39 protein-coding genes, 3 tRNA genes and 1 other annotated feature (1 of these 43 running past the window's edge) are annotated in these 57,671 nt (G+C 47.2%); of the genes, 21 read left to right on the top strand and 21 right to left on the bottom strand.

The window, feature by feature from the left end:
- Positions 1–1,979, top strand: partial view of a glycoside hydrolase family 31 protein gene (locus WCK19_RS12485; protein WP_342397716.1) — the 3' portion only. The gene continues 376 nt to the left of window position 1, outside the view; only the last 1,979 of its 2,355 coding nucleotides appear in the window; its start codon lies beyond the left edge, outside the window; it ends in the stop codon at positions 1,977–1,979.
- 2 nt (positions 1,980–1,981) lie between these two features.
- Positions 1,982–2,758, top strand: coding sequence for a nucleoside phosphorylase (locus WCK19_RS12480; protein WP_342397715.1), 777 nt, complete (start codon positions 1,982–1,984; stop codon positions 2,756–2,758).
- A gap of 8 nt (positions 2,759–2,766) precedes the next feature.
- Here WCK19_RS12480 and WCK19_RS12475 read toward each other — a convergent pair whose 3' ends face one another.
- Complete coding sequence (locus tag WCK19_RS12475; RefSeq protein ID WP_342397714.1) at positions 2,767–3,438, bottom strand: thiamine diphosphokinase; 672 nt, start codon at positions 3,436–3,438, stop codon at positions 2,767–2,769.
- Positions 3,439–3,541: 103 nt separating this feature from the next.
- Between WCK19_RS12475 and WCK19_RS12470 the strand changes: the two genes are divergently transcribed.
- Positions 3,542–3,949 carry a hypothetical protein gene (locus WCK19_RS12470; protein ID WP_342397713.1) on the top strand — a complete coding sequence of 136 codons (408 nt, stop codon included), beginning with the start codon at positions 3,542–3,544 and terminating at the stop codon, positions 3,947–3,949.
- Positions 3,950–3,952: 3 nt separating this feature from the next.
- The gene (locus tag WCK19_RS12465; protein WP_342397712.1) at positions 3,953–5,854 is read left to right on the top strand and encodes a hypothetical protein; all 1,902 of its coding nucleotides are present in this window, start codon (positions 3,953–3,955) and stop codon (positions 5,852–5,854) included.
- A gap of 40 nt (positions 5,855–5,894) precedes the next feature.
- Here the strand turns inward: WCK19_RS12465 and panB are convergent, their stop codons facing one another.
- The 3 genes from panB to WCK19_RS12450 form a co-directional block, all read right to left on the bottom strand.
- Complete coding sequence (gene panB, locus WCK19_RS12460) at positions 5,895–6,755, bottom strand: 3-methyl-2-oxobutanoate hydroxymethyltransferase (protein WP_342397711.1); 861 nt, start codon at positions 6,753–6,755, stop codon at positions 5,895–5,897.
- 58 nt (positions 6,756–6,813) lie between these two features.
- Positions 6,814–9,045 (bottom strand): glycogen debranching N-terminal domain-containing protein, encoded by a 2,232-nt coding sequence (locus WCK19_RS12455; protein WP_342397710.1) that lies wholly within the window; start codon positions 9,043–9,045, stop codon positions 6,814–6,816.
- A 144-nt stretch (positions 9,046–9,189) separates the two neighbouring features.
- Positions 9,190–9,262, bottom strand: a tRNA-Arg gene (locus WCK19_RS12450).
- A 478-nt stretch (positions 9,263–9,740) separates the two neighbouring features.
- Here WCK19_RS12450 and WCK19_RS12445 point away from each other — a divergent pair.
- From WCK19_RS12445 to WCK19_RS12400, 10 genes are all read left to right on the top strand, one after another.
- The gene (locus WCK19_RS12445) at positions 9,741–12,302 is read left to right on the top strand and encodes an AAA family ATPase (protein WP_342397709.1); all 2,562 of its coding nucleotides are present in this window, start codon (positions 9,741–9,743) and stop codon (positions 12,300–12,302) included.
- A gap of 107 nt (positions 12,303–12,409) precedes the next feature.
- The gene (locus WCK19_RS12440; RefSeq protein WP_342397708.1) at positions 12,410–13,327 is read left to right on the top strand and encodes an SH3 domain-containing protein; all 918 of its coding nucleotides are present in this window, start codon (positions 12,410–12,412) and stop codon (positions 13,325–13,327) included.
- A 1-nt stretch (position 13,328) separates the two neighbouring features.
- Entirely contained in the window at positions 13,329–15,008 is a 1,680-nt protein-coding gene (locus WCK19_RS12435) for a class I SAM-dependent methyltransferase (RefSeq protein WP_342397707.1), read from the top strand.
- Positions 15,009–15,053: 45 nt separating this feature from the next.
- Complete coding sequence (locus WCK19_RS12430; RefSeq protein WP_342397706.1) at positions 15,054–15,869, top strand: alpha/beta fold hydrolase; 816 nt, start codon at positions 15,054–15,056, stop codon at positions 15,867–15,869.
- Between the two features lie 89 nt (positions 15,870–15,958).
- On the top strand, positions 15,959–16,687 hold the full coding sequence (locus WCK19_RS12425) for a 16S rRNA (uracil(1498)-N(3))-methyltransferase (protein ID WP_342397705.1): 729 nt from the start codon (positions 15,959–15,961) through the stop codon (positions 16,685–16,687).
- Between the two features lie 154 nt (positions 16,688–16,841).
- Positions 16,842–18,467, top strand: a complete 1,626-nt coding sequence (locus WCK19_RS12420) for an LCP family protein (RefSeq protein WP_342397704.1) — start codon at positions 16,842–16,844, stop codon at positions 18,465–18,467.
- Positions 18,468–19,718 (top strand): mannosyltransferase family protein, encoded by a 1,251-nt coding sequence (locus WCK19_RS12415; protein ID WP_342397703.1) that lies wholly within the window; start codon positions 18,468–18,470, stop codon positions 19,716–19,718.
- An 81-nt stretch (positions 19,719–19,799) separates the two neighbouring features.
- Complete coding sequence (locus tag WCK19_RS12410; RefSeq protein WP_342397702.1) at positions 19,800–21,032, top strand: mannosyltransferase family protein; 1,233 nt, start codon at positions 19,800–19,802, stop codon at positions 21,030–21,032.
- A 166-nt stretch (positions 21,033–21,198) separates the two neighbouring features.
- The gene (gene rpiA / locus WCK19_RS12405; protein ID WP_342397701.1) at positions 21,199–21,894 is read left to right on the top strand and encodes a ribose-5-phosphate isomerase RpiA; all 696 of its coding nucleotides are present in this window, start codon (positions 21,199–21,201) and stop codon (positions 21,892–21,894) included.
- A 40-nt stretch (positions 21,895–21,934) separates the two neighbouring features.
- Positions 21,935–22,927 (top strand): D-glycerate dehydrogenase, encoded by a 993-nt coding sequence (locus tag WCK19_RS12400; protein ID WP_342397700.1) that lies wholly within the window; start codon positions 21,935–21,937, stop codon positions 22,925–22,927.
- A gap of 62 nt (positions 22,928–22,989) precedes the next feature.
- On the opposite strand, the gene WCK19_RS12395 is transcribed toward WCK19_RS12400, so the two are convergent.
- From WCK19_RS12395 to WCK19_RS12385, 3 genes are all read right to left on the bottom strand, one after another.
- Positions 22,990–23,637, bottom strand: coding sequence for an ATP-dependent Clp protease proteolytic subunit (locus tag WCK19_RS12395; RefSeq protein ID WP_342397699.1), 648 nt, complete (start codon positions 23,635–23,637; stop codon positions 22,990–22,992).
- Between the two features lie 114 nt (positions 23,638–23,751).
- Entirely contained in the window at positions 23,752–25,167 is a 1,416-nt protein-coding gene (gene tig, locus WCK19_RS12390; protein ID WP_342397698.1) for a trigger factor, read from the bottom strand.
- A gap of 181 nt (positions 25,168–25,348) precedes the next feature.
- Positions 25,349–25,420, bottom strand: a tRNA-Gly gene (locus tag WCK19_RS12385).
- A gap of 586 nt (positions 25,421–26,006) precedes the next feature.
- On the opposite strand from WCK19_RS12385, the gene WCK19_RS12380 reads away from it, so the two are divergent.
- The 3 genes from WCK19_RS12380 to WCK19_RS12370 all read left to right on the top strand — a co-directional run bounded on the left by WCK19_RS12380 (position 26,007) and on the right by WCK19_RS12370 (position 30,673).
- Positions 26,007–27,902, top strand: coding sequence for a hypothetical protein (locus tag WCK19_RS12380; protein ID WP_342397697.1), 1,896 nt, complete (start codon positions 26,007–26,009; stop codon positions 27,900–27,902).
- A 66-nt stretch (positions 27,903–27,968) separates the two neighbouring features.
- Complete coding sequence (gene yhbH, locus WCK19_RS12375) at positions 27,969–29,141, top strand: sporulation protein YhbH (RefSeq protein WP_342397696.1); 1,173 nt, start codon at positions 27,969–27,971, stop codon at positions 29,139–29,141.
- A 68-nt stretch (positions 29,142–29,209) separates the two neighbouring features.
- Positions 29,210–30,673 (top strand): SpoVR family protein, encoded by a 1,464-nt coding sequence (locus WCK19_RS12370; protein WP_342397695.1) that lies wholly within the window; start codon positions 29,210–29,212, stop codon positions 30,671–30,673.
- 34 nt (positions 30,674–30,707) lie between these two features.
- On the opposite strand, the gene WCK19_RS12365 is transcribed toward WCK19_RS12370, so the two are convergent.
- From WCK19_RS12365 to asd, 6 genes are all read right to left on the bottom strand, one after another.
- On the bottom strand, positions 30,708–32,096 hold the full coding sequence (locus tag WCK19_RS12365; protein WP_342397694.1) for a hypothetical protein: 1,389 nt from the start codon (positions 32,094–32,096) through the stop codon (positions 30,708–30,710).
- An 18-nt stretch (positions 32,097–32,114) separates the two neighbouring features.
- The gene (gene dprA, locus WCK19_RS12360; RefSeq protein ID WP_342397693.1) at positions 32,115–33,269 is read right to left on the bottom strand and encodes a DNA-processing protein DprA; all 1,155 of its coding nucleotides are present in this window, start codon (positions 33,267–33,269) and stop codon (positions 32,115–32,117) included.
- A 41-nt stretch (positions 33,270–33,310) separates the two neighbouring features.
- Complete coding sequence (locus WCK19_RS12355; RefSeq protein ID WP_342397692.1) at positions 33,311–35,839, bottom strand: endonuclease MutS2; 2,529 nt, start codon at positions 35,837–35,839, stop codon at positions 33,311–33,313.
- A gap of 2 nt (positions 35,840–35,841) precedes the next feature.
- Complete coding sequence (locus WCK19_RS12350; RefSeq protein WP_342397691.1) at positions 35,842–36,411, bottom strand: CvpA family protein; 570 nt, start codon at positions 36,409–36,411, stop codon at positions 35,842–35,844.
- Between the two features lie 165 nt (positions 36,412–36,576).
- Positions 36,577–37,851 carry a threonine synthase gene (thrC, locus tag WCK19_RS12345; RefSeq protein WP_342397690.1) on the bottom strand — a complete coding sequence of 425 codons (1,275 nt, stop codon included), beginning with the start codon at positions 37,849–37,851 and terminating at the stop codon, positions 36,577–36,579.
- Positions 37,838–38,917: an aspartate-semialdehyde dehydrogenase gene (gene asd, locus WCK19_RS12340; protein ID WP_342397689.1), complete on the bottom strand. Its 1,080-nt coding sequence runs from the start codon at positions 38,915–38,917 to the stop codon at positions 37,838–37,840. The genes thrC and asd overlap by 14 nt, the downstream gene beginning before the upstream one ends.
- 84 nt (positions 38,918–39,001) lie before the next feature.
- Positions 39,002–39,227 (bottom strand) — a binding site (T-box leader).
- 236 nt (positions 39,228–39,463) lie between these two features.
- Here asd and WCK19_RS12335 point away from each other — a divergent pair.
- Positions 39,464–40,402: an alpha/beta hydrolase gene (locus WCK19_RS12335; protein ID WP_342397688.1), complete on the top strand. Its 939-nt coding sequence runs from the start codon at positions 39,464–39,466 to the stop codon at positions 40,400–40,402.
- A gap of 2 nt (positions 40,403–40,404) precedes the next feature.
- Here WCK19_RS12335 and WCK19_RS12330 read toward each other — a convergent pair whose 3' ends face one another.
- The 5 genes from WCK19_RS12330 to phoU all read right to left on the bottom strand — a co-directional run bounded on the left by WCK19_RS12330 (position 40,405) and on the right by phoU (position 49,704).
- Positions 40,405–42,558 carry a hypothetical protein gene (locus tag WCK19_RS12330; protein ID WP_342397687.1) on the bottom strand — a complete coding sequence of 718 codons (2,154 nt, stop codon included), beginning with the start codon at positions 42,556–42,558 and terminating at the stop codon, positions 40,405–40,407.
- Positions 42,559–42,699: 141 nt separating this feature from the next.
- Complete coding sequence (locus WCK19_RS12325) at positions 42,700–43,836, bottom strand: RNA-guided endonuclease TnpB family protein (protein WP_342397686.1); 1,137 nt, start codon at positions 43,834–43,836, stop codon at positions 42,700–42,702.
- Positions 43,837–44,014: 178 nt separating this feature from the next.
- Entirely contained in the window at positions 44,015–47,893 is a 3,879-nt protein-coding gene (gene bchH / locus WCK19_RS12320) for a magnesium chelatase subunit H (RefSeq protein ID WP_342397685.1), read from the bottom strand.
- Positions 47,894–48,168: 275 nt separating this feature from the next.
- On the bottom strand, positions 48,169–48,981 hold the full coding sequence (locus tag WCK19_RS12315; RefSeq protein WP_342397684.1) for an SDR family oxidoreductase: 813 nt from the start codon (positions 48,979–48,981) through the stop codon (positions 48,169–48,171).
- Positions 48,982–48,999: 18 nt separating this feature from the next.
- Positions 49,000–49,704 (bottom strand): phosphate signaling complex protein PhoU, encoded by a 705-nt coding sequence (gene phoU, locus WCK19_RS12310; protein WP_342397683.1) that lies wholly within the window; start codon positions 49,702–49,704, stop codon positions 49,000–49,002.
- Positions 49,705–49,994: 290 nt separating this feature from the next.
- Here phoU and WCK19_RS12305 point away from each other — a divergent pair, with 290 nt between their 5' ends.
- Complete coding sequence (locus tag WCK19_RS12305) at positions 49,995–50,375, top strand: hypothetical protein (RefSeq protein WP_342397682.1); 381 nt, start codon at positions 49,995–49,997, stop codon at positions 50,373–50,375.
- Here the strand turns inward: WCK19_RS12305 and WCK19_RS12300 are convergent.
- The 3 genes from WCK19_RS12300 to WCK19_RS12290 all read right to left on the bottom strand — a co-directional run bounded on the left by WCK19_RS12300 (position 50,338) and on the right by WCK19_RS12290 (position 54,092).
- Positions 50,338–51,960, bottom strand: a complete 1,623-nt coding sequence (locus WCK19_RS12300; RefSeq protein WP_342397681.1) for a ComEC/Rec2 family competence protein — start codon at positions 51,958–51,960, stop codon at positions 50,338–50,340. The genes WCK19_RS12305 and WCK19_RS12300 overlap by 38 nt on opposite strands.
- A 6-nt stretch (positions 51,961–51,966) precedes the next feature.
- Positions 51,967–53,949: an amidohydrolase family protein gene (locus WCK19_RS12295; protein WP_342397680.1), complete on the bottom strand. Its 1,983-nt coding sequence runs from the start codon at positions 53,947–53,949 to the stop codon at positions 51,967–51,969.
- 69 nt (positions 53,950–54,018) lie between these two features.
- A tRNA-Arg gene (locus WCK19_RS12290) sits at positions 54,019–54,092 on the bottom strand.
- 152 nt (positions 54,093–54,244) lie between these two features.
- Between WCK19_RS12290 and WCK19_RS12285 the strand changes: the two genes are divergently transcribed.
- Positions 54,245–56,863 (top strand): FtsX-like permease family protein, encoded by a 2,619-nt coding sequence (locus tag WCK19_RS12285; RefSeq protein WP_342397679.1) that lies wholly within the window; start codon positions 54,245–54,247, stop codon positions 56,861–56,863.
- 18 nt (positions 56,864–56,881) lie between these two features.
- Positions 56,882–57,574, top strand: a complete 693-nt coding sequence (locus WCK19_RS12280; protein ID WP_342397678.1) for an ABC transporter ATP-binding protein — start codon at positions 56,882–56,884, stop codon at positions 57,572–57,574.
- Positions 57,575–57,671 lie beyond the last annotated feature (97 nt).

Genomic DNA, 57,671 nt, shown 5'->3' with positions numbered 1-57,671 from the left:
AAACCATTTGGCACAAAACGATGCCGGAAGATGAGCATTATTACGGTTTCGGTGAACGCAGCGGGTTGCTGGACAAGCGCGGTAGGCGCTATACCTGCTGGACTACCGACCCATGGCAATATACTTCCGACCATGGACCCGGCGCGGATTCACTATATCAAGCGATTCCGTTCTTTATGGCGCTACGACAGGAAACCGGCTGTTATGGAATTTATCTGAACAACACCCACCGTACCGCTTTCGATATGGGAAACCCGCGCTCGAATCAGTACAGTATCGAGGTTGAAGGCGGGGAAATGGACTACTACTTTATATACGGACCTAAACCGGCACAAGTGCTGGAACGTTACACCTTACTGACAGGTAGAATGCCCATGCCGCCACGCTGGGCGTTAGGCTATCACCAGAGCCGCTGGAGTTACAAGAACGAGCAGATTGTGCATGGTATCGCCAACCAATTCCGGGAGAAAAGCATCCCCGCTGATGTAATTCATTTAGACATTGACTATATGGATGAATTCAGGGTTTTTACTTGGAACAAAAGTGCCTTCCCTAATCCGGCAAAGTTGGTTTCTGACTTGAACGCGCAAGGTTTTAAGGTTGTAACAATAATTGACCCCGGTGTCAAGTGCCAGCCTGAAGGCGGCTATCATGTATATTCGGAAGGTTCGGCGCAGGGTTACTTTATTACCAACCCGAGCGGAACTGAATATACCGGATGTGTATGGCCCGGTACGAGCGTTTTCCCTGATTTTACCCGTACCGATGTGCGAAAATGGTGGGGCGACCAGCATAAAGAACTGTTAGACGCAGGAGTAAAAGGTATCTGGAACGATATGAATGAACCTGCCATTAGTCAATATCCTTTTGGCACACCCCAAAACCCTGTTGCCAGTCCGCCGCTGGATGCGCCTATGGGCGACCAGCAAGAGCGTATCACTTTCGCTGAAGGTAAAAATGTGTATGGTCTCTTGATGGATCGAGCCACACACGAAGCTATGTTGCGCTTTAACCCGAACGAACGCCCCTTTATGCTAACTCGTTCTGGGGCTGCTGGTATCCAACGATACAGCGCCGTTTGGTCGGGCGATAACCTCACATTGTGGGAGCATTTAGAAATGAGTATCGCGGAGATTTGCAACTGGGGCTTATCGGGGGTTGGTTTTTCGGGCGTGGACATTGGCGGATTTGGCGGACATGGTACACCTGAACTATTCGCCCGCTGGATACAATTGGGCGCATTCTATCCTTTCTCGCGCGGTCACAGCGTTGAGAAAGTATCTCAGAAAGAACCTTGGACATGGGGCAGCGAAGTGGAAGAAATAAGCCGCCGCGCTCTAACTCTACGCTACCGCTTGATGCACTATCTCTACGCGCTATTTTACACTGCCTCGCAAACGGGCGCACCTATCTGGCAACCGCTTTTTTACCAGTTCTCAGACGACGCTACAACTTACCAGATTTCAGATCAGGTAATGGTGGGGCATGCCATTATGCTTGCGCCTATTTGCCGCCCCGGACAAACCACCCGCGCCGTGTATATGCCTGAAGGGGTCTGGTACGATTTTTGGAGTGACGAACGCTTGACCAAACCCGGTTACAGGCTGGTGGAAGCCGAGTTAGATACAATCCCTATGTTTATGCGCGGCGGAACCATTGTACCTTTTGGTACTGAAATGCAGTATAGTGACGAGAAACCGCTAGATTTAATAACACTAGAAGTTTATCCCGATGCTAATGGAAACGCCACCGGAGCGCTATACGAGGATGACGGTCATAGCTTTGGCTACCAACGCGGCGATTTTTGCCTGACGCGCTTCCAGTGCTTTATCGAAAACGGAAAGGCGAAAATTTCGGCACAGCGTCAAGGGCAATACGCGCCTACTCCACGTGCTATCGAGATATGGGTACATAGCGAAGGTGAAGCACGTAGCTACCAATTGCCACATGACACCGGAAACTGGCAGATAGAGGTTTAGCTATGCCCTATCCCAACTATGACGGTAAGCATGATTTGGAAGCATTCATCACGCCGCAAGATTACGTAAAATATGCACGCAGCCGCAAGGCTATTCCCGAAAAAGACCTAAACGTGGGAGTAATTCTTTGTTACCAGCAACCCTTGCTCAAACAAGCGCTAGAAACCGAAGAAACCGAGCCACTCAAGGTTACTGGCTCTAGATTTCACCTGCTCAAAAGTACCGAAAATCGAGTAGCTATCTGCGGCGGGTTTGGCATAGGTGCGCCAATAGCCGCTATCATTATGGAGGAGCTAATAGCGCAGGGCGTAAAGAAATTTATCAGCATCGGCACTGCCGGTAGCCTCCGCCAAGAAGCAAAAATCGGCGACATCGTGGTGTGCAATCGCGCTATCCGGGATGAAGGAGTCTCACACCATTATCTCGAATCTGGAAAATATGCGCTGCCTTCTGCCGCTTTAACGCTTGCCTTCAAGCAAAGCCTAGAAAAAACAGGCGTTCCTTTCAAGGAAGGCGCGACATGGACAATTGACACGCCCTATCGTGAAACCGTAGCTGAAGCGCGTCATTATCAGAATGAGTGGGTTTATACGGTGGAAATGGAAGCAGCTGCCCTTTGTGCAGTGGCGCAATGTCGAGGGGTAGAATTAGCAACCGCTTTCGCCATTAGCGATTCGCTGGCAGATTTGAAATGGTATCCGCATTTCGATTCGCCCTTGGTACAGGAAAGCTTATACCGTTTGTTTGAAGCAGCAAAGGCAACGTTGCTTCAAGTATAAATCTAACTTTAAGCAAAGGTGTGGATTACTAACAAGCAGCCTTCTTCAAGGCTGATTTCGGCTTTCTCAAACAACATCACATTGCTGATTCCACGCGAAGGACCAAAATAGAGCGTTTCGTGGCGCAAAGGGTAATAAAGATTCTCGGTATAAACGCCTGTGGCAGCCCCATTAAACGGGAAAAGCGAAACCAGTTCACCCTTTTTGCCTTCTAAAATCAGCGGGGAATTGTCAGGACGTAAAAGGAAAATCTCCTCGTTCTCGGACAGGATACGGGCGCAAGCTTTGGAACGGGCAAGGCTTGGCATTGACAGCAAGTACAGGTTGCCAAGTGTATGGTCTAGCCGTCCACCTACGCCACCCACGATGGTTATAGCAGAGGCGCCTTCTGACAAAGCCCGCTCAATTGCCAATTCAAGATCGGTTTCGTCTTTTTCGGCAGGGTGTATATCAACTTTAACAGAAGGTTGCGCCTTCAATTCACGCAAAACGGTTGGAGCAATACTATCCATATCGCCAACCAACCAGTGAGGCAGCAAATCCCATTCCAAAGCGGCTTCTCCGGCGCTATCAGCGCATATCAAAAGCGCACCTGCGGCTACCGCATCTTGCGTAAACTTTTTCAGCCGAGAACTATTAAGGGGTTGCGCTACATAAGCTAAAATAATCGCCTTGCGCATAACTTTCCAATCTTCTGGATTTGAGCAGGATTTAATTTTGTACCGCTCGAAAAGGGATTGTATAAAAAGGGGAGCGCATAGTCAATCATGGTAGAATTAGAGTATGGCTAAAAGTGGGCAATCAGATCAAAAAAAGCAAAAGTTCCCGAACCTGCAAAGTGGAGATACTGATAGCAGGCTCGAACGCGCCTTCCGAACATTGGTCGGCGCAGCACGTCCCCAAGATTTCCGGCGGGCGCAATTTAAAGCTGCGCTTCGAGAACTGGGGTTTGTATGGGTGGAAGGAAAAGCCACCAACCCTGCTACTCCGGACAGGTCAATTCCTCTACCGGATAGTGTAAAGGGCGACCCTTTGGAAGAAGCTTTTAGTTTTATTAATCAGAATTTCCCTGAAGTCGAATTTTACCTGCCACATATAACCGCCAAAGCCAAATTGCTGAAACGCCTGAAAGCGGGTGGTAGCCTCGAACCTGAACCTGAGTATGACGAGGACGGATTTTTAAGCAGTTAAAGCATGCAAGTTGTTCCTACCAAAGCAGTAGAGCCAGATTCAAAGCCAGACGCGAAGAAGCGAATTTGGTGGTGGTTATCTGTACCGCTTCTCGCCTTGTTGGGCTATGGCGCTTGCCTGAGCTTCAATTTTTCCGGTGAGGATTTTGTATTTATTCATTTCACTGCGGAGGGGCATCCCTTCTACGAGCATACCCAAAACCAATTTTTCCGCCCAATTCCAAACCTAGCATGGTGGCTTGATTATAACCTATGGGGCTTAAACCCCATGGGCTATCACCTTACCAACCTGTTATTGCATGCCTCCAATAGCTTGCTGGTCGGTTTATTGGCGCAAACGCTGGCAAAAAATCGGCGGGTTGCGCTGGCAACAGGCATACTCTTTGCCCTAAGCCCTATTCATGCCGAAGCAGTGGTCTGGATTTCTGGTCGCCCCGATTTAATCGCCTCATTCTTCATTTTGCTGGCATTATTGGCAGGTTTGTACTTTTTTGAGAGCGGGAAATTGTGGCTATATCTATTGTCGTTGCTGATGTTTGGCGGGGCAATATTCTCAAAAGAGTCGACGATAACCTTTCCATTGGTTTTGCTGGTAGTTGGCTGGCTGACAAACAAACCGGGCGCACGTTCCAAAACCGTTTTGCTATACCTGATACCTTATGGATTGGTAATAGGCTTGTATCTAGCATTGCGAATCGCGGTATTAGGCAGTGTTGGAGGTTACAATAACAACGGACACGACCTGTTCTTCATTATCTGGAACGGAACGCTCGGCGCGGTAATTCCGTTGTTTTTCCCTCTAAATCTGAAAAGTGTGGGGCTAATTCCCGCACTGGCAATAGCCGCTTTACTGATTGCCGGGTATATCCGTTTGGGGTATCTGTTATGGCGGCATCGCTCATTCCAAATCAGGCAACTGCTTCCGGCGTTGGGCTTGTTTTACCTGAGCTACCTACCCGCGCTTGACACATCACCCGTAACCACTGCCTTGCTGCAATCACGCAATCTATACCTGCCCTCTGCCGGGTTCTGCCTAGCGTTAGGCTTGTGTTTCAATTTGCTTCAAATCAGAAAGGCAACGCTTCCTGCCAGCACAGTTTTAGTTTCAATCGTAGCGGGTCTGACGTTAGCGTTATTGCCTTGGTGGCAATCCGGCGCAGTGATTAACGACACAATAGAGCAAGTAAAAGAAGCTAATTTGCCGCTATCTCCCGGCGATACCATCTATTACGAGGGGCTGCCTGACAGCTATAACGGCGCGTATCTATGGCGAAATGGCTTGAACGATGCCACCCAACTATTAGTAAAGCCCGGAATAAACGGTTATAACCGCACTGCCAACTTAAAGGTTGATTACCGTCGCGCATATTCCAGTCATATATGGTTCGTGCGGTACATACTGGATAAAAACGTTCCATCATTGCGGAGCAACTTTGTGTATGCGGTTTCCCGTCAAAATAAGCAAAACCCCTCCACTGAAAGCAAAAGCTGGGATTTTTCCGGTTGTAACACGCAAGGGTGGAAATGGGAAGATTCGTCTCACTTGAGTTGCGAGAATAAGCGCGGGTTTTATTACTATGTGTACGGAGCTAAAACCACTTTCAGTTTACAGAGTCCCGGATTCGAGTCTAAGGCTGCACCCTTGTATCTGCAAATGGATGTACTGACCAACTATGATTTTCAGCAACCTGAGACATTAAGCGAAATTGGCTTGTCTGAAGACGACAAAACACCGGATAGTTACTATAACTTTGACCTGAGCGCGGATGGGCGATACCTGCGCTATCTCTTTATCCTGCCCGCACCAACCGCTCATAAAAATCCGCTACATTTCAACATTAGAATTAATGAATGCCGCAACGATATTTTGTGGCAAAATTTTAACTTGGTGAACTTACCGAAATAAAAAAAGGGATACGCGGTGGCGCATCCCAATAAAGTCGTTATTAGGCGTAAAGACGCGCCAGCACGTCATCTTTGATGGTAAAGGTGTGTTCGGGTGCGGGGAACTGCCCGTTCAGCACCTCATCGCGGTATTGGGTCAGCGCATCCTCAATCATGCCGTAAACATTGGCATATTTTTTGACGAAACGCGGCGTGAAGCGGTCAAAAAGCCCAATTAGGTCGTGCATTACCAGCACCTGTCCGTCACAGTCTACGCCAGCCCCTATTCCAATGGTTGGAATCTTGATTGAATTGGTAATCATGTTAGCGAGCCTATCAGGAATTGCCTCCAGCACGATGGCAAAGCAACCCGCTTCTTCCATCGCTTTGGCATCTTCTAGCAAACGTCGCGCCCCTTCTTCATCGCGCCCCTGCACCTTAAAACCGCCACTAGCCGAAACAAGTTGCGGCAACAAACCAACATGCCCCATCACTGGAATACCGCTTAGCGCTATCGCCCGCGCAATTTCAGCCTGATGTATGCCACCCTCTAGTTTAACCGCATCCATACCCGCTTCCTTGAGAAAGCGAACGGCGTTGCGAATAGCCTCCTCCGGTCCGGTTTGATAAGAGCCAAATGGCATATCACCCACCAGTATTGAATCTTTTGCCCCACGCCGTACCGCTTTACAGTGGTGCAGCATTTCTTCCATAGTGACAGATACGGTACTATCGTAACCTAACACTACCATTGCCAGTGAATCGCCTACTAATATCATATCCATACCGACTCTGTCGGCAATAAGAGCGGAAGGATAATCATAGGCAGTAACCATCGCGATTTTGGGTGCGCCAGCCGCAGCTTTACGCCCCATTATTTCGGGAATGGTTTTTTTCTTCGTTTGAGTTAGCGTCTTTGCCATTTTTATTGCCTTTCTATTTGCCTGTCGCCCGTCCTGCGGTGCAACGGCGCTAAAAAATTCAACGACTCATGAGTACAACTTCAATATCGCGCTCATTATCCAGTATTTCAAGTTGGTAACGGTGATGGTCGCGCCTACTAACCCGCAAACTCACAGGTTGGTTGCCTACGTTCAAGCTTTTTAACTCCACCCAATCTATATAAGATGGAAAATAAGGTCGTAAGATTACCCGATGCAAGGTAGCATTCACTTCAAGACCGAGCATAGTTTGAAGAAAGAGCAGCGCCGCGCCAGCAGTCCACGCTTGCGGGCTGCAACTGACCGGATATTCGGCAGGAGCGCTGTAGTAACGGGTATCTTGCTGAAAGCCGCAATATAGCTCAGGCAACCGAAAATAAGTGAAACGCTGCGCCGCGTTGAAAATCTGGGAAATTATCGAAATAGCCTCTTCATTGTGGCGAACTCGCTTTAAACCAGCCGCTGCCAGCGAATTATCATGGGGCCAAACGCTGCCGTTATGGTAGCTCATAGGGTTAAACGAAGGCGTATTGGAACTGAGCGTGCGTAAACCCCAACCGCTACTCATATCCTCCTCGCTAAGTTTTTTAACCACAGCCTCCACTTTATCATCAGCAATAAGACCACACCAGAGACAGTGGGCAGGGTTTGAGGTAATGCTGGGGATTTGCTTTTTATCACGATCCAGCGCTTGTGCAAAAAACTGCGCTTCCGGCATCCAGAAAACCTCGTTAAAGCGTTGTTTGAGAGTTTCCGCTTCACGACGCAAACGAGCAGCCCATTCGCGCTCACCTTTGCGTTCAAGTATTTCTGCCACGCCAATTTTTGCGGCGTAAACATAACCCTGCGCTTCCACCAAAGCGATGGGTTGTTTTGGTAATGACCCGTCCGGCATCAACAGTGAAATAGCGCTGTCTTTCCACCCCTGATTTTTAACGCCACGCTCATTATGGCAATCATATTCAATGAATCCGTCACCATCACGGTCGCCATAATTATCAATCCAATCAAGCGCGGCTTTGACATTTGGCAGCAATTCGCGATATAAGCTGTCACTATCCAACCAGCACATGGTTTCGGCAAAGAGCATCAGGAAAAGAGGGGTGCTATCAACCGCACCGAAATAGGGAATATGCGGCATCTCATGGAGCAACGTCATTTCACCCGCCCGCATTTCATGTAGGATTTTGCCTGGTTCTTCTTCGTTCCAATCGTTTACCTCTTTGCCCTGATGTTGCGCTAGGAATCGCAATGTCCCGACTGCAATTTGAGGATCGAAAATCAGGGTTTGAAGCGATGTGATAATCGAATCGCGCCCAAACGGAACAGCGAACCAAGGTATGCCAGCAACCGGAAATAACCCGGTAGGCAATTCTTCCATCAGAATCCGCAAATCGTAGATGCTGCGCTGCAAGAAAGCGTTAAAGACTTCATTATCGGTGGAAATTACGGTGGCTTCTTCAAACCAGCTTTCGTAAGCCACTTTCATACGGCGAGCGCCCATATCAAAGCTGTGTGCCAACGCATTCTGACCGTTGCCCAAACCTTGCGGTATTACGTGGTAAGTTACCGCCAACGGGGTGAAAGGTTTCAAAGTTAGGACGAAAACAGCATCAGCCGCTGCCGGGTGAACCGTAGGCATAGCCGAAGCAGAAGTAGAATCTGGCAGGCTGGCACGTTGCGCCAACACATCATGGGTAGAACTGTTCAAACCCGTAACGGGGATAACTTCATCAGGTTTGTGATCGAAAGCAATGTAGGTATAACGCTCCTGACCATCCAATCCGGCATAGCTAAAAAGCAAACGCTCGCCATCCCATAACGGTTCCTGAATTTTTCCTCTTTTGGCACGGTTATAGCCGCGTACATCGAACATATCGCGGAAATCGCTACCAAAGCGTAAGGTCAAAACTAATCGAACGGGAAAAGAATTATAGTTGTAAAAGCCGACTCTTTCGTGGAGTCCATCTTCTATGAAGCGGTTACGGCGAATACTGATAGTACGGGGCAAAAGGGTAATAGTTTCGCCGGGGGTTTCGCCGGGAATACGCATCAAAGGGTTGGCGCTCTGGATATTGCCCATGAAGTTAAATTCGCAGGAAGAGGTAAGCAAAACGGGAGTTTCACCGCTTACCTTCATCTCCAATATACTCAGGTAGCGCGTATCTTTATAGTATATTCCTAGCCCTTCTTGGTCTTGGTACGGCACATCGCCATCGGTGTGGCTGACCATAAAGACAAGGTTTTCCTTCAAAACTAGCTTAGCAGTCACTAAAATTTCCCCTCCTCAGAACCCCAATAGTTATACTGGAATCATATCACACCCTGCTAATTATTTTAGCGCAAAAGTAATTATAATCTTGGATAGGAATAGTGAAAATGCCGGGAGTTTGCTGAAAAGAAAGAATTGAAGTAGTAGCCCCGAGAGGACTCGAACCTCCGACGCAAGGTTTAGGAAACCTTCGCTCTATCCACTGAGCTACGGGGCCATGCACAAGCCATATTAGCAACAGGAAGCAGGTGAGTCAAGTTTAGATTAAAAAGGAGAATTTCCTTATAAAAAAGTACAAGACCCGACACTTAATGAGGGAGAGCGCGGGTCCCGCTGCTGGAGGAGGATAGTGGTTGAACCAACAGACCACGCTATAAATATAACGCGCTTGTTTGTGCAAAACAACGGCAAAGCGCACAAATTTTAACTACACTAATGTGTAATTAGTAACATATTGTGCATAAATCTAGTTAAGAGTACCAAGCCTGCTATCTAATTATGCAATATTCTAATACTAAAAGAACCAACTCAAGCTAAGGCGATGTGTTTTTTGTAGATTGTCACAAAATTCAATTCCGTAGCCTTTTCAAGCTTCTTTTACTACATTTGCAAGTGTTAAAAACCCACTTGACATATCCGACAGGTCGGTTAATATGTCAACAGAAGAAACATTTATGCTAAGCCTGACCTGAATAATGAGTGAGCGATTGGAACGGAAAGAACGGCTAGAATCTGCGCTGAGCGAATACCGCAGGGAGCGCACCGATAATCCCCGCTTTTATTATAACGAACTGGTAGAACGCAGTCGCGCTACTGCTAGGTTTCGCCCTGTAATTGAAAACTTTATAGAGGGCAAGTTGAGCTTGTCTGATTTCAAAACAGCCGCTTCCGGTTTTAGTCGCTCCGAACAAACCGCCGCACGTGGTCGCATTCAGGGTCGTTACTGGCGTTTCAGCGGAGCAGGCAGGCTCTTCCTTGACAGCTTTTTCAAACGTGCTGAAAATTGTGGGCGGCTAAACGCCCTTTCTCTAATTCTCCAGAATATTCTGAAAACACCCGGTTCTCTGGAAGAAGCGGGTCAGAAGTTTGACAGATTGGAAAGTTTCTGGCAAGAAATAACCGAGCAAAGCCCCGTAAAAGGTACGCCAATTGGATTAATGACCTATACAATTAGTTATTTCTGGGCAGTGCAAGGTGAAGATTTCCCAATATACAGTCGGGAAATTCGGGAAGCGTTGCAACGCTTCGGACATTTGCGGTCAGCAAGCGATAAATCACCAGCGATTGTGTACAATCATTATTTCATGGCTTCTATGCGGTTGGCGCGAGATTTCAAGCTCAGTTTATGGGAATTGGAAAGCTTTTTGCACTGGGATACGCAGTACGAAGCTCTGGAATTTGAAACGATACGCAAGAGCGCGGAGCATAAATCCCCCGCAGGGAGGCGCAGCCATTTTGCCCGACTGGAAAAACTTAGAACAGGGCTTGAAGGACTTTTGCGCCGCGAAGTTGCAAGCAATCTGCGAGGAATCAATGGAACAGATAGCAAAATTGATATTCTCCAATTTCAAGAATTGAAACTACCCTTGCGACTCGAATTGAGATTGGAAAAGCCGATGCGAGCCGGAGCAGTATTCGAGGGCTTCAATACTGCCGCACTGTTTAGCGATAACGGAGAAGCAGTGCTGGAACAACTTAATGGTTTTTTGAACGAGCGACGTGAATATGCCTTCTTCCACAAGCCAGAACAACCATCGCTACAACCCAATCTGGTAGCCTTAAACCAGGAATTCCATCTGTTGCGGGTCTTTGAGCCAACGGAACCCGAAGTAACTCCCGTTGAAGCATTAGTAACTGAATGGCGGGCATTATACCCCTTCGCTCGCAGCCTGACACAAGCAATGGAGGAAGAAAAGCCGGGTTATACGGACGAGCAAAGTACGCTTGACGAAGGCTTCGCTTATCCAGCCGAACGAGAGAGCCTAGAATGGGAGGTTGCCGAAAATACGGCTGCCTATTCCGCCGAACCTAGCGAAGAACTTGCAGCACATCAAGTAACTGAAGAATTTTATATTAAATTTTTACAAGACGAAGAGAATATCAAGCGTGCCACTGATTTGCAAAGTTTGATGCACACGCCTTTTCCACCCCTTACCCCAGAACAAATGGAGGGGTTGGAAGCCTATATAGCGCAGCGGTTGGTAGTGGAACCCGGCAAAGTTCGCGAAGTTATCACCCATCTCCAAGCAGGTAGAAATGTTCTTTTACATGGACCGCCCGGTTGCGGGAAAACTCGTCTGGCGCGTTTGCTTGCCGGTCAACTATGTGGGCTTGAACCCGGTTGGACACCTGAAGAAACAGCCATAAACTATACACTAGCAACCGCTACCGCCGAATGGAGTATTTACGAGGTCATCGGCGGAATACGCCCCGGTCTTTCCGCCGAGTTAGAACAAATCATTGCCCAACCACCCGAACTGGTGGGAATGCCTTCCGAACGCATCCAGTATTTTTTTGAACCCGGCGTAGTATCACGCGCTGTTCTTGAATGTGAAACAAGCTTGCGAACCAACTTGAGACCGCATTATCTGATAATTGACGAATTTAATCGCGCCAATCAGGAACGGGCTTTTGGAGAGCTTTTTACCTTGCTGGAATACCGAGATCGTCCGCTCTTGCCAGCACGCCGTCTGGGAAGACGCTTGCCGCTTTATATTCCTGATTCTTTCCGAATAATCGGTACAATGAATTCAGACGATCGAAATACGCTTTTCGATTTTGGCATAGCGCTGCGACGACGGTTTGCGTTAGTAGAAATAGGGCTACCAAATCAGCAAGCCGAAAGAGGTTTCCTACCACGTGCAGTAAAAACCCGTCTGCCTGAAACTGAGCTTGATTCGCAAGGCAATTTCGCTAACCCCGATATGCGACAAGCCCTGAATACGCTTTTGGAACTGGTACAAGCTGTTCGCCCTGACCTAACCGACCCGCAACAAACTGGAAAGAAAATCGGTACAGCCACGCTTATAGAGTGTCTGGTTTTCTGTGCTGTAGCTTCGGGGTACTACCAAAATTGGCTGGAAGCGCTTGAAGATGCGCTACTTGATAATTTGCTACCACAACTTGACCGCTCTACTTCAGGTGTTGCACGTGCCATTCAAGCCCTCTCGAACACCCCTATGCTCAATGGCTTGACACGAGTTAGAGCGAACCTTGTACGTATGTCAAAAAATAATGCTCAATATTTCCAAGCCTGAAAACTCATTTGAAAAGCTCTTGCATACTTGAAAAGCTATTTGACGTGACTAACTAAATATTCTAAACTGATTGAAATTATTGGGAAAGTTGGTAAGCTGCGGAGAAAATGGGAACAGAACCACGCGAGTTTAAAAGCCTGCCCCGCAATCGCAAGTGTGGCAATTGTCGGCATTTTGAGCCAGCGCCCCTCTGGCGTAAAGGCTGGTGCCGCAATGCTTTGTTATATCCCATTCATGCCAACCACCTTGTAGATAGCCACGAACTTGATTGCGAGAAAGGTTTTCGTTCCCGGATATACTGGGAACCACTACCATTTGATGAAACGCCAACCCCTTCACGCCCGATGCTAAATTTTCATGGTAAAACGACGCGAAATACAACTCCGTTGCAGCCTTTAGGAGCAAACTTTAAACCGCAAGAACACGGCACAAACCAAAATGATGAATCCGACCCGCCCGAACCCTATACCCGCCTACCTATTTATCGGGATGAAAGTGGGTGGCGCTCAGACCTTAGAAACCGGCTACCCTTTACCGAAAATTGGCCTCTTGAAAAGTTTGAGCTTTCACATCTGGCTTTATGGGGTGCTGCTAGTTTCCTTGTACTGGTTGTACTAATAATTTTCCTTGGTAGCATCTTTAACAAGCCTGCGGAAACAAGCACCAATGGCTCAATAACTTCGGCGGTAGCTACTCAAAATGCACAGAGTTCTATTCTGGCAGGAGGCGGCAGTTCAGTATCTCAAATACAAGCTACTCAGACTGGTTCACAAGCCAAAACTTTAACGCCTCAACCACAAACACAAGCGCCGCGTACCGGCAAAACAACAGGGTTGGGCGGTGAAACCTTGAATGTACGCACCGACCCAAACACTACCTCGAAGGTGCTAACTCAATTACGTGAAGGCGACCGAGTAATCATCCTAGAAGGACCGCTCGACTCAGGCGGTCAAAGTTGGCTAAAGGTAAACGCTAACGGTCAAGTTGGTTGGGTCAGTAAAAAATATATACTGGCGGATGCTTGATTTGAATATCCCTATACTCTTCCAAGACGATAACCTCATCGCCATTAATAAGCCTGCCGGATTACTTACCCACCCTGACGATCCGCAAGACGCTTCATCTACCGATGTGGTTTCGTTACTTAAAGCCCAAAACCAACTTGAGTACCTCGGTATTCACCAGCGACTGGACCGAGAAGTATCGGGAGTTTTGGTTTTTACGCTGCGTAAGGAAGCAAATGCAGGTCTGGCAAATCTTTTTGAAGGGCGTGAAGCACGCAAAGAATATCTAGCGATAGTCAGAGGCGTTTTACCAAAGCATGCAGGTACAATTGATTACCCGCTAAAAGGCTCGAAAGGGCAAGCAATAAGGGCTGTCACCCGTTATCGTGTGGAAGCTACTTCTTCCGACAAACGTTTCTCACTGGTGCGGCTTGAACTGGAAACAGGACGTACCCACCAATTGAGGATTCACCTGTCGCAAGCGGGTTGCCCGATTATGGGGGATTCGCTATATGGGCAAGAAACAACCGCCGTTTTCCCACGCCTGTTGTTGCACTCTGTAAAATTAGCCTTTCCCCACCCGCTAACCAAACAGAACCTTACAATCGAAGCCGTACCTCCAATAGTGTTTGAGCAAGTGTTAAGCGGGGAGATTATCGCCGTACACGAAACGCTGGCTAAAAGGGGCATAACAGCGCTGCGCCAAGAGCATTTGCCCGGCTTGCGTAATTTATTGGCTTTAGCGCTGGAAAGACGCGCCCCTTTCTCAGACGACCCGAAGAACACCGCTTATCGTCTGGTAAATGCCCTAGGTGATGGATTGCCGGGATTCTCGCTTGACCGATTCGGGGAGACGCTGGTATTGAACATATACGAGCCAGAATTGGATGCGTTGCACCCTGCCCTGAAAATATTGAAACAAGCGATAAATTTCATCTTTCCGGGCAAATCGCTCTATGCAAAATTTCGCCCTGTCACTACTGCGAAATTGGGCGACTCCGCGCCACCGGAAATTGCCTCTCCTATGCCTCTGTCAGGAGAAGCTTTCCAAGAAGTGACCGTATATGAAAACGGCTTAAAATATCTGATTCGTCCGGGCGAAGGCTTAAGCGTAGGTTTGTTTCTGGATATGCGCCAAATGAGAGAAAGAGTGCGACAAAGCTCTTCTGTGAAATCCGTCCTCAATTGTTTCAGCTATACCTGTGGCTTTGGAGTCGCAGCAACGGCGGGTGGCGCAACCCGTGTGCTTAACCTTGATGCTTCCAGAACCGCGCTGGATTGGGGCAAGCAAAATTATATTGCCAACGGCTTTGTGCCTGACGATTTTGATTTTGTATTCGGCGATGTTTTTGATTGGTTGGAACGTTTCGCCCGCAAACAGCAAACCTTCGATTTGGTAATCTTAGACCCACCCAGTTATAGCTCTACTCGCTCTACCCGCTTCTCTGCCGAGCGAGATTATCACAAACTGGTGGAAGTAGCCGCCGGAATACTTGCACCGGGTGGAACGCTGGTAGCCTGTACCAATCATGCTGGACTTGAGCGTAAAACTTTCCGGCAACAGGTCTTGAAAGGGCTGACAACAGCACGCCTACGTTGCCCAGACTCTGCTCTTTCCAGCTTTGAAGAGCCTCAACTGGACTTTCCACATAACCAAGAGGGCTATTTAAAAATCATCATCGCAAGACCGGATAAGGTATAATAGCAACGTTGTTTTCTGGATAGATTTCTGCGGATTCATTACACAATGGCTATTTTACGAGCAGGTGAAGTTAATATTCATTATAAACTCACCGGTCTTGCGTTAGCCGAGCCGGTAGTCTTTATCAGCGGGCTTGGCGCAGATTGGACTAACTGGAGTAACCAGCTTAATGCTTTTCAGGATAAGTACCTGTGCTTGGCATTTGACAACCGCGATGCTGGTTTGAGTGATAACAGCCCTGTGCAAGAATACGAAATCAAGAATATGGCACGTGATACCATAGAGCTTACCTACGCGCTTGGGTTGGATTACGCCCATTATGTAGGACATTCAATGGGGGGGGCAATCGCGCAGGAAATAGCAATACGTTACCCCGAACGGGTTGCCAGCCTGACTCTGGTTTCTACCTTTTCTCGTCTTGAGCCGTTAGGAATAGAGATTCTAAAAGATATCGGACCGCTCAATACGTTGGCAGAAAATGGCTTTCTCTCTGAATTGATCGGACCAATCGCGTATAACATGAAATCTCTAAATGATCAATTGTTAATAGGCTTTCTACGCAATCAGAGAAGACCTCTTAATGCACCTAGCGATGGTTACAAGCGCCAGTTACGCGCAGTTATGCTACAGGACACCAAAACTGAACGCCTAGCCACAATTAAAGTTCCCACCCTCGCGCTCTCTGGGGAAAGCGATTTGGTCACTCCCCCCAGTGGCATGCAAAAAATAGCGCAAGCAATACCGTCCGCTCTATTCTATTCCTTCCCCAATACCGGGCATGCGCCACACGTGGAATACACCTACGATTTCAATCGCTTATTGCTGGCACACCTAGTAGCAAATTCCTTTAAGCGCGTCTAATTTTTTACCTATTTGAACTATACTGGTAAAATTAGGATGCCCTTTCTGGATATACCATTCCGACATGATGAAAGAATAAACAGGTTAAAATGCACCGATTCTTTGTCTCAAAAAACTTACTTGAAGGTGGCGAAATTCGGCTTGAAGGTGAGTTAGCGCATCAACTAAGCCGAGTGTTAAGGCTCGTACCCGGTTCGCGAATATTGCTACTAGATGGGGAAGGCTACGAAGCCGAAGCCGAACTATTCAACGTACCCAAAAATGAAGCAGTTACAGCAAAGGTAAGTGAAAAACGCAAGGCTTCCGGCGAACCGACTCTTAAAATTACGCTGTATCAGGCTTTGCTCAAAGGTGAAAAACTCGATTGGATGCTTCAGAAAGGCACGGAAGTAGGGATTTGCAGTTTTATTCCGGTAATAACCGAGCGTTGTATCAGCGAAAGAGAACGACCCGAAAGATGGCAAAAAATCGTACGGGAAGCAGCCGAACAGTCGCGACGAGGACGCTTGCCACAGGTACATGAAACCGTTAGCTTTCAGAAAGCTTTGCAGCAAATGAAAGAGTCAACTTTGGCGTTGGTTGCATGGGAGAATGAGCAACACCAGACTCTTAAACAAGTGCTTAATAGCGTTGAGGAAAAACCCGAGTCATTATCCTTGCTCATTGGACCTGAAGGCGGTTTGAGCGAAGCGGAAGTGCAAGCGGCATGCGCTGCCGGAATAAGCTGTGTTAGCTTGGGTACTCGGATATTAAGGGCAGAAACAGCCGGAGTAATAGCGTCTGCTCTGGCATTGTATCATTTCAACGAAATGAACTAACGAAGTCGCCCGAATAGTGGAGCATATTTCAAATTATAGTTCCCCAATAATTTTATGCTATAATTGCCCTAAATCATCTTGGGTTGGGTATGTGGCTGCTCTATGCTTTATCGGCGCATACTCATTTTAAAACGAGGAGAAACTCCGCATAGTGATGCCTTTTCTTAAAAAGAACTGGAAGTGGATTGCAGTTGGAACCGTTGTATTGGTCATAGCGCTTATCGCTGTCCTGTCGTTTCGTGTGGTAAGTTTTATCAGCGCTACTACCGGCGGTGGGCGAGTTGCGAATGAAAATGGCACACCTACACCCGATGCACTCGCTACCGCTACCGTGCAAGCACGTTTTAATGAACTATTTGGAACTCCAACACCTGTTTCTAAACCTGCTGTTAATCCAGCTAGTCAGACTGCAAGCCCTCAAATAAATTTCAACACTTCGGACGTAGTACAGAAAATTAAGAAGGGCGAACCCATCAGCATTTTGATGCTGGGCTATGCGGGTACAGCACATGATGGGCAGTGGCTTACCGACACTATACTGGTTATGCGATACGACCCCAAAACCAAAACTATGCTACAGTTCAGCATACCCCGCGATATGTACGTTTACGCCCCGGCAGGTGGACCCAATAACGGTAGATGGATGAAAGTTAATGGCATTCTGGGCTACATAATGGATTGGAATAAACCAACTCAGGATTCACTTGCTGCTAAATATCGCTGGACAAATGATACGAAAAAATTTGATGCGGGCGTGAACCTAGTAGCTGACACCGTTCAGGATATTCTGGGCTTCCCTATAGATTACTGGGCAACTATCAGTTTTGAGGGTTTCCGCAAATTCATTGACTCAATGGGTGGCGTAGAAGTAGATGTTGAACACTACTTTGTAGATAAAAAATACCCCAAGAACGATGATGATAAAGTTGATGCAAGCTATATAACGGTCGAATTTCAAGCCGGAAAACAGCTTATGAACGGGGAAACCGCAATCCGTTATTCGCGTAGTCGCAACAGTGAAACTCCAATGGAGGGCGGGGATTTCGCCCGAAGTCGTCGCCAAATGCGCATGATTCAGGCTGTAAAAGACAAGGCGCTGCGTGAAAATCTGATACTTAAATCGTTAGATTATATGAGCGCCTTGCAAGGTAATATCCGTTTCAGCCTTGAATTCGGAGAATTGACCGCGCTTGCCAATTATTTCAACAGCCCAGAAGGTAAAACGCTGGCTACTGACATCAAATTTAGTTCTGAAGTATTGACCAATATCTATGTGGAAGATTCCAATCTCCCAGATTGGGGTTATATCCTTGTTCCCAAAGAAGGACAAGGTAAATACACCGATATTCATCGCTGGGTGCAAAGCGTAATTGCTAACGCCGATATAAGGCGCGAACAAGTTCGAGTACAAGTATTGAATGCCAATGGCACAACCGGGTTAGCCTCAAAATTCTCCGATTTCCTGATGTCACAGGGTTTCAGAACTTCGGACGCACAGGATGGCGACCCGCATGATTTCACCGAGATTGTGGATTACACGATGGGAGCAGCGCCAAATACAATCGCACGCTTGAAGTCGTATCTGGGCAACCTGCCAAATTTGAAAATCACCCAGATGTCGCCCGATAAAAGACCAAAGAGCGCCCCTACCGAAGCCTCTATCCAGCTTTATCTAGGTAAAGATTTTAAGGGTACAGCCAGCAATGCCAGCGGAGGAGTTGTGGTCACACCAAAAGCTGAAATAGAAAATAACCGGCGTGAGGGATTTGAGGCTGCCTAGATGGCTAAACGCACGGGAGAAAATCGCCAGAGTGTAGCTTTATCAAAACGGCTGCACTCTTTTTATTCCGTGTTTTCAAGCTCGAAAGAACCTATTTTCACCTTCATTGGATTCAGGCTGGCAATTGGAATGTTGCCCTTTTTCGCATGGACGCTTTTCCCAACTATTGCCCCTCAAAGTCGCTCCGGTTACAACTTGCCTATGTTAAACTTCTGGGGCGAACGGCTGCTGGGTGTTTGGTCACATTGGGATGGCGAGTGGTTTCTAAAAATCGCAGAACAAGGCTATCACGCTGACGATGATACATTGGCTTTTTTTCCGCTCTACCCAATTCTGGTAAAGGTGGTTGGCTTTGTGACAGGCGGCAACTACCTGCTGGCAGCCACGCTGGTTTCAGGAGGGGTAGCGCTGGCAGTATTTGTTTTAATGTATGAACTGGTACGGCGTGATTTCGGAACAGAAACCGCAGCACGCGCCCTTCTCTACCTAGCATTTTTCCCAACCGCCTTTTATTTGTCAGCCGCTTATAGTGAGGGCTTATTCTTGGCTCTCACGCTTGGGGCTTTCCTTGAAGCACGCCATAATCGCAACTTTTGGAGGGCTGGCATACTGGCAGGGTTGGCAGCTCTTACCCGCAATCTGGGTGTAGCGTTGGTATTGCCGCTTGCATGGGAATGGTGGCGACAATGGCGTGCGGGTGGGAATAGCTTCAGAAGCTTGCTGCCTTTGCTTTTTCCGCCGCTGGCGCTGGTTGGCTGGCTTGGTTATGTTGGCGCAAATTTTGGTAATCCCTTTCTCATTTTTCAGGTGCAAACCAACTGGAACCGACGCTTTAATTTGCCATGGAATACGGTGGTTGATGCAATACGCATCTTTTTTACTCAACGCGGTTCAGATGGTTTCGCGCCTCCCAACGCTTTTTGGGAAGACCCTACGCTGATTGACCTGCCTTTCTTTGGGTTGGCAGCTTTGTTACTCCTATACGGTTTTTGGCTGACGTATAAAAAACTGATGCCGTTCAGCTACATGGTTTTCGCTACAATAGGGCTGGTATTCCCGCTATTTTCCCCGGCACAGCGCGTCCCACTGCTGAGTTTCCCACGTTTCGCCCTGATACTCTTTCCACTTTTTATTGTGCTGGCGCATCTAAGCGGGCGTTGGCGTTTCTTGCATCATACTTATCTGTTCTCAGCTACAATGTTACTGGGCATATTCCTAGCACGCTTCGTCAACTGGTACTGGATTTCCTGATACTCAGGGTATTGACTTAAACTACCCGCATCTCTATGCTTATTTTGCAATACTCAAAACCAAATTTCATGAAGCAAGGTAATGGCACTTAGTTCTACAGAAAAGCGCAGCGCGTTTTATAATTTTTCAAACCGAGTGTGGCAACGCTGGAAAACCCCACTGCTAATTTTCGCGGTATTCAGGCTGGCTCTGTTTATTTTTCCCTTTATTTCGCTAGAAAGCTTGCCGCTCAATTATCTGGACGATAGATACAAGGGCATCGGGTTTGGCTATTGGGAAGAAAGGCTGGCGGGAACATGGCTGCGCTTTGATGCTAACTGGTATCTGGACATCGCCGAAAAGGGCTATTACAATGAACCGCAAACCGCCTTTTTTCCTCTCTTTCCATTGCTGATTAAGTTCTTGGGAATAGCATTAGGCGGTAACTATGGCATAGCCGCTTTAGTAATTTCAAATCTTTCCACGTTGGCTGTTTTCATCCTGCTTTACGAAATTGCCCACCATGAATACCAAAACGAGCAGATAGCGCGAAATACTCTTTTATTTATAGCAACTTACCCAACCGCTTTTTATTTCTTGGCAGCCTATACCGAATCGCTATTTATGGCATTAACATTGGGAGCGTTATTGGCAATGCGGCGCTATCGTAACTGGGCTATCGCAGCCGGTTTAGGAGCATTGGCAACGCTTACCCGCAATATAGGAGTATTGCTGGTAGTACCGCTACTCTGGGAATGGTGGCAGGCAAATCGCTTGCAAAAACTCAACCATCGAATAGTGGCGCAGGTTTTATTTCTATTTCTTCCAGTTTTAGCGTTGGCAGGGCATATATTGGCATTGTGGAGTATAACAGGCAGCCTTACCACGCTATTGGAAGCCCAAAGTCGCTGGGGTAGGCATTTTTCCTTACCTTGGGATACACTTGTAAACAGTCTGAAAATTATTATTGATCGCCCTCCCCACGGCGTTATGGCAGAAGAAATCCCCACGCCCATTCTAGAACTAGAGTTATTCTTTTTCATTGCCAATCTAATATTTTTTATGGCAGTGTGCTATTACGGGCGCAAAGGGAAAATTCTGCTCAGCTACATACTCTTTGATGGTCTCGCTATACTGGTGCCGTTACTATCAGCCGCTTCCTACGAACCGCTAATGAGCTTTCCGCGTTTCTCACTCGTACTCTTTCCATCCTTTTTTGCCCTTGCTCACCTTACCGTCCGTCATCCCGGTTTGCGCTTATGCTACTTTGTATTTTCCGTTCTCTTATTCAGTCTAATGTGCGCCTGTTACTTCGCAAGACTGTGGATAGGCTAATAATCTGCTATAATTTAGACAAATTTGTCAATTTTTGTAGAGAGATACCCAGATGGTTGATAGTTTGAGCAACGGTATCGGCAAACAGGTGAGTGATTATATCTAAAACCTTTTATTCGCGACAGATTAGACGGCATATCAATTTCAATAGTAAGATAGGGCAAAAATGACACAAGACGAAATGAAATTGGCAGCGGCAAGTTATGCACTTGACCGCTTTATAACCAGTAATATTTTTCTAGGATTGGGTAGTGGTTCAACCGCAGAAATTTTTCTGGCAGAACTGGCGGCACGGGTCAATCGTGGCGAACTTGAAAATATCACCTGTGTAGCAACCAGCGAACGGGTAGCGAGTCTGGCGAAGGGTTACGGCTTGCAGGTACAAGAGTTAAACGACGTGCGCGGCTTGGACGTAACCGTAGATGGTGCGGATGAAGTCGAACCTAGCACTTTCAATGTAACTAAAGGACGCGGCGGCGCACTTTTATGGGAAAAGCTGGTAGCAAATGCGAGCAAACTTGAAATTATCATTGCCGATGAAACCAAACTGGTGGATAGGCTAGGTACGAAAATGCCCATCCCGGTTGAGGTAATTCCCTTCGGCTGGAGCCATGTCGCACAAAGTCTGCTGGATATGGGCAGCGAACCGGTACTGCGCCAGCGCGAAAATGCACCTTACATTACCGATAGCGGTAACTATATTCTCGATTGCCAGTTCTCTAATATTGAGAATGCCTCAGAATTGGCAGATAAAATCAAGAATTTGGTGGGTGTAGTCGAACACGGGCTATTTATTAACATAGTAGGGCGTGTGGTGATTGCCGGAACAAATGGGGCTTACGAATTACCCTTGCCAAACTAAAGTCTTTGTCTCAGTGTAGAGCAAAGAAAGGAATTCAAGGATGAAACCGAAGGTTTATTTAACACGTGTTATAGCGAATGAAGTTATGCAACGTTTGCAAGAAGCCACCGAATTGAAATTCTGGGCAGAAGATAGACCTGTTCCGCGAGAGGTACTGCTCAAAGAAGCGGCGGATTGCGTGGGCGTGCTGGCGATGCTGACCGAACGAATTGATGCCGAATTTCTGGATGCGTGTCCGCAATTGCGCGTAGTTAGCAACCATGCAGTTGGGTTTGATAATGTTGATGTTGCGGCTTGCACCGAACGCGGCATACTCGCAGGTAACACCCCCGATGTTTTAACCGAAACTACTGCCGATTTGGCTTTTGCCTTGATTATGGCAACCGCCCGCCGTGTGCATGAAATGGTGGAATACGTTAAACAGGATAAATGGCGTACATGGGGACCGTTGGATAATCTAGGGATGGATGTACACCATGCAACGCTAGGCATTATGGGCATGGGGCGTATCGGTTATGCAGTGGCAAAAAGAGCTAAAGGCTTTGACATGGAGCTTATTTACCATGATAGGTTTCAAAGTTCGATAGCCGAAGAAAAATTAGGAGTCAAGTTTGTAAGCAGGGAAGAGTTACTAAAACGTAGCGATTTCATCACTTTGCATGTACCGCTTACTCCCGAAACGCGGCATTCAGTTGGTAAAGCCGAGTTTGAGCAAATGAAAGCTTCGGCGATTTTGATAAATACCTCGCGCGGTCCAGTAGTAAATCAAGAAGCCTTGCTGAATGCGCTCAAAAGCGGGCAAATCCGAGGGGCGGGTCTGGATGTAACCGACCCAGAACCGATGCGTGCCGACAATCCTTTGTTGGAGTTGCCGCAAGTAACAATTCTGCCGCACATTGGAAGCGCCACGTTGGAGACACGCACAAAGATGGCAGACGTGGCGGCTCGCAACTTAGTGAGCGGACTTCTAGGTGAGGAAATGGTAAGTTGTCTGAATCCGCAAGCTAGAAGCAGTGGCAGAAACAAAAGCTAAATTCTAAGTTTCAAACAAAAACCCCGTCTCTTTTGCAGAGGCGGGGTTAATTTTATTGGGTTTTATTCGTCGCCGTAAATCGCGTCGATGATACCGTATTCTTTGGCTTCCTGCGGGGTCATATAACGATCACGCTCGAAGTCATGGCTGATTTTTTCGTAGGACTGACCGGTGTGTTTCGCCATAATCTCGCGAGTGCGGCGTTGCAAGTCCAGCATAAAGCGTGCCTGAATTTCAATGTCAGGCGCGGAACCACGCATACCGCCGAGTGCCGGGTGCTGATGAATCACGCTGTGGGGCATTGCGATGCGCTTGCCTTTAGCACCTGAACACAACAACACGGTTGCCATACTGGCAGCCAGACCCATACAAATGGTGGCTACTTCAGGGCGAATGAACTGCATTGCATCATAGATAGCTAGACCGGAAGTGATAGCGCCGCCGGGGCTATTGACGTAAAGCTGTACATCCTTTTCAGGGTCTTCATGCTCAAGGAACAGCAATTGAGCAATCAGGACGTTAGCAACTTGATCTTCGATTTCGGTGCCAAGGAAAATAATGCGATCTTTAAGCAAGCGGCTAAAAACGTCATATTGGCGTTCACCTCTACCGGTATTTTCAATAACGTAAGGCATAATATTGGAAAACGGAACTGGAGAACTTCCGTAAATTCCATATTTATTTATGTTGGGTACATCAAAGTTGCCCATAATTATCTCCTTATAAAAAATTGGTTATATTTGTACGTCATCGGCTTCGGAGTATTCTCCAGCCTTTGCGTCTTTAGCTTCAGTCCGAGACTTTGCTTTAGGTTTTACTTCAGCTTAGGACTCGGTTTTAGCTTCATTTACTTCTGATTTGGTTTCCTCTCCACCAGAGGCACTCTCAGCAACAACCGATGCGCCAATAGATAGCTCAATAAGCCTATCTGCTAGTTTTCGGCTGAAAAGATTCTCGCTCAGGTTCTCGCGCATTTCTTTTTGGTTGAAAATATCGCGCAGACGGTTCTTCTGTTCTTCTTTTTGTTCTTCAGGAGCGCCAACGCTGTATTCGTTAACCATGTTTTCAACTTCGCGGTCGGTCTCTTCTCCAGAAACAGCGACACCTTCCGCAGTAGCAATTTCTCGCAACACCAAAGCGGTATTGAGTCGAATAATGGCCTGCGGGCGCAGTTCTTCATGGAAATCCTCGTGGGATTTACCCATGATTGAGAGATACTGGTCAAGCGATAATTTCTGTTGCTTGAGACGATTTGCTAAATCTTCCTCTAGCATACCGATTTGAGAATGTACCAATATCGGTGGAACTTGGACAACAGATAGAGCTACTACCTCTTCGATAAGAGTGTCCACTAACTTCCGTCTCGCATCACTCTCTTTTTGAGATTTCTGATTCGAGAGGATACGTTCTTTCAATTCATCAAAGGTTTGTACATCGCTTACGCTTGCTGCAAAAGCGTCATCAAGCGCAGGTTCATTTTTAACTTTAATACTCTTAAGAGTAACCTTGAAAACAAGAGGCGTTTCGGCTTCTACATTCTCGGCGATTTCTTCGGGTTCCGCGCCTTCCTCAGCAGAGGCAGCTACGGGTTTTTGGCGCTCAATTTCAATGGTTTTTTCTTCGCCAATAGACATACCCGGTATTTGTGCCTCAAGTTGGCTCAGGAGTTCGCCTTTGCCCAGCACACCGGTGCGATTGACGGGTTCACCAGAAGGCTCGCCATCCTTAATGGTAAGCATATCAACTTCAACCCGATCGCCATCCTGAGCAGGTCGTTCAGTTTCTGGTTCTTCCCAAGTGCTTTGCTGGTCACGCAGGTTATTAATTATTTCTTCCATTTCCTGATCGGTAACTTCAGGGATAACCAGTTCTTTCTTAATACTCTTATAATCGCCTAGGATTACAGTAGGCTCAACCGGAATCGTAGCTTTTATGGTAAGCGGGTCACTCGACTCGATTTCCATTTCAGGGTCGCCAATCGCCTTAATCTGGTTGGCATCAATCGCTTCTTTATAAGCTTTAGGGAACAAAAGACGGGTAGCTTCTTCTGCAACAGCTTCGGGACCTACAATGCGCTCTACCAGCGCACGAGGTGCTTTGCCGGGACGGAAACCGGGAACGCGCACCCGACCCGAAAGATTTTTAGCTGCTCTACCCTTTGCATCTTCCAATTCGGAAGGCTCAATCTCAATCCGCACTATGTATTGGCTTTGTTCGTCTTTTTCAGCGGTGATTTTCACCAGATTTCTCCATCCTTATCCTATTAGATTTTTTAACCCGAAGGTATGGTACGTACAAGTCTTACTAGGTTATTCTGTTCAGCGATTATAACAAAAAATGATGGGTAAGAAAATAGCGTAAGCTGGCGTTAAGCCGAATCTAACACTACTCTAACACCATCATCAATAAGGTAAAAAAAGAAGCGGAAGACGAGATTCGAACTCGCGACCCTCTCCTTGGCAAGGAGATGCTCTACCACTGAGCCACTTCCGCTTAACAACATATTGCTTTGCTTTTTAAGTCGGGTTTAGAAGCACCCGTTTACGATTTATGATTATAGGGGTCAGGGCTTGATTTGTCAAGCGCGGAATTGGAGAAAAAGCAACTCGAATTATTACTCAAGAGTCACCTGTTTATATCGCGCAAACAACGCGACTATCCTTGATATTTACAATTATTTCGTGTAATATTTTTTTAGCAATCTAATCTTGCAAAGTGCAAACGACCACAAATTGCCCACATTTTAAGCGGGTAATAATTGGAGTAATAAAAAAAACACCGCACGTCAAGGTCTTTTCTTTAGAAAACTGGCAACCAAGCCTGATCTGTATGCCTTTCTAAGTTTTCACGAGGGTTTTTAACCTCTTAACTACCCATACCAATTACAAACAAATTCAGGTTCTGGTCGAGTTAGCAATCCAACAATAATGCCCAAATTAGTAAGCGGTAATATATTTTCATAGTTTCAATCTTGGTACAACCTGCTGTGGCAGGCAAATCCGAAAAGTGTTACCCTACCTAGCATTTCAACCACAAAAATGTCAGGTAAAGACAACACCTGAAAGGGGAGTTTCAACTTATGGACTTGCTCAAGCGTCTGGAGGACTATCGCAATCAAGAGAGAGAACTGAACTGGGAAGGAACTTTTGCTGACTACTTTGAATTAGTCACCAAAACTCCAAAAATAGCGCGACTCTCTCACGGTCGCATCTACGACATGATCATGTCCGCCGGGGTTGAAGTTGGTAAAAACGGGGATATTAAGTACAACTTCTACAACGACGAAATTTTCGGGTTGGAAAAACCCATCTCGCAAATTGTGCAATATTTCAATTCAGCGGCACAACGCCTCGAAGTACGCAAGCGCATTCTATTGTTGATGGGTCCGGTTGGTGGCGGGAAAAGCACTATTGTATCTCTTTTAAAGCGTGGGCTAGAAAAATATAGCCGCTCGGCTGACGGTGCCGTTTACGCTATTAAAGATTGCCCGATGCATGAAGAACCTTTGCATCTTGTTCCCGAAGACCTTCGCGCCGACATAGAGCGGGATTACGGCATCTATATCGAAGGGGATTTATGCCCACGCTGCCTCTGGAATTTAACACATCTTTATGAAGGCAAAATAGAAAAAGTCCCAATCAAGCGAGTGCTGCTGAGTGAAAAACATCGCTTTGGTATCGGCACATTTACCCCTAGCGACCCCAAGAGCCAAGATATTTCTGAATTGGTCGGTGGGATTGATCTCAGCACTATCGGCGAGGTCGGAACCGAAAGTGACCCACGAGCTTACCGCTTTGATGGTGAATTGAATATTGCCAATCGCGGCTTGATGGAATTTATCGAAATGCTGAAAAGTGACGAGAAATTCCTGTATGTCCTGCTCACTCTCTCACAAGAGCAGAATATCAAAACCGGACGTTTCAGCATGATTTACGCTGATGAGGTGGTAGTCTCGCATACTAACGAGAACGAGTACAGTTCATTCGTTGGTAATAAGAAAAGCGAAGCGTTGCAAGACCGCATTATTCTGGTCAAAGTGCCGTATAACCTACGAGTCAGCGATGAGGTGAAAATTTACGAGAAGCTGATTTCACAAAGCGCTCTCAAAGATGTGCATATTTCGCCCCATACACTGCGTGTCGCCAGCATGTTCGCCCTTCTAACCCGACTAGAACCACCCAAGAAAGCGGGCATCAGCCTGATGAAGAAACTAAAGGTTTACGATGGCGAAGAAGTGGACGACCTGAAGCTGAAAGATGTTAAAGAATTGCAGGAAGAGACGGTGCGCGAGGGCATGGATGGGATTAGCCCACGCTATGTAATTAACCAACTTTCCAACATACTATCTAGACAGGGCGCTAAATTCATTACGCCGATTGACGCTTTGCGGGCTTTGCGAGATGGCTTGGAATCACATACCAGCGTGACCCGTGAAGAACGGGAACGTTACTTGAATTTCATTAGCGAAGTACGCAAGGAATACGATGAAATTGCCAAGAAAGAAGTCCAGAAAGCCTTCGTTTACAGCTTTGAAGAGTCGGCGCGTACATTGCTGCATAATTATCTGGATAATGTTGAGGCTTACTGTAATAAAGCCAGACTCAAAGACCCTATCACCGAAGAAGAACTTGACCCGGATGAAACGCTGATGCGCTCTATTGAAGAACAAATCGGCGTTACAGAGAACGCCAAGAAAACCTTCCGAGAGGAAATCTTAATTCGTATCTCCTCGTTGGCGCGGCGCGGTCAAACCTTCGATTACACCAGCCATGAGCGTTTGAAAGAAGCTATTGAGAAAAAGCTCTTTACCGACCTGAAAGACATCGTAAAAATCACCACCAGCATCCGTACTCCTGATCAGGAGCAGTTGCGCAAAATTAATGACGTGATTGACCGCTTGGTCAAAGAGCAAGGTTATACTGTTGATTCGGCAAACGCGCTGCTAACTTACGTGGGCAGCCTGCTAAACCGCTAAGATTTACGGGCGGGGGTTATTTTCTCCCGCCACTTCCTCAGCTTTCCGGAAGGGAGTGGAAATTATATGTCCGATACTATCACTTTCTCCAAAGGTATGTTTTCTATTACAAAACAAGATTGGTCTTTGCACCGCAAAGGTCCTATTGACCAAACACGCCATAAAGAAAAAATTAAAGAAGCAATTAAAAAGAACCTTTCCGATATAGTTAGCGAAGAAAATATTATTCTGAGCGATGGAAAAAAAACTATCAAAGTGCCGATTCGCTCGTTGGATGAGTACCGTTTTCGTTACGACCATAATCAGAGCAAAGGGGTGGGTCAGGGTAACGGAAATTCGAAAATCGGAGATATAATCGGTCAAGAGCAGGGGGATGGTCCCGGCAAGGGTAAAGAAGCGGGCGACCAACCCGGCGTGGACTACTATGAAGCCGAAGTCAGCATTGACGAGTTGGCTGAGTTAATTTTTGAAGACCTTGGCTTGCCCAATCTCGAAGAAAAGAAACATCAAGAACTAGAAAGCGAGTCGGTGCGCTTCATGGATGTACGCAAAGTCGGCGTACTGGCAAACCTAGATAAGAAGCGTACCATAATGGAAAATATCAAACGTAATGCAATGGCAGGGGATGCGCGTTTTAAAGATGTGAAAAACGAGGACTTGCGCTTCAAAACGTGGGATAAAGAAGTCAAGCTTCAATCCAATGCGATTGTTATCGCTATGATGGACGTGTCAGGCTCAATGGGTGATTTCGAGAAATATATAGCCCGCAGCTTTTATTTCTGGATGGTACGCTTCCTCCGCACCAAATATAACAATGTGAATATCATTTTTATCAGCCACCACACCGAAGCCAAAGAAGTAACCGAAGAGGAGTTCTTCAACAAAGGCGAAAGTGGCGGTACGCAGGTTTCTAGCGCATACGAACTGGCGCTTTCGATTATTCATGAGAGGTTCAACCCGCAGGAGTGGAACATTTACCCCTTCCACTTCTCCGATGGCGGCAACCTTCCTTGGGATAATGACCGTTGCGTAGATTTAGTGCTGAAATTCATTGATATTTGCAATATCTTCGGATACGGCGAAATCCGCGAAAGTCATTACAGCCTGATGAGTACGCTGATGTCGGCTTATAGCCGAATAGATAACAAGAAGTTCGTAGGTGTGACCATCGCGGATAAAGCGGAAGTTTACCCGGCGTTGCGTCGCTTCTTCTCGGAGAACGAAATTACAAAAAATTAGGCTTTGGTCTCCCTCGTCAGGAAAGATGCTGTTGCGCCTGATGGTAGCATGGCAAGAGGAAATTGATTATGGCAAATCTGGATATTTTAGACCCTTCTAACTCTTCACAAGACGACCGTGAGATTGCCGAGTTGGGAGAAGCCATTGATACATGCTTGGGGCTGGCGCACAATTTTGGGCTAGACCCTTTTCAGGTGCATTTTGAAGTAGTTCCGGCTTATATAATGTACGAGTTTGGCGCATATCTTATACCGGGACGCTTCAATCACTGGACACACGGCAAAGCCTACTATCGGATGAAAACCCAGTACGATTACGGGCTTTCCAAAATCTATGAAATGGTTATCAATAGCAACCCTGCCACCGCCTTTTTGATGGAAGCCAATAGCCTGTGGCAGCAGAAAATGGTAATTGCCCATGTGCTTGGACATGTGGATTTTTTCAAACATAACGCCTATTTTGGGCATACCAACCGACAGATGGTGGATATTGCCAGCCTTCATGCCGAACGTATCAACAAGTATGAATACAACCATGGCTCTGAAGAAGTAGAAAAATATTTGGATGCAGTGCTTTCAATTGAAGAACATATTGATACCACTGTGCGAATTAGACAAGAACTGTCCCTCCCACTTGAAATTGCTAATACGCAGCCCGAATCACCTTACGCCGACCTGTGGGATTTGGATAATCAAACAAAGGACAAAGATAAACAGGCGGAGAAAGATAAAGAAAAAGCTCGCAAGAAATTCCCACCCAATCCTGAAAAAGACTTGCTTCGGTTTATTATGACTTATAGCCGGGAACTGGAAGATTGGCAGCGCGATATAATCGAAATTGTCCGAAACGAGGCGCTCTATTTTCTGCCCCAGAAACAAACCAAGATTATGAACGAAGGCTGGGCTTCCCTGTGGCATCAGCGCATTGTGCGCGAACTGGATTTCAATGATGCAGAATTTACCGAGTACGCTCAGCTAAATTCGGGGGTACTATCCCCTAACCGCCGTAATATTAACCCGTATTATATAGGCTGGAAAATTTGGGAGGATATTGAGCGACGCTGGGATAAACCAACCGCTGAAGAAAAGGAACGCTTGAAACGATTGGGCGGGGAAGGTCGCAACAAAATTTTCGAGGTGCGCGAACTGGATAACGATATTTCTTTCTTACGTAATTACCTTACCAAAGACCTGATTGAAGAACTTGACCTTTACCTGTACGAGAAGCGCGATGGTCAGTGGGTTATTGTAGAGAAGGATTGGGAAAAAGTGCGCGATGGACTGGTTGCCAGTATGACCAACTTCGGCGACCCTTACATCGTGGTGGAAGATGGCGATTACAAGCAGAACGGCGAGTTATATCTAAAGCACCAGTTTGAAGGTACTCCGTTAGATGTCAGTTACGCCGAAAAAGTGCTGCAATATGTTTACAAACTCTGGGGGCGTGGGGTACACCTTGAAACAGTGAACGATAACAAAAAAGTATTGTACAGCTTCGATGGTCGTAGCAACACACGCCGCACCGTGAACTAGAAAACCCTTGCAAAAAGGCGCGGGGGCTGCAATTTTAATTCAACCAGTCGAAGCCGTTGCAACCACCCACCAAACGAGTAGTATTGCCGCTTTCATCCATTACTACCAACGCGCCGCTTTCAATCTCCTGAAAAGCCAGTTGTTGCCCATGATTTATCCAGCGAGGTTGGCGGGTTTCGGTGCGATTTGAAGCCATACCGATATAGAGGCGAGGCGCTTGAGGAGGAGAGAGGGTGTCAACCAACGCCAGTCGGTACGCGCTGGAAGGCTTTACCGGGAATTGCGGCTCAATTTCGTAGGCAAGACGCTTGCCGTCATCCGACCACACCACCCCAAGTGCAGCATCACCGCCCGCCGTCACCAACTTAGGGGTTAAATCATCGGCTGTCACGGTCAGTATCAGTCCCACGCTTCCGCCACTTTTGGTCAAAGCATCCGCGCTAACGGTGAGGCGTTTACCGTCAGGATTCCAAGTTACTTCTTTGAAATAGCGCACGGTTACTGTTTGCCCTTTTAAACCATCTTCCATATCCGAAGGTAGCGTTATTTCCAACTTTTTCACAGTGTCCAATAAGACGCGACGAGTGTTGTTCTGGAGGTTATACAGCGCCAAACTATTAGGGCTACAGCGAGGTTTGTGAGTTGTAGGGTCAATGTCATCATTATATTGACCGGGCATAACAAAAAGAAGACGCTGACCATCCTGTGACCAAGCAGGGTTGCGCCCATCGGTCAGTTTTCGCTGCTTATCGGTAGCCACGTCATATAGCCAAATTGAGGGCGTATCATACTCATTGGCGATACCATCCCCGTTATCGTCCGTTATTCGAGTAAGAGCCAAAGTTTTGCTATCAGGTGACCAAGCGGCGTTCAAAATAGTGCCACCTGCTTCTGTTATAGGCTTAAGCGTTCCACCCGCAGAAGCCAGAAAAAATTGCTTGTGTAAGCTGATAGGGTCAGTACGAAAAAGCGCAACCTTGCTACCGTCAAACGCTACTTTAGGTTCACTGAAAGAATAGCCAGATAAAATATTGCTCTCATCCTTGCCATCAGAGCTAAGCCAGAATAGCCCACCATTAGTAGCTACCACAAACCCGCCTTTAGGCAAAGGTTGGCTTTGCGCCGCCGGAGTAATCGATATGGGAGTAAGACCACGCAAGGGGGTTTGGGAAGGGGCAAAAACGGGCGTAGCTGAGGGTTGGTTTCGCACAAACGCCCCACTAGTATCAGGCGCTACGGTTTGCTGCTCGGCTTGGTAGGGACGAACAGGGTCAATCTCAGCGGTTACAGTACCTTCAGAAATTAGAGTAGTTACGGCAGTGGCAACCGGAGTGGGAGAAGGTAAGACGGTGTCCGAACAAGCAGCAAGTGCTATATTCAGGAGTAAGCCTAACAGCAGCAAGTATTTAGGGCTAAGGTTCATCTAAATTCACAAACTTCCTCAATTACGGATAGTCACAGCCAAACAGTAGCGCATGCCACCAAGATTCTTAACCTTACCTTTCAATTCCATCATTGTAAGCGCACCTGAAACTATCGCTATAGATAAACCACATTCTAGACTTATTTCATCAATATGGCGCGGTTCGCTACCGCCATTGCTGATAGCGCGAAGCAAAGCACGTTCTACATCATCATCGCCTGTAATTTCGGCAATTTCAGGCAACCCGGTTTGCTTAAAAGATTGTTGTACCAACCCAAGCGCCTGCATTATATCAGACGCGGAACTAACAAGTGTAGCGCCTTGCTGAATTATGGCGTTTGTACCAGCGCTGGTAGGACTGAAAATTGAACCGGGAATCGCCATAACCTCGCGACCTTGTTCATTGGCATAAGTAACAGTTATCAAAGCGCCGCCGCGTTCGCCCGTCTCTACTACCAGCACACCCAATGACATTCCGCTGATAATGCGGTTGCGGGGTGGGAAATTATGAGCATCGGGCTTAGTTCCGGGAGCATATTCTGAAATAATTGCGCCACGTTGCTCATGTAAAATTTGCTGGATTATTTTCCCATTCTCAGGAGGATAAACTACATCCACACCGCACCCCAACACAGCAACGGTGCGTCCGCCCGCTTCCAGCGCAACCTGATGAGCGCATGTATCAATACCTCGCGCCAACCCGCTCACAATAGTTAAACCCGCCCTAGACATCTCGCCCACCAGTTGGGTTGTTACGCTTTTACCGTAGTGAGTGGCTTTGCGCGTGCCAACAATTGCCAGAGCCAAATCATCCTGAGCGGTAAGCTGACCCCGGAGATAAAGCAAAGGAGGCGCACTCTCGATTTCAGCAAGGCGAGCAGGGTAACGCCCATCACCGATTACCAACGCTTCTATTCCCATTTTTGCCAGCTTTTCCATTTCGGCATCAGGGTTTAAAGTGCGGCGCAAGTGAACAATCCGTTCGATAAGTTTGGCTTCCAAACCTGCGTGCATCAGGTCTCCCAAGCCGGCGTTCCAAGCTTTGGAGAGCGTGCCGAAATAAGCCAGAAGGCGCATCAGGCGGCGGGGACCAATTCCTTCTACCCGACTAAAAGCCAGATAATACTTTTCTTCACCTTGAATAAAAAGGTTGGGGTCTTCAACCAATGGCATAAAAACTATCCGGTAGAAACAATATTGGCAATAACCAAATTTCAATTTGCCATAGTAGCGACAGTAACACCCTCTCCGCCTTCGCCGTTTTCGCCACTGCGAAAAGATTTTACCAGCGGGTGCGATTTCAGATAGGTGCGAACAACCTGACGCAAAGTGCCTGTGCCTTTGCCATGCACCAGCCTCACAAAAGGCATGTTAGATAGGTAAGCGTCATTCAAATAGCGATCTAGCGCAGCCGCTACCTCTTCCGCCCGCCAACCGCGCATATCCAATTCCAGCGAAACAGTCTCGGACAATTCGGCACGGCTTCGGGCATTAACCCGGATACCGCTCTGTTTTTCAGCCGCGCCTTCAAGGTCGGCACGCTCCCGAAGAGTCAGCGGCTTATCAGATGAACGGGGTTTGCCGGGAAGACGTTTTAAATCCAGCGATGAGATTTTAACCTTGAAGCTGCCGAACTGTACTTCGTATATACCTTCAGTATCAGGACCAGCCAACAGCACACCTTCTTGTTGTAAGCTGATAATCTGCACCCTGTCTCCCGCTTTCAGTTCACCGATATACGGTTCTGGTTCGGATTCAGCCCGTGTTTTAGCTTGCGCCTTTTCGCGGGCGCGGCGTTGCGCTCTGCGTTGCAATTCGAGCGCGAGTTTTTCCGCCTCTGCCAAAGCTTTACGCTGCTTCTCTAACTCAGCCGCAATTTCGGTTTTCTCACCGGCAGCCCGCACTGCCTGATCAATATCAACAAGACGCTGCCGTACTGCCCGACTCTCCTCGCGCATCGCAATCAAATCTTGCTCAAACTCAAGGCGGGCTTCCTCTCTAGCGGCTGCCGCTGCCTTGCGTTTCTCATCCTCTATATGCCGTAGTTGCCGATTCAACTCGTCCCGCTGCTTTTCGATTTCAGCTTTCAGCTTCATAGCTTCATAGCGAGCTTGTCCGGCTTCATCGCGCTCAGACTGGATTTTTGAAATCAGGGCATCTACCTGCACATCATCACTGGATACATAACTGCGTGCCTGTTCGATAATACTAGAGGGCAAACCCAAGCGTAAGGCAATTGCCAACGCATTGCTGCGACCGGGCAAACCAATATCCAGAATATAGGTAGGCGAAAGGGTTTCTACATCGAAGCGCACGCTGGCATTCTGCACTCCCGGAGTCAGGTAGGCGTAGCTCTTCAATTCACTGTAGTGCGTAGTGATAGCAGCGTGCGCTTCTCGTTGCAAAATATGTTCAATCAGGCTTCGCGCTAGGGCAGCACCCTCGGCGGGGTCGGTGCCTGCACCTAGTTCATCGAGTATCACCAGCGTATTGCGATCAATTTCCCCCAGCATACCGATAATATTGTTCATATGGCTGGAAAAAGTGCTGAGGCTTTGCTCTATACTCTGCTCATCTCCGATGTCGGCAAAGATTTTCTGAAACACTGCCGTTTGTGAACCCTCTTCTACAGGCAAATGTAAGCCCGCCATCGCCATGAGAGTCAATAAAGCGGCGGTTTTCAGGCTAACAGTTTTACCGCCGGTATTAGGACCCGTTATCACCAGCGCCCTGAAATCCCCACCCAAATAGAAATTTATCGGCACTACTTTTCCACTGATAAGAGGATGACGCGCTCTGATAAAATTTAAGAGATAGGTGCCTTCCGGTAAAACCGTACCGGGAAGGGGGATAGTAGCCAACTTCGGTTGGGTAGCGCGTAAATCAGCAGCATAACGCGCTTTGGCAAAAGTTAGGTCAAGTTCAGCCAGAGCCTCGACCATTTGCAGCAATTCCGAGACATGCCTTCCCACTTTAGCGGCTAATTCGCGCAGCACCCGCTCGACTTCTGCGTTTTCATCCAGTTGCAGTTGCTTCCATTGGTTGTTTAGGTCAAGCGTAGCCAGCGGTTCCATATAGACCGTTTGCCCGCTGGCAGATTGATCGTGGATGATGCCACGCAATTGCCCCTTAAATTCGGCTTTGACCGGAATTACATAACGCCCGTTGCGGAGGGTGATAATCGACTCCTGCAAAAGCGGTTGGTGTGAGTTGGAAGAAATTATGGAGTTAAGCTTATCCAGCAACCGCCCGTGTGTAATGCGTATCTGTTCGCGAATACGCCTTAAAGCAGGGCTGGCAGAATCCAGCACCGTACCATCTGGGCTGATTGTTTGCTCAATTTCGCCTTCGAGTAGCGGTAAATCAGCTAGACGCGCCGCTATTTGCGACAGATAATAGATAGAGCCATCCTGATTGGATTTCATGATGGAATGGCGCAAGATACGACTGCTTTCGAGGGTGGCGCGAATTTCCAGAAAAGCGGAAGGGTCAAGCGCACGCCCTATTGCCGCAATCCTTACATTATCGCGAATATCACGCGCACCCCCGATAGTAGTTTCCGGGCGTTTTTCCAGCAATATACGCGCTTCTGCGGTAGTGTCGAGGCGAACCTGAACTTCGGCAGAGTCGGTGGAAGGGCGCAAGGTTTCAAGCAAGGCACGTCCGGCGCTAAAACTGATATAGCGACCCAATCGCTCCAGTACCTTGTGAAACTCCAGCACCCGCAAAGTTCGTTCGTTCATTGTTACCCGAAGAGAGGATTATCTTTAAATACGGGTATCTGGGATACCGGCAGCCAAGGCGATAAAATGTTTAAATAAACATACCGGAGAGATCTAAGAATACCAAAAATAATTGAGTTATTAAAGCCTTCTAGGATTGAATTGCTATAATTATTAGGTTGCCCGGTACTGAGCCAAACAATCATAACCATGTTTCTGACCACGAAAGCAATCACAAACAAGCCGAAAATTCCCGCAAACATTCCCAACGTCAGCCCACCGAGTTGGTCAAGACTAGCCAAGCGCTTGGGTATATAAATAGTTTTAGTAAAGCTCCATAAAATGAGGGTAAAAATAATACTCCACACTATCCAAAGCGTAAAAAACCATACAATTTGGTTCGTAGCAACCGAGGTAGGGTTACTAGCAGTAGCAGTCAGTCCGGCAAAGACACTATAGAAATAAGTGGCTATCTGTATTCCCAGATACATACCAAATATGCCTGTCCCAATTTTGACCAGACCCATATTGAAACCCATAAAAGCGATGAGCAGAATAACTAATAATAAAATAAAATCAATTACCAATCCCAAGAGGACACCCCCTGTCGGTAACTAAAAGTAGCCCTAATAATAAATTATTGTCAACTCAAGCTATTGTAAAGGTTTTTCTAAAGGCACGCAACAGATTAAATTATATATGGTAGAAAAGTCCGGTAAAAAGAAACAGGGGCGACCTATCGCCCCTTGAGCATAGCCTTAATTGTCTTCCAACAACTTCATCAAATCGTCTAGTGTCCCCGCCATTTGCACCAATGGGTTTGCGCCGGGGTTCGCCGGATTGCTGTGGTAGTTCACAATACTATCGGCATCTTTCAGGATATGCCCGGTCATGATTGCCACTACCAGGTCGCCCTTCCCGATTATTTCCTTTTCGCGCAGTTTGCGGACACCTGCCAGAGTTGCCCCTGCCGCCGGTTCGCCGCCGATACCGCTGCGGTCAAGTACCGCTTTCGCCTCCATTATCTCGATGTCGGTTACTAAATCCACCACGCCATCCGTCCACTCAATAGCGCGGCGAGCTTTGGCAAGGTTCACCGGGTTGCCGATGCGGATAGCGGTTGCTACCGTTTCCGGCTTTTGGGGCTTGAAACGGGTAAATTCGCTGCGGTAATATTGATAGAAAGGGCTTGCCCCTTCCGCCTGTATAGTGGCAATACGTGGCAGTTTTTCGCCTATCAAGCCGAGTTCGCGCATTTCCCAAAGAGCTTTGCCGAAAGCGGAGGTATTGCCTAGATTCCCGCCCGACACCACAATCCAGTCCGGCGCTTGCCAATCCAGTTGCTGTAACGCCTCGAAAATGATAGTTTTCTGCCCTTCTAGCCGGAAAGGGTTGAGCGAGTTTACCAGATACATGCCCTTTTCCTTGCTCACCCGCCGTACCAGTTCTAGCGCATCATCGAAGCTACCCTCAACCTGTACAGTTTTAGCCCCGTATGCCATAGTCTGGCTCAGTTTGCCGAGCGCGACCTTACCAGAAGGAATGAAAGTAAGAGCTTTTAATCCGGCGCGAGCGGCATAGCCCGCCAGCGATGCGGAAGTATTACCGCTACTGGCACAAGCCACATACTTTGCCCCTATCCAATTGGCATGGCTAATACCCACCGTCATACCTCGATCTTTGAAAGAGCCTGTGGGGTTTTCGCCCTCGTGCTTGAGCCACAGGTTTTCCAATCCTGCCCACTTCGCCAATCGCGCATCCTCGTAAAGATTTGTATTCCCCTCGTTGCGGGAAACAATCGCTTCATTGGGAAAGGGCGCAACCAGTTCGCGCCAACGCCATACGCCGCTACCGTTGGGAAAACCGCGCTCAACCCGCCGCTTCTCAGCCCATTCGCGGGTAATAACCCCTTTCAACGCTTCGAGGTTGTGTTTTACCTCCAGCAAACCATCACAAGTTTCACAACCCGATATTGCGGCGCTAAGCTCATATTCGCGCCCGCACTGGATACAAACCACTTTAGTTTCCAACATAGCCTTGCACCGTTAGAAGTTCCGCATTGAGAATGCTGGCAGCCGCCGCACCGCGAATGGTGTTGTGACCTACCAGTACGAATTTATAGTCAAGTATGGGGCAGTGACGCAAACGCCCTACAGTAGTTGCCATCGCTCCTGCGCCATCACGATCTAAGAAAGGCTGCGGGCGATTGTGTTCGTGGCGCAACAGTACAGGATTGATAGGCGCGTTTGGTAATTGCAAACGCTGCGGTTCGCTTTGGAAGTTCTGCAACACTTCGGAGACTTCGTGCAGGGTAGCTTTACGACCGAGTTCTACCGAAACGCTCTCAGTATGGGCTTCGCGCACCGCCACGCGGGTACAGGTGGCACTGATGGCGATTTCCGCATCTACAAAGCGGGTGTTGCTTTCCACCAGTTGCCCTAACAATTTAAGCGGTTCGCTTTCTACCTTGCTTTCCTCACCATCAATGAAAGGGAGGACGTTATCCACAATGTCCAGCGCGGAAACGCCCGGATAACCTGCGCCACTGAGCGATTGCATGCTGGTAACAAGCACCTTTTTCAAACCGAAAGCGTCCTGTAAAGGCTTGAGCGCCAGCACAAGGTGAATGGTAGTACAGTTGGGATTGGTAATAATAAAGCCTTTGTCCCAACCGCGTTGCTGCTGCTGGAAGCGCAATATAGAGGAGTGGTCGGGGTTTACTTCAGGAATCATCAATGGCACATCTGGGTCGGTGCGATGGTTGCGAGCATTGGAGAAAACTTTGTAACCTGCGGCGGCGAATCTTTCTTCGGTGTCGCCTGCAATATCGCTTGGTAACGAACTGAAAATTACCTCGCAGTCCCAATCTTTGCCGGGTTCGCCTTCTACCAGTTCAATATCGCGCACGTACTTAGGTACATCAGACGATAACCGCCAACCGGGTACAGAGCCGTATTTCTTGCCTACGTTGCGCCCGCTTGCGCCTAACGCCGTTATCTCGAACCAAGGGTGACCTTCTAGGCATTGCAAAAAACGCTGCCCAACCGCACCGGTTGCGCCCAGCACACCTACTTTAATCGGTCTCGCCGGTTTAAACATATTCTTTTCCTCCAGAATAGTGTCTTTCTACCGGGGCATCTGAGTTTATAAAATAAAAATCCCCTCGCCCCGACCTATTTATTAAATAGGGACGAAAGGTTTCTTCCGTGGTTCCACCCTACTTCAACCTGCAAAATGCAAGCTCTCATTGGCAGCTATAACGGGCTTTTCCCGCACTCTTTGGCTTCACGCTTAACAGAGCGATTCATGGGTGGTATTCGCCGGGCTTGCGGTAAAGAGGCTTTCAGCCGATGACCTCTTTTCTCTGAGACCTTCATACCGGGTTACTTTTCCCAGTCAACATGTTAAAATATTCAATTCAGCGTAAGTATAGCTTTCAGAGGGGCAGGAGTCAAGCCGCTAAAAAGCTGTGGGTGCGGCAGAAAATTTTGCAATCACATTCAAACTAAAAATATTTTCGTTCAGGTTCGACCTGATTTTGCAAAAAAACTTGCCACACCCAAAAGCTGTATAATCTTAAAGTCAAATCTCAAAATAAAGCGAGGTTGCAATACCCGCTTTTTATAAATCTAAAGGGTAAAACAAATGGCAGAAAATAATATGCAGGTATTACCGGATGGGGTGAAGCTTAATTATCTCAAATGGAGTGCGCCCAATAATAACTCAAAGATACATACGCCTTTCTTATTATTACACGGGTTGGCTTCCGGTTCGCGCATTTGGGACAAGGTAGCGGCAGAATTGCTAAAAATTACCGCCGCCCCGATTTATGCGCTTGACCAGCGCGGACATGGGCTGAGCGATAAACCCGATAACGGCTATACCACCGCCCAAATCGTGGAAGATGTACACGCCTTTGCCGAGTCTCAAAACTTGACTTCAGAACGCCCGGTTATTGTGGGGCATTCGTGGGGCGCAACAATAGCACTGGCTTATGCTGCCACTTACCCTGACTATGTATCTGGCATAGCATTGGTGGACGGTGGAATGGGCAATATGCGAGGTCGTCCCGGTATGGATAACTGGGAAGAAGTAGCGAAGCGTCTTGCCCCGCCAGATTTTGCAGGGACTCCTCGTCAGACCTTTCTGGATTATTTTCGCAAGGGAGGGCAAGCGAGGTTCCTTGCGCCAGTTTGGAATTCACAGCTTGAAGATATGACGCTGAACATTGTAGAACTGCGGGAGGATGATACGGTAGCGCCCCGTTTGAGCCGTCAGAACCACATGCAAATTTTGCGCTCTATGTGGGAAACCGATAACCTTGCCCATGCCGCTAATATTCACAGCCCAGTGCTAATGATAAGTGCCGAACCTACCAACTCGCCCGATACGTTACCGGAAGATGAGCAGCAGGCAGGTTTTATCAAAATGAAGCGCAAGGGCGCAGAACAGCTAAAAGCGGCGTTGGTAAGTTCACCCAAAGCAGAGTTTATAATAATGAGCGAAACCATTCACGATATACCATTGCAACGCCCCGTTGAGTTGGTAAATCTTTTCAGCCAATTTTTCTTTGAGATGAGTTAAGCCTACCATTTGTGTAACAAGGGGGTTAAAGCCAAAGAGTCGGTAAATTGAACGTTGCGAACGCCAAAGCTTCGGCACACCCCGTTGTTGTAGATATGGCACGCATCTAGGCTGACAATTTCCAGTGAATTATCGCCTTTTTGCAGGGGTAGATTCTTCAGGTCAATAGTATATAGATGCAAGGGCTGTTCTGCCTTTACAGTAGCAACAACCGCACCATTCAAGAGAACCTGTATAGTTTTGGGTTCATCAAAAGGTCTTATTTGAATACTCATTGAGCGTGTAATCTCGTTAGGGGAGTAGAGTGAAAGTATCCCTGATTGCAATACCGGGCGTTCTACTACCCCATCTTTTAGAGTCATTTCACCATAAGCCCAACCGGAAACCAGACGAAAGCGGAATTTCTCCGGGCTTGGTGGCACGCTCGGCTCAATTCTCCATGCATCAAGACCTTCCTGATTGTTATCGTAGAAAGGCGCACCCAACTTTTCGAGTAAAAATTCGTGAAGTTTAGGGTAGATTGCTTCGCCGTTATTGCGATGTAATACCACATATCGAATATTATTTTGTTGTAAGCCATCTTTAAAACCTTCCTCCACCGGATAAATCTCGCGTTGAATCAAGTCAGGAAAGCTATACCACTTGTCAGAATAAAGTTGGGGAAGATTAGGCAGAGTTTCAACGGAGTCCCAAGCCTGAATAGTAATACGCGATAAATAGCCCGTCACAATCGGACGGTGGTGCAAGGTTTGATAGTATTGATACTTAGCATAGGGATATACTGGCAAATCAAGCACTTTGCCCGGTTCTTTGTCTTCAGCCATTATCTGGTACAAGGCAGGATTTGGAATTTCAGTAGTAGGAAAAGGAAAAGAATAAGGCAAATGTTCAACCAAAGATAAGCTCATCACCAGCGCCGCCAGCATTGAAGCAAAATAAAGCGGCGCTCTTTTCTTTGCTAACCATAAAAATAGAGAATTTAAGGAATAGGCTGAAAGTAAGGACAGAGCAAACATTGGCACAATTGCCATACGATTAGGGGCGCGGAAAAAAGAAAGAGCAGACCAACCATAAATCCAGTTATAAAACGGCAAATCTCTATAAGCAACACCATTTACCTGTAAGGCAGGTCCTAAGGATAATAGCAAACCGCTAAAGCCAAAGACCAACCAGAAAAGAGCATTTTTATGCCGATTTAAACGTGGTAAAAACGCCCCGATTCCTAAAATTAGGGCGACAAAACCTAGATAAGAGCTTATTTCCTCACTACTAAAGTTATGGTAAATATTGGAGGTTTTATTACCAAAAAGAAAATTGGTTTGATCCGGTACAAAAAAGCTCAATAAATCAGCAGAAAGAGCATAAGTAGTACCCTGTGAAACCTCTTTGAAAGCAGTTTGTAAAGAGGGGTCAATTTTCAGATAAACGGATAAAGGTAGGAAACATATAGCAACTGTAATAATCAGAACTAAGCCACTCAGTAAAAGATTGTTTTTTATTTTGAACCACTTAAAATCGCTTAGTACCTTACCTAACAAGAAAAGCAAGGCAAAAAGCAAAAGAAAATATGCCGTCAAGTAAAAATCGGTAAGAATCAAAAAGGACAATCCCAGACTAGCCAGTAAGGCGTTTTTAAGAGTTGGTTTTTTATAAAATATAAATATCCGCCATACCATAAAAGGAAGTGCATAAAGCGTAGCCAAACCTAAATGAAATTCGGCTCTATAAAAATGATACGTGCAAAAATCAAAAAGGAAACCAGCAACAAAGCAAGCCAGTTTGTTTGGTACAAATTCGGCTGCTAGAAGGTACATAGTAAAACCGCTGAAAACGAAACCCAAGAAGATGGTCAGATTAATTGCACCAAAGGGACTCATAAAACACATGAAAAAAAGCCCTAATACCATATTTGTATAGAGCTGTATAAAAACCACAACCTGTGGTAGTAAAGCAAAAAGATAGTTGGTGTAATTTGGGTCTTGCCCTGTGGAAAGGGCGTGTTGGAACCACCAGAGTTGCCAACTACTATAGAGCATATCACCTTCAAAAGAAGGACCAAGCATGGAATCATTGAGACGAAACACAAAGGGGAATGTAATAATTATGCTTAGCAGTGTATATGACAGCAACGCCACCACCCAATTGTAGCGCGTCATCCAAGCTACTAGCTTAGTAATAACACGAGTTAATAATGAGGTGTTTTTTTGCTGGTATGCTTTCATTTAATCCAAACCATGTACCCGATAAGTTACTAACGCATATTGGATTTTACCCGCTAATCATTATAACCCAGGTGATTACTCCCCAAGCCTAAAGGCGGAGGCATCTAGGGGCGAACCCACAGCTTGTAATCCCAAGCTTTTGATGTTTAGAGAGGCATTGAGGTCACGGTCTATATGAAGGCTACAATCTGGACAAATGAATATTCTCTCGGAGAGCATGAGCTTGTCCAGAAGCCTGTGACCACAACTGCTACAGGTTTGGCTTGTATATGCCAGATTCACAGCAATGAAAGTGTAGCCAGCTTCTTCCGCTTTGCTACTCAACATACTGAAAAATGCCGACCAAGCTGCATCATGGATGCTTTTGGAAAGGCAATGATTATGCACCATCCGGTTGATGGTCAAATCTTCCACAAAAATCTTGCCGTTAGTATTGACTATCTTCCGGCTGGTTTGGTGGCTAAAGTTCTGGCGTTTGAAGCCAATCCGTTCATGAGTTCTGACAACTGCCTTGCGTCTGAATTTACGCTCAGGAGTGCCTTTAGTTTCTTTGGAAAGTTTACGCTGTACTTTGGCAAGAGCTTTTTCTTCCTTGCGAAAGAAGCGAGGGTTCTCAATCTCAGTTCCATCCGAGAGAGTAGCAAAGGTTTTAAGACCAACGTCTATGCCTACCTTATTAGGATTATCTGGCAAGCGTTTAGGCTCTACTTCAACAGAAAAGCAAGCATACCATTTGCCTGTAGAACTACGGCGCAGGGTAAGGGTTTTAAGCTGCCCTTCGATGGGACGGTGCAATACAAGTTTGAGGCTTCCTATTTTGGAAACTTCAAGGCAATTGCCGACCAACTTAAAACCACTTTGGGTATAAGTCCGGCTGTCATACCATCCATAGCCCTTGAAGCGGGGATAGCCAACTTCCTTTTCCCCAGACTTAACCCTGCGGAAGTAAGCTTGAAACGCAAGGTCAACCCGCTCGGTGACATTTTGAAGTACCTGACTGTGGACGGTAGCAAGGGAAGGGCAAGAAACTTTAAGTACAGGAATACGTCTTTTGGTTTCGTAGTAATTGGCAGAACGATTTTCATCCTCCCACGCCTGTTTACGAAATCCCAAAGTATCGTTATAGAGCCAACGACAGTCTTCAAGGCTTGCCTCAAGAATGTGCAAGGTTCGTTTGTTGGGGAATATCCTGTACATAAAAGCTTTTCTCATAAGAACAATTATACTACGGTTTTAGGTAAATGTAAAGTTTCTACCTAAAGCCCCGCTAAAGCGAGAAAGGAGTGCCTTATATCCCCATAGCTAAAGCTAGGGGGCTTACGGCACATATGCTAACATAAAAAAGGGACGCATTTTAAGCGTCCCCCCCTTTTAGAAAATTAGGCAGCCGCTATACCAAGCCCTCTAATCTATCTTCGAGGTCTTCGTAAATATCGCGCAGCTTCTCGATTACATCCTCATCAGCCTGCCACAGACCGCGCCCGTGGGCTTCCAGCAAACGTTTAGTCATATTGTGGACGGCTTGCGGGTTAGCCTGTTCAAGACGTTTACGCATCGCCTCATCTAGCACGAAAGTCTGCCCGGCTTCGTCATAAACCCAGTTATCCACTGCGCCGGTGGTAGCATCCCAGCCCAACATATGGTTAAAGCGAGTGGAGATTTCATGGACACCGCTGTGGTCATACTTGAGCATGCTTTCATACCACTTTGGATTAAGCAGTTTGGTGCGGTACTCCATCCGCAACAACGTACCGACATCGTTAATTTTGGTTTCACTGGTAAAGCTTTCGATATAATTAAGCTTTACCTCTTTGCCGCTGCGTTTTTCCGCCATCATCTTGATTGTGCCGCTGGCGCTGTAGTAGTGTTGGATGTCGCTGATACCGTACTCTACGCTGTCAATTTCCTGAGCTACACGCTCGACTGTACCCAGAAGCCGTTGCATAGTTACGCTGTAATCCTGCCCGGCACGCTCACCACCATACGCATAAGCGTTACGGCGCAGATACACCCCTTCCAAATCATCCTGAGACTCCCAGCTACTATCCGTAACCATATCGTCCACGTAAGTACCATAGGTGCCGGAAGCTTGGCTAAAGATACGCGCAGTAGCTTGATCAAAAGTAGCGCCGTCTTTTGACATAGACTCATTCACATGTTTGCGAATAAAGTTCATGTTTTCAGGCTCATCGGCGCTGGCAGCAGTACGCACTAACTTGTCTAGTAAATCAATATTCATCTGGAAGGTATCGCGGAAGATACCGCTGGTGTTCATCAACACGTCAATACGTGGACGACCAAGTTCGGACAAGGGAACTAACTGGTAAGAGCTAACCTTACCCTGTCCGTCTTTGACCGGACGCGCTCCCATCAATGCAATAATAGTGCCGATAGCCTCGCCTTTGGTTTTAATAGTATCCAGACCCCACAAAATCTGCGCGATGGTTTCGGGATAGCTACCGTTATTTTCGGAACGATGCGTCTCTATCAGGGAATCGGCAATTTTGCGCCCGCGCTCCCAAGCTGCATCGCTAGGTATGCGCCATGGGTCGAGGCTATGAAGGTTGCGCCCAGTGGGCAGAACCGCTACGCCATCACGGATTAAGTCACCGCCGATACCGGGGGAAATAAACCCGCCGCTCAAGCCCTTCAACAGATAATCCAGTTCGCGGTCATTATTGATAAGACCAACCAGCATTTGCCGTCCATATGCCATAAGTTCCTGAGCAGCTTGTTTCTCCTCAGAAGTAAATTTATCGGCGTTAGGGACACGTCCGTTCTGAACTATGGTAGTAGATACAAATTGCTCGCACCAGTTATCCACTTTCTCCTTCAATTCCATCGCCACACTATCGCCCCGACGCGCCCGCCCGGAAAGGCTTTCGTAGTTATGGGTAAATCCGATGCTACCGCTATCAGCAGCCGCCGAAGCAGAATCGGATTTGAAGATGCTCAGTGCCAGTTGCGCCAACGAGTTACCGTTGCGTTCCAGTTTTAGGGCTTCGGCAATCAAAGCAATCTGCTCAGTTGCAGAAGGCGCATCACCCAACACATGCAAATCTCCTGTAATCAGGGTTTGTTCCATTTGCCCCAGATAAACCCAAACGCGGCTGGCATAATCCGCAAAGCTTTCACCATCAAGCTTCACAATATCATCGGAGAGGTGGGTCAAGTCGAGTTTCAGGAGAATAGCATCGGACAGTTCAACATTGTGTTGCCCATCGCGCCAATCATTCAGCAGGTCTTTGAGAGCCAGAAATTCCTTGTACAACCCGGCGCGACTGTAAGGCGGAATTGCATGGCTGACGATTACAGAATAGCCGCGCCGTTTGGCAATATTCGCTTCGCTAGGGTTGTTGAGCGGGTACACATACAGGCTAGGAATTTCGCCCAACACCGTATCGGGCCAGCATGTATCAGTCAAACCCAGTTGTTGACCGGGCAACCATTCCGCCGTACCGTGCATACCCATGTGTACCACCGCATCGGCTTTGAAAGTGTTTTGCAGCCAGCGGTAAAACATTATGTACTGGTGGTGAGGCGCATTTTCCTTATCGAATAACAGGCGCATCGGGTCGCCTGAGATTCCCAAACGCGGTTGTACTCCTACATAAACATTGCCGAAAGTAAGCCCACCCAGCAGAATCTTGTCGCGTCCGGCAGGCGCAATTTCTCCCGGAGGTGCGCCCCAGCGATTTTCAATGCGCTGCTGCTGGTAAGGAGTATTCTGCTTGTAGAAATCCTCCACTGCTGCCGTAATTTTGGATACGCTTGGGTCATCCTGATTCAAGGACGCTTGCAAAAGCTCAATCAATTTTTCTTTGGTTTCGGGAATATCTCCAACGTTATAACCATCTGCCTTAAGCCGATGCAACAACTTTAGAGTGGAAGAAGGCACATCCAACAGAGCGGCAGTAGCAAGGTTGCCTTGCCCGGTAGGATAATCATAAACCAATATCGCAATTTTCTTCTCACGGTTGGCTTTTCGCTTCAGGGTAGTCCATTTACGCGCTAGTTTTACCAGCCGTTCTACCCTATCAGGTAGAAGGTCAATCGCCTGACCGTTCACGCCACCCAGCACCACCGGAGCAATCGCACCATCTACTTCGGGCAGCGAGTAGAGGAAAATTTGCGACACCGGATTAACACCCTGTTCCTGCCAATTTTTGGTATCCTGTACTAATAGCGGTTGGCTTACGGTGTAGGCTACATCCAGTTTACTGAGAATTTCGTTAGTAGCTTGCGCTGCCAAACCGGGCTTAGTGCTTCCGGCAGGACCGCCAACCAAACCAAAGCCTAGAGTGCTAATCAGGAAATCTACCCCAATCTCGGTTAAATAATCGCGTACCGCCACATGACCTTCGACACCTGTCACCGACATCGGTAGAACCCGCAAACCATCTTTTTCCAATGCGCGAATAATATCGGCTATATATTTATGCCCGTTCAACAGGTGGAGACGGAAAAACAATATCCCAACAGTAGCTTTGCTACCTTTTTTGCCATCCCAACGCCCGGTTTTCTTTTCCCAATCAAGATAATCCTTACTTTTGGCAACGAATTTATCTAGGTCTGGGTGCCAGAAACTGATAGCAGGCAACTCTAGGGGTTCTTCTATTTTAGCAATTTTATAACCAAACAATTCACGACCAATGAAACGGAACATATTGATTACGTTTTGGTCGCAATTGTTAGTCCAGTAGGTGCTGATGGTCATCCAGTGCTTCAGGTCTGCCAGCTTACCGCTATTAGGCATAAACTTCATCAAGCGGTTGGTAAATTTCTGGAGCTTGATATAGCTGTAATAAGCGTCTTCCTCGCGCCCTTTTACTAACAGATTGGCAAGCGCTTTTACCGGTTTAGGCATTTCCCCTTTGCTGCCATCGGCTTTTTTGGTAGAGTACGCCCCAACCCGGTTTAACTCCATAGCTTCAGGAGTGCTTTCAAAAACGAGCGTCACTTTAGGCTGAGCTTCTCCCAATAAAGTTATCAACTTTTCGGATAAGTCACCACCCTGAATAAGTGCGCCAAAAAAGCAATCGCATTCTTTGATTGCAGCGAGCGCTTCAGGGTTATTTTTCTCAACGGCAGTATCGGTAAAAACTTTAAAGTCAAAACCTGGCATATCCACCGAGGCGCGTTTGCCTAAATCGGTTAGATGCGCCATATTGTAAGGTTCCATACCCAAAACCATAACCATGCGTGTTGTTATACGCGACTTGGGTGTTTCCGTAGAGTTACGCGGCGCTTGCCGAGTCTGCGTGGCCATTAACTACCTCCAGATTTTCGATTTTTCATGAAAAGGGATCTTCCTTGCCTATAAAATTTTCTATATATAAGAATTAACCGATTCAGGCTTGCGTTACTGTAGTACATACTACCAACTTTAATTGGACATGTGCGAAAGGTTAAAAAAACCGACTATAACTATAATAGGAATAGGAAAAACCACAAAGTGGATTTTTCGGGGATAAGAGAAGAATTTTCCCACACATTACGGCATCGGAAAATTCTGAAACTCAAAGGCGCTAAATTGAATCACTGTTAGATATTGCTTCTGCCTTGGCTTCCATCAACCGACCAACACGCCCCAGTAACAAGGCTGGCACGTTCGCTGGCGAGAAAGGCTATTACATTCGCCACTTCTTCGGGAGTACCAAAGCGACCTAGCGGCATTTCTTGCTTTACGAACTCCGCCATTCCTTCTGGGTCACTCTCTACCTTACGCGCCCAACTTCCGCCGGGAAAAAGGATTGAACCGGGCGCAACGCTATTTACCAGAATACCGTAGCGGGCAAGGTCGGTTGCCATTGATTTGGCTAGGCTTATTTCGGCAGCTTTAGCGGCATTATAAGCAGAACCGCCGCCCCCCTCACGTCCCCATACACTACCAACATTGATAATGCGCCCCCAGTTATGAACTTGCATATAGGGTACAACCGCTTTACTAAGGTTATAGGAAGCGAAAAGATTAATTTCAAAAACCTTGCGCCATTGGTCTTCGCTGGATTGGGCAAAGCCGCCGCCGCCAAAAGAACCACCTACATTGTTTATAGCAATATCAATACGCCCGTAAGTGGCATGCACTTGCTCAACAAAACGGGTGACATCTACCGGATTATTCATATCGCCCTGAAAGGGAAAAGCTAAGGGTAAAGCTGGTTGGGGCTTAAAGGCAGGAACTTCTCTGCCGAAAGCTACTTCAAACTCACGCTGGGTTTTCTCCAGAGTTTCGAGGTTTCGCCCTGAAAAAGCGATATAACAACCCTCTTGCGCCAGTTCCAGCCCGGTGCAGCGTCCAATACCCTTGCTGCCACCTGAAATTATTGCTACTCTACCTGCAATACCAAGATTCATTGTTACCTGTAACCTCTTCTAATCAACATGCATAGGAGGATGGTTAGACATGATTTGTCCGGTTTCTACAAAGATAATTCTTTCACAGATGTTGGTAATCCGGTCGCCCATGCGCTCCACGTTATGGATTGCCCAGAGCATATAAGTAGCGAGATCCACCACCCGGTTATCTTCCATCATACGCTTCAACAAGTCATGATACGCTTCGTTGTACAGCACGTCAATTTCATCATCGCGCCTTATAAGCTCACGCGCCAGTTCAATATCACCTTTAAGAAAGGCATCAATTGATTGGTTTAACATCTCACGCGAGATTTGCATCATTTTATCCATCAATACAAGGGCGCTAGTTGGGGCAAGCCCTTCCATTTTCTCGCTAATGCGTGCCAAGCCTTTAGCATAATCGCCCATGCGCTCCAACTCACCGGCAATGTGCATAACCGCGGCTACTAGGCGCAAATCCCTAGACAAGACAGGCTGTTGGGTAGCCAGCAAGCGCATTGCTTCTTCTTCCAATTCATAGCGTTTGGTATTTATATCGGAGTCGGCGCGGATAAGTGACTCCGCTTGACGGTGGTCGCGTGTTTTCATAATATAAAGTGACAAATGCATCGCTTTATCCACCATACTAGCCATATCTATTAAACTATCCTGCAAATCAGACAGGCTTTTGCGAAAACGCGCCCTGTTTTCAGGTATCTTGTTATCTGAGGGTTGCAGCATCCAACCGTTCTCCTTCCAGTAGCGTCCCTAATTAGTCAGGATATTATAAGGTAATATCAAGGTAAAAGATAGATGTATTTTAATAAAATAATTTTTACATTATGTAAAGTTTTTGCTGTTAAGGAATACCTTTAACAAAACCTTAACAAGAATTTTATATGTTGAGCAAAAAAGCCTAAATCCACAATATAACCTTAACGAAATATAAAGATTGCCTATACTTTTTAAAGATTGTTTGGTATAATCTAAATAGCTTTTAGGGTGATTTTTAGTTTACGATAGGCAAACCTTTGAAAATCTTGTTTATCCATGAAGAACCATCGCTCCGCTCTTTTATGCGGCGCGTACTTGAACCAGCCGGGTATGAAGTAATTCAAGCTCAATCATTTAATGAAGGCTACGCTAAAGCAATTGAGTACAAACCCCAAATTGTTATAGCGGACAACATATTAGGCTCAAAGCCGGGTATCCTTTTATGTCAGAAAATCCAGATGGTGGCGGGTCTGGAAACTACAGAATTCTTGCTCCTCAACGATTATGATGGGGAATCAAAGGATACATGCGGAATAAGACTAAAGGGTGTGCTTAAAAAGCCTAACCTTCTCCCTGAGTTGCAAAACTATTTTCCCGAAATTAACCTAAAAATACCGCAAGCCACACTAGCCCATTAATACCGAACAGAACTAGTAAACCCGCCGGTGAGCGAATAATCCGGTTAAGGTTTATTCGATATGAGCTATCGGGCATAGCTCGCCAATAGCTCAAGCCACCAGCCAGCAAGCCATAATAGATTACCAGCCAAACCGGATGCAATTGGGGTACAGAGATTGCCGCGAACGGTATCGCCGCAAAGAAATTAACCACCTCCGCTAGATATACCACGAAAAACCACGATAACCAGCCCACTGCATTTACCATTACCGGAAGCCATACTGCAAATAACCAACCGCTTACTACCAATAGAGCGCCACTTGCCATTATCAGAGGCAGCGCTGGTAATCCTACCACCCCAACCGGCAATGAGAATAAGGCGATTTGCTTGAAATAAAAGATTACCAACGGCAGCGTCATAATCTCGGCGGCAACCCCCATAACTACCCCTTCACGGTAGAGGGGAGGTAAATTTTGCACCCAACGATAATTTTGCAGAGGCGAAGCAATCAGAATCAAACCAAGAGTGGCAAGGCAAGATAGCTGAAAGCCAATATCATAAAACACCTGTGGAGATGCCAGCGTTATCAAAAAAGCGGTGCCAGCCAACCCCAATAACGAGATGTATTCGCGCCCTAGCAATAAGCCAACTATAGCGAAACCGCCCATCACTCCGGCGCGTACTACGCCCGGTGAAGCGCCCACCAACAGTACATAACTCGCCATCCCGATTCCTGAAAGAATAAGCGCAGTACGCATGCGGAACAAGCGTTTGAACAATAGCATCATTGCCCCTATTGCTATAGTAATGTTCGCCCCTGAGATAGCCACAATGTGAGAACTGCCGGTAATCCGAAAATTTTGCTTGAGCTGTGGGTCAATGTTGCGCTGCTCACCCAGCAGAATCCCGCCCAACAGCCCAGCTTCACGCGCTGGCATAAAATTACGGGTAATTTCAAGCGAGTTATTTCGGAGAGTGTTAAGCCAGCGAAACAAAAAGAAAATTTGCCCGGTCGCTACCACTTCCACTGAAGGTTTGTACATTACGGCATAAATCCCCTGCCGCTTGAGATAATCGCGGTAGGGAAATTGGTCTTCGGTAAATTCGAGAGGTAGGCGCAATTTGCCGGAAAGCTCTACCAAATCACCGGGTTGGGTGATAACCCCATCTTCAAATGTGACAAAAATATCGCCCGAAACCGAACCAAAGCTTTTCCCACCGAGCGGTAATAGCTGAGTGGTATTCAGGCGAAAACTGCCGCCCTTTTCGCTATAAACCGGATCGCTGGCTATCAATCCAATTACACGCAACTCAGGTACACCGTCTTTATCGCCTGCCCAGTAGGTAATACTCTCCGTTCCTTCCGGTAGTAGCGACATCTGGTAGCGCAAAGCTCCGGCGCAAACAAAAAGCAAACAAAGCGGTAGCGCTATGGGCAAACGTTTTACCGATACAGAACTATGGTTAAGCCACCAGTAGAAAAGCGCAATCAAAAGGGAAGCCCCTGCCCCTACCCACAACCACAGCGTTTCAAATACCAACCAGCCTTGCAGGAAAATGCCAGCCAGCCACAGTGGGGTAAGTATCAGCAAAGGCGCCCACATATACTGCTATTCTCTCGTAGCCAGTGAATAATATTCAGCTTTTAGCAAGTGGCTTTCTGCAATACCCAGTTTAACCAATAGCTCTACAATAAAGTCGGCTTTATTTTCAGCATCACGACTCGACCAAGTACGGCTTTTGATTTCCACATAATATCCGGGACGCTCAGGCGCAGTAAGGTGATCTATATTAATCGCGAATTGGGTGTCATGGAATAGAAAACGATGCCTACGCCGTACTTTGACGATTTCACGCTCTTCAGAAGGGTTCAAATATTCGCGATAAAAGCGCACCGATTGTTCGGCAGAAGCGGTAAAGCGAGCGCGACTCAAAATCACCCCAAGCGGGTACTCATGTTCGGAGGCTTCCCCTGTCAGCGTCAGGCGTGAGCGACTACGCGGAGTAGGGCGATCAAATTCATCGAGATAAATATCCTCACGGATTCGTAATTGCCCCTGCCCTGCCAAAGCAAAAGAGAAATAGGTATCATACTGACGATAGCGTGAAGATTTGATTATAGTAAGTTCTGGGTCTTTCAGGAATTTCTCAACCACTGACAGATCGTCCAGATGCGCCTTAACCTGTACCTCGAAGCTCTCCTCTTGGCTCAAGCCACCCAATGCCAGCAATTTGCGAACAATATCGCCTTCACGCGCCAACAAAAACTTGTCGATTTTTTGCGCCACCAACGCCGATTCGCGGGCGAGTTCGGCTTCATCCAATGTTAAAAGTTTGCGATTACGCAGCAACCAACGCCCATTACAAATTACATGGCATACATCACTACCTTTACTGACATAAACCAGTTGCGAGTAAATCGCGTCAGGGTTGCGCTGGAAACGTGGGGTATTGTGGAGCGTGCTGAGATCGACAGCTACAATATCGGCACGTTTTCCCGGTTCAAGAGAACCGGTAATATCCCCGATATGCATGGCACGCGCACCAAGGATAGTAGCCATTGCAAAAGCTTCTCTGGCAGGCAAGGCGGTGGGGTCGCCGGAAAAGCCTTTAGCCAACAGCGCAGCAAGGCGCATTTCCTCGAACATGTCCAAATCATTATTGCTGGCAGGTCCATCGGTGCCGATGCCAACATTTACCCCGATATTAAGCATTGAAACGATAGGCGCAACACCGCTGGCAAGTTTCAGGTTACTGGTCGGGTTGTGCGCTATGCCAGCACCTGCATGTTTAAGGGTACGTATCTCGCCCTCATCTATATGGACGCAATGCGCGGCTATTACTTTGGCATCCAGCACGCCTTGTTTCCTAATCCACGGCACCACTGGCATATTATTTTCTTTACGCATATTTTCAACTTCCAACGCAGTTTCGGAAATGTGAATATGCAAGGGTACGTCAAATTCCATCGCCAGTTCCGTGCATGCTTTCAAAATTTCGGGGGGACATGTATAAGGAGCGTGTGGACCAACCGCCGGCACAATCAGGGGATGTCCTTTCCATTGCTGGATATATTCGCGGGTACGTACCAATGCGTCTTCATAACTTGCCGAGTCGGGGCTAGGGTATTTCATAACGCTTTGAGCCAACACTGCCCGCAAGCCCGCCTGAGCAGTAGCAGCAGCTATTTCTTCTTCAAAATAGTACATGTCGTTATAACAGGTAGTGCCAGTTTTTATCATTTCGGCACACGCCAGTTTTGTCCCCAATCTTACAAATTCCGGGTTAACAAACTCGCGTTCTACCGGCATCATGTAACCCATCAACCACACATCTAGCCGCAAGTCATCAGCTAAACCGCGCAGCAAAGTCATAGGCGCGTGGGTATGAGCATTTATCAAACCGGGTATTAGCGCTTGACCGCTACAATCTACAACTTCAACCGCCTCATATTTTAAGGCTATATCCTCGGAAGTGCCAACCGCCAGAATTTTATCTTCTTTTACTACGATAGAGCCATCTTCAATTACGGTGCGAGCTTCATCCATCAGCACTATTGTGCCGCCCGCCAATATATAATCAGCCTTTTCCATTTTTCTTCCTTTGCTTATGAATAAAAAAAACCGCCCAAATAGGCGGTTAAGAAATTTTTATTTTGCTGATACGCGTGAAGGGACTTGAACCCCTGACCTTTTGGTCCGCAACCAAACGCTCTATCCAACTGAGCTACACGCGCATAATTTTGTAGCTTTTTACAGATGATGATTATAAGACCTAGCACCTTGTTTGTCAAACCTTGAAAGCTTCTGAAACTTTTACCTTTCTACATGTGTATAATACTACATAGCACGCTCTTAGAATAGTGACAATTTAAGGACTGGTGAGATATTGAAACGCTTCAAATTTTATTTTACCTATGCTTGGCGTTCGGTATTACGTGGGGGGCAACGCAGCTTTTTCGCAGTATTGTGTGTAGCGGTTGGCGTGGCAGCATTGGTGGCGTTACAGGCGCTAGGTAGCAGCATTCAGGATACGATGACAGGCGATACCAAAGCTCAAGCAGGGGGCGATATTGTGCTGCGAATATCCAGTTCACGCGCCAACAATACTAGCTCTAGCCGAGTATTCACCACCGATGACCAAAACAAACTAAATACATTTAAATCCGATGGTGTGATAACAGAATGGTCTCCCCTGATTGTGCAGAGCAATATCCGTTTGCGAAACTATTTCAGCTTTCCGCCTACGCTATACGCGGTTGACCCGGCTACCTATCCGCTCTACGGCAATTTTGAAATAATAGAGCCAAAAGGTAAAAACCTACGTGAACTAATCGGGCAACCCGGTACAGTAGTGGTCAGTAAAAACCTGTGGGAAAAGCTCGGACTAAAGCTCGGACAGGATTTGGAAGTTTCGGGAAGCAACGGTCAAAATATTAAGCTCAAAGTGACGGGGAAAAGCAATATTGTATTGCCAGGGGTAATTCTTGGACCGGGTCAATTTTTCGGCTATATGATTACTTCTATTCCAACCTCCGCCAGTATGTATGATGCTGCCGACAATTTACCTTCACAGGTCTTCGCCAAAACCCCAAGCGATAAAGTAATAGACTCTGCCAAACAAACCCTAACTCGCGGGACGCGCTTTAGCGGCGATACCGCTTACGAAATCCAGACTCAGCTAACCAAAGGCATCAGTATTACTCAGGATTTCCTGTCTTATATCGGCTTGCTCTCGTTGCTGGTGGGCGGCATTGGTGTAATCAACACCATGCTGGTAGTTATCGGGAGGCGCACCACCGAAATCGCTACCGTAAAAGCGCTTGGCTTAAAAACGCGCCAGACCCTTTTCATCTTTACGCTGGAAGCCTTATTTCTAGGCATAATGGGCAGTGTATTGGGCGTTATTCTGGGCGAGTTACTAGGATTAGGCATAAAAGGTGTGGCAGAGGGGTTCTTTGCTCGCCCACTGGTGTGGTCGCTATATCCGAGACCAATCATTGTGGGTATGTTGGTGGGCGTAATCACTTCGGGAGTCTTTGGATTCCTACCTAGTTATGCCGCTGCCAGAGTACGCCCTGCGGTAGTGCTACGCGCCCAATCCACGATGGTTCCACGCATCGGCGGTATTCCGGGCTTCATAATCCTACTATTAATGACTCTTGCGCTAGGAATCATCGCGGGTGTTTTGATTAATGAACTTGTATTGGGAGTGATAATCGCCTTTATCACGCTGGTATTAATGGCGGTGTTGGTAGGATTGCTATGGGTTATAATCCTATTGTTCGGGTTGCTACCTACGCCCCGCAATCCTGCTATTAAAATGGCAGTGCGTAGCTTCAGCCGCAATCGGGGACGCACCGCTACCACCGTAATGGTTATGGTAGTGGGGTTATTCTTTATCAGCTTTATTACTTTTGTAGCAGACAGCGTGAAATCCTCCATCCGAGAGGCTTTCGACATCCAATTAGGCTACAACACTATCGGCTTTACCGGACTGTTGGCAGGCGGTAACACCCCCGAAATTACGGCTAACAATATTGCCAGCCTCAAACAAATCCAAGGCATGCAAAAAGTCTTTCCAAGCAACTTTGCCAGCGTAAGGCTCGAAGCAATAAACGGTAATACGCCACCGGATGGGCGCAGTACCATTTCGTTGAACGGGCGAGCTTACATAAACGGGGAATCTACCGGAAACACCAATACTCAGAAAATTGCAGCAGGACGCAACCTGACCCCCGAAGATGCTGACCGAAATCTAATTTTAATCAGCAAAAATACTGCCGATTCGCTTGGAGTAAAACCCGGAGACAAGCTTATAGTGCGACCTCAATCAACTTCAGGACAGCCTAACCAGACTACCGAGCTTGAAGTGGTGGGCATTGCCGAAGAATATACCTCGTTTGTAAATTTTGAGGGCAGCTATGTTGCCCCGTATAATGTAGTAGCCAAACTGGGTACACCCTTTACCCTCTACTATATGCTCATAGATCGCCCCTTCAAGCAAGCCGCGCTCCAAAACGCGCAAGCTATTGTGCCAACCGTGCTAGATTTGGACGACCTGCTAGATACCTTTAATCGGTTACTCGACCAAATTCTAGCGTTTCCCTTGATTCTCAGCCTATTAAGCTTGTTCAGTGGGGCGATACTGGTGGCGAACAATGTGGCATTGGCAGTGCTGGAGCGGCGCACCGAAATCGGGGTACTTAAAGCGGTAGGGGCAAAACGCAAGCGAGTCATGGGTATCTTGCTATGGGAAAGCGGTCTGGTAGGCTTTCTGGGGGGCTTGATAGGGGTAGGCGCTGGCATCATACTCGCGCTGAATGTCAACCGCTTCTCATCCTCATCATCAGGGGGACGAGGGGCAAGCACCATAGCCTTTACATGGTCGCCGGGAGTTGCCGCGCTGCTCATGCTGCTTGGCATCGGCTTGGCGCTGGTAGCTACATTAATCAGCGCGTGGGGAGCAGTGCAGGAAAAACCGCTGGTAGTCTTGCGATATGAATAACAGCTTGAAAGGATAAATATGCCGACCATATTAGAGGCGCGAAATCTGATAAAAGAACTCCCAATGGGGCGTGAAAAGCTCAGTATTCTAAGGGGAGTAAACCTAAAAGTAGAGCAGGGCGAAGTGGTAGCAATTGTAGGACCTAGCGGGTGCGGCAAAACTACGCTGCTAGGCTTAATCGGGGGGTTAGATACACCTACAAGCGGTACAATTACCATTGCCGGACAGGAACTCAGCCGCCTTTCAGAAGACAAACTGGCAGACGTACGTAACCGTACCATTGGGTTTGTGTTCCAGTTCTTTAACCTTGTGCCTACTTTGACCGCGCTGGAAAATGTCGCGCTACCGGTGCAATTCGATGATAAAAGCCGCTTCCAGCCCGAAAAACGCGCTACCGAACTGTTAACGATGGTAGGGCTTGGGCATCGCTTGAAGCATAAGCCTAAAGAATTATCCGGTGGAGAGCAACAGCGAGTAGCAATTGCCCGCGCCCTTGCCAACCAACCCGCCATTCTATTGGGAGATGAGCCTACCGGAAACCTCGATAGCGAACGCGGTCAGGAGATTTTGGAATTAATTTTCAAACTGCGTGAGGAGTTGGGCTTAACCGTAATTCTGGTGACACATGACCCCAAAGTAGCAGCACGCGCCGACCGGGTGCTGCACATGAAAGACGGGCAGTTCATCGAAACGAGCATAATGCAAGGTTAAAAAAGATTCTATTCTATTTCATCGGCATTAGTTATTAATAGCGCTGATTCTTACATTACTCGCGCCAAATGTAAAATCTCTACCGTCTATTGCGGTA

Origin of the sequence: Candidatus Chlorohelix sp., from assembly GCF_037138995.1 — a bacterium.
Taxonomy (GTDB): domain Bacteria; phylum Chloroflexota; class Chloroflexia; order Chloroheliales; family Chloroheliaceae; genus Chlorohelix.
This window is presented reverse-complemented; position numbering and strand designations above follow the sequence as displayed.

Coding starts and splice junctions, on each gene's coding strand:
- WCK19_RS12395 (WP_342397699.1), bottom strand. CDS start 23,637: ATGGGCAACTTTGATGTACCCAACATAAATAAATATGGAATTTACGGA.
- WCK19_RS12335 (WP_342397688.1), top strand. CDS start 39,464: ATGGCAGAAAATAATATGCAGGTATTACCGGATGGGGTGAAGCTTAAT.
- thrC (WP_342397690.1), bottom strand. CDS start 37,851: ATGTTGGAAACTAAAGTGGTTTGTATCCAGTGCGGGCGCGAATATGAG.
- WCK19_RS12415 (WP_342397703.1), top strand. CDS start 18,468: ATGGCTAAACGCACGGGAGAAAATCGCCAGAGTGTAGCTTTATCAAAA.
- yhbH (WP_342397696.1), top strand. CDS start 27,969: ATGTCCGATACTATCACTTTCTCCAAAGGTATGTTTTCTATTACAAAA.
- asd (WP_342397689.1), bottom strand. CDS start 38,917: ATGTTTAAACCGGCGAGACCGATTAAAGTAGGTGTGCTGGGCGCAACC.
- rpiA (WP_342397701.1), top strand. CDS start 21,199: ATGACACAAGACGAAATGAAATTGGCAGCGGCAAGTTATGCACTTGAC.
- WCK19_RS12300 (WP_342397681.1), bottom strand. CDS start 51,960: ATGTGGGCGCCTTTGCTGATACTTACCCCACTGTGGCTGGCTGGCATT.
- WCK19_RS12465 (WP_342397712.1), top strand. CDS start 3,953: ATGCAAGTTGTTCCTACCAAAGCAGTAGAGCCAGATTCAAAGCCAGAC.
- WCK19_RS12400 (WP_342397700.1), top strand. CDS start 21,935: ATGAAACCGAAGGTTTATTTAACACGTGTTATAGCGAATGAAGTTATG.
- WCK19_RS12295 (WP_342397680.1), bottom strand. CDS start 53,949: ATGGAAAAGGCTGATTATATATTGGCGGGCGGCACAATAGTGCTGATG.
- WCK19_RS12380 (WP_342397697.1), top strand. CDS start 26,007: ATGGACTTGCTCAAGCGTCTGGAGGACTATCGCAATCAAGAGAGAGAA.
- WCK19_RS12315 (WP_342397684.1), bottom strand. CDS start 48,981: ATGAATCTTGGTATTGCAGGTAGAGTAGCAATAATTTCAGGTGGCAGC.
- WCK19_RS12475 (WP_342397714.1), bottom strand. CDS start 3,438: ATGCGCAAGGCGATTATTTTAGCTTATGTAGCGCAACCCCTTAATAGT.
- WCK19_RS12425 (WP_342397705.1), top strand. CDS start 15,959: ATGCACCGATTCTTTGTCTCAAAAAACTTACTTGAAGGTGGCGAAATT.
- WCK19_RS12420 (WP_342397704.1), top strand. CDS start 16,842: ATGCCTTTTCTTAAAAAGAACTGGAAGTGGATTGCAGTTGGAACCGTT.
- dprA (WP_342397693.1), bottom strand. CDS start 33,269: ATGCCATTGGTTGAAGACCCCAACCTTTTTATTCAAGGTGAAGAAAAG.
- WCK19_RS12365 (WP_342397694.1), bottom strand. CDS start 32,096: ATGAACCTTAGCCCTAAATACTTGCTGCTGTTAGGCTTACTCCTGAAT.
- WCK19_RS12280 (WP_342397678.1), top strand. CDS start 56,882: ATGCCGACCATATTAGAGGCGCGAAATCTGATAAAAGAACTCCCAATG.
- WCK19_RS12470 (WP_342397713.1), top strand. CDS start 3,542: ATGGCTAAAAGTGGGCAATCAGATCAAAAAAAGCAAAAGTTCCCGAAC.
- WCK19_RS12355 (WP_342397692.1), bottom strand. CDS start 35,839: ATGAACGAACGAACTTTGCGGGTGCTGGAGTTTCACAAGGTACTGGAG.
- panB (WP_342397711.1), bottom strand. CDS start 6,755: ATGGCAAAGACGCTAACTCAAACGAAGAAAAAAACCATTCCCGAAATA.
- phoU (WP_342397683.1), bottom strand. CDS start 49,704: ATGCTGCAACCCTCAGATAACAAGATACCTGAAAACAGGGCGCGTTTT.
- WCK19_RS12370 (WP_342397695.1), top strand. CDS start 29,210: ATGGCAAATCTGGATATTTTAGACCCTTCTAACTCTTCACAAGACGAC.
- WCK19_RS12330 (WP_342397687.1), bottom strand. CDS start 42,558: ATGACGCGCTACAATTGGGTGGTGGCGTTGCTGTCATATACACTGCTA.
- WCK19_RS12430 (WP_342397706.1), top strand. CDS start 15,054: ATGGCTATTTTACGAGCAGGTGAAGTTAATATTCATTATAAACTCACC.
- bchH (WP_342397685.1), bottom strand. CDS start 47,893: ATGGCCACGCAGACTCGGCAAGCGCCGCGTAACTCTACGGAAACACCC.
- WCK19_RS12410 (WP_342397702.1), top strand. CDS start 19,800: ATGGCACTTAGTTCTACAGAAAAGCGCAGCGCGTTTTATAATTTTTCA.
- WCK19_RS12325 (WP_342397686.1), bottom strand. CDS start 43,836: ATGAGAAAAGCTTTTATGTACAGGATATTCCCCAACAAACGAACCTTG.
- WCK19_RS12440 (WP_342397708.1), top strand. CDS start 12,410: ATGGGAACAGAACCACGCGAGTTTAAAAGCCTGCCCCGCAATCGCAAG.
- WCK19_RS12445 (WP_342397709.1), top strand. CDS start 9,741: ATGAGTGAGCGATTGGAACGGAAAGAACGGCTAGAATCTGCGCTGAGC.
- WCK19_RS12480 (WP_342397715.1), top strand. CDS start 1,982: ATGCCCTATCCCAACTATGACGGTAAGCATGATTTGGAAGCATTCATC.